Source organism: Mesorhizobium sp. LNHC232B00 (genome assembly GCF_000502435.1).
Taxonomy (GTDB): Bacteria; Pseudomonadota; Alphaproteobacteria; order Rhizobiales; family Rhizobiaceae; genus Mesorhizobium; species Mesorhizobium opportunistum.
Window position 1 is genome coordinate 1 of record NZ_AYWP01000037.1, and the last position, 45,713, is coordinate 45,713.

Here is a 45,713-nt window from a genome sequence, read left to right on the forward strand (position 1 = left end):
GCGTTCGAGCGCCGCGGCAAAGGCATCGGCCAGCGCGTCCTCGGCGGCGGCTACGTCGCGCGTGCGCGCCGACAGCCAGGCGACCAGCTTGCCATAGCTTTGCCGGGCGGCCGCTTCCGCCGCCGCCCGGACGACCTCCGGACGACTGTCCATCACATCGCTATTTCCCGGCACATCGTCATTTCTTGGGCATGTAGTCGGCCATTTCCCAGATCGGCCGCAACTCGACCGTGCCGGTGCTGGCCGCCGGACAGCGCGCCGCCCATTCGATGGCGGTATCGATGTCGGCCGCCTCGATCATGTAGAAGCCGGCAAGCTGCTCCTTGGTGTCGGCATAGGGGCCATCGATGACGTTGGTCTTGCCGTCGGCGATCCGCACCGAGGTGGTTGCCTGGGTCGGACGCAACCTTTCGCCGGCCAGCCACGCACCGGACTTCTTCAACGCTTCGGTGTAGGCGGCATAGGCCGCGCTCATCTGTTGGGCCTTCTCGACCGGCGTGTTCGCCAGCGCGGCTTCGTCATTGTTGATCAAAAGCATGTATCGCATGGGTTTTCTCCCGTGGTTTGGAAGGCCGCGTCTTGCGGGGCCAGACGTATGTCGTGCGGTGTCGGCCGATTTCGACAGGTGCCGTGAAAATCTTTCGGCCGTGGCCGCGCCTAGCGCAAGCCGGAAGGTGTCGCCCATGCACTCAACCGTTCGTCTAATGGCTGCGATTGCCGGTTGGCATTTGCGGCTCGCTGTCTAAACTTGGCCCGGTTCGCACCGAGGAGGTGGTGCGGTCGATATTTTCAGGGAGGAGACCCGGATGTTCCATTTCAGGACGAAGTTCGTTGCGGCCGGCGCCATGGCGCTGTCGCTTGGCCTCGGCATTGCCGCGGCCAAGGCACAGGAATTCATCAATGTGCTGACCGGCGGCACGTCGGGCGTCTACTACCCGCTCGGCGTGGCGCTGTCGGAAATCTACAGCAAGGGCATCGAGGGCGCGCGCACGCAGGTGCAGGCGACGAAGGCCTCGGTCGAGAACCTCAACCTGCTGCAGCAGGGCAAGGGCGAGATCGCGTTTGCCCTCGGCGATTCCGTCAAGCTCGCCGCCGAAGGCAATGCCGAGGCCGGTTTCCCCGGCAAGCTCGACAAATTGCGCGGCATCGCCGCCATCTATCCCAACTACATCCAGATCGTCGCCAGCCAGGAGTCCGGCATCAAGACGCTTGCCGATCTCAAGGGCAAAAGCCTGTCGGTCGGCGCGCCGGCCTCCGGCACCGAGCTCAACGCCCGCGCCATCTTCGCCGCCGCCGGGCTGAAATACGAGGATCTCGGCCGGGTCGAATATTTGCCCTTCGCCGAATCCGTCGAACTGATCAAGAACCGCCAGCTCGACGCCACGCTGCAGTCGGCGGGGCTCGGCGTCGCCTCGATCCGCGACCTCGCCACCTCGGTGCCGATCAACGTCGTTGCCGTGCCGGCCGAGGACGTCGCCAAGATCGGCGCGCCCTATCTGTCGGTGGTCATTCCCAAGGGCACTTATGAAGGCCAGAGCGAGGATGTCGCCACCGCCGCCGTCGGCAATTTCCTCATCACCCGCGCCGATGTCTCCGACGAGACCGCCTACCAGATGACCAAGCAGATGTTCGATCATCTAGACCAGCTTGCCGCCGCGCACGCCGCCGCCAAGGGCATCGATCCGGCCAAGGCGCTCGACGGCATGCCGGTGCCGCTGCATCCGGGCGCGGAGCGGTATTACAAGGAGAAGGGGCTGGTGAAGTAGCAGGTTCGCTCGGCTTATCTGAGATGTCCTCGCTAAGCGCCCCCCTCTGCCCTGCCGGGCATCTCCCCCTCAAGGGGGGAGATTGGCCGTTGTTATGTTCTTCGCCAAACCTTGCAAAACCTGCGCCGACATCGATGCCGCTGATCTCCCCCCTCGAGGGGGAGATGCCCGGCAGGGCAGAGGGGGGCGCCTCGCGCTGCAGTTCGCTTGCTTGGGAGTGCGTCGGATGAGCGAACCAGCCGACGGCAAATCCTCCACCACCTTCCACCTTCCTGTCGCCGAAGAACAGGTCGAAGGCCTGCCGCCAGGGTTCGGCGACGGCATCGCCGGCAAGGCGGCGTTTGTCATCGCCGTCGCCTTTTCCGCTTTCCAGATCTACATCGCCGCCTATGGCGGCCTTCCTAGCCAGGTGGTGCGGGCCATGCATGTCGGCTTCCTGCTGCTGCTCGGCTTTGCCCTGATCGCCAATCTGCGCGCCAAAGGCATGGCCGCCAAAACAATGTTCTGGACGCTCGGCGTGCTCGGCTTCGGCACCGGCCTTTACAACTGGGTGTTTTATTCCGATCTCATCCGGCGCTCGGGCTTCCTGACCACGCCGGACCTGATCGTCGGCGCTGTGCTGGTGGTGCTGGTCTTCGAGGCGGCCAGGCGGCTGATGGGGTTGCCGCTCGCGACAATCGCCTTCATCTTGCTTGCCTATTGTTTCTTCGGCAACCATTTGCCGGCACCCTTCATCCATCGCGGCTACGACTTCGCCCAGCTCGTCGACACCTTCGCCTACGGCACGGAAGGCATCTACGGCACGCCGATCTACGTTTCGGCGGCCTATATCTTCATCTTCGTGGTCTTCGCCGCCTTTCTCGAACGCGCCGGCATGATCGCGCTGTTCAACGATTTCGCGCTCGGCCTCGTCGGTTCATGGCGCGGCGGCCCGGCGCAGGTCTGCGTTTTGTCGTCGGCGCTGATGGGCACGATTTCCGGTTCCGGCGTCGCCAATGTGGTGGCAAGCGGTCAGTTCACCATTCCGCTGATGAAGCGCTTCGGCTTCCGCCCGGCCTTCGCCGGCGCGGTCGAGGCGACGTCCTCGATGGGCGGCCAGATCATGCCGCCGGTGATGGGCGCCGTCGCCTTCATCATGGCCGAGACGCTGAACATTCCCTATGCCGACGTGGTCAAGGCGGCGATCATCCCGGCGCTGCTCTATTTCGGCGCCTGCTTCTGGCAGGTGCATCTGGAGGCCGGCAAGGCCGGCCTGCGCGGCATGGCCAAGGCGGACCTGCCCAACCCGTGGGACGCGGTGCGGCAGCACTGGCCGCTGGTGCTGCCGCTGGCCGCGCTGATCTATCTGTTGTTCGCCGGCTACACGCCGGTCTTCGCCGGCACGATGGGGCTGGCGCTGACCATCGTGCTCATCCTCGGCACGCCATTGGCGGCGGCGGTCGGGCCGCTCGCCTTCCGCATCGTCTTCTGGCTGGCGCTCGGGCTTGCCGCGGCCTCGTTCATGAAGTTCGGCGTCAACGTCCTAAGCCTCGTCATTGGCGCCCTGATCATCGCCTGCGCGACATTCAAGGGTGGGCGCGAAACGCTGCGGATCTGCGTCGATTCGCTTGCCGAAGGGGCGAAAAACGCACTGCCGGTCGGCATCGCCTGCGCCATCGTCGGCATCGTCATCGGCACGCTGACACTGACCGGCATCGCGTCGACCTTCATCGGCTGGATCATCTCGATCGGCGAGAACAACCTGTTCCTGTCGCTGGTGCTGACGATGCTGACCTGCCTGGTGCTCGGCATGGGCATCCCGACCATCCCCAACTACATCATCACCTCGTCGCTGGCCGGCCCGGCGCTGCTGTCGCTCGGCGTGCCGCTGGTGGTCAGCCACATGTTCGTCTTCTATTTCGGCATCATGGCCGATCTGACGCCGCCGGTGGCGCTGGCCGCCTTCGCGGCGGCGCCGATGGCCAAGGAGAGCGGCCTCAAGATCGGTATCCAGGCGACCAAGCTGGCGATCGCCGGCTTCGTGGTGCCGTTCATGGCTGTCTACACGCCGGCGCTGATGCTGCAGGACGCCGGGCCGATCGCCGCTGAGTTCGGCTATCCCGTCGAGGTCGCCTATATCGTCGTCAAGGCGTGCATGGGCATCGTGCTGTGGGGGGCGGCGGCCGTCGGCTTCCTCGCTACGCGCATGGCGTGGTGGGAACGGCTTGTCGCGTTCGCCGCCGGCGTGCTTCTGGTCGCGGCGCTGCCGCTCACCGACGAAACCGGCTGGGCGCTGTCGCTTGCCTGGATCGGCTGGCACTGCTGGCGGGCACGGCGGGCCAGGGCATGATCCCGAAAAGTGGAATCCGGTTTTCGGAAGAGATCATGCTCAAGCAAAGAAATAGCACCACATGAGCCTGTGCATCCTTGCCGCCGGCAAGACGGTGACGCTGGCGGTCGCCGCCTTCACGCTGTCGTGGACGCATTCGGTGGAACGGACACGATGGGAGGAAGACTGGAAGGTGACGCCGTCCGGCCTGCAAGTGGTCGAGGCGCGCATCAAGGGTTCGGGCGCCGGCATGGAGCCACCGGAGGGCGCGGTGCTGAAAGACGGCTGGTGGGCCTATGCACCGAAGGTCGGACCGCAGCGTCACGTCTCTCTCGCCGCCTCCGGCGCAACTGGCAACGGCTGGACACTGTGCACGGTTCAGGACTGCCGGGAACTCGGCAAGGAGGCCGGCGGCTCCATCGCGCTGGAGCCGTGCGCGGCGGATGGCACGAGCCAGCCGCGATAGCGTGTCAGGCGACGGCAATTGCGCGGCGCGATCGCCATTTAGCCAAGGAGCCGCCCGCGCAGTTCGGCGGATGGGACGTCGCAGCTGTCCTTCCTGCCGAACAGGGCGTAGCGATTCTTGGCGACGCGCTCGTAAAGCCAGTCGCGCAGCGGGCGCGGCAGCAGCAACAGCGCGTTGGCAGCTCGCCACGGCCAGCCGAGTTCCGCCATCACGGCGACAAAACTGTCGAGCCGCGTGAAGACGGCACCGTCGACAAGGACGAGATTGGTTTCGTAAGCGTCGGTGCGCAGCCCGTGCTTCCTGAACAGCGCTTCGCCGAAAGGCGACTGGGCGGTGGCGAAGCGGAAGCGGCTTTTGCGGTCGAGCCTGACCACCATGCGCACGAAGCCGGAGCAGAGCACGCAGACGCCGTCGAAGACGATCAGCTGACGGCTTGTACCTGACGGCTCAGAGGGACTGGACTTGGATCGCTGGACTTTGGGTCGATTGAACGGGGGCAGACTTGACTGGGGAAGATCGGTCACGCGGGCCTCGGCTGCTCGTGTCACGGGACACTAAGCCAGCCGCAGGCGAGATCAAAGACGCGGCGATGTCGCACGCCGCCCGTCACCCGAGGACCCGGTCACCCAGAACGGGGCGCTCGGCGCGATAGGTGGTGGCACGCGCGTTGGCACCGGGCCTGCAGATGCGGCTGTTGTGGCGGCTCTCGAACGTCATGGTCAGTGCGCGCCCAGCGACGTGCCGCGACGGGCGCAAGCCGGACCGGGACCGCGCATGTAGTAGCGCTCGGGCCGATAGGTCGGCGCGACGAATTCGCGGATGGCGGCGGCATAGCCGATGAGGTGAGTGAGGAAGTTCATTTACCCTGTCCCGATGTTCGGATGTCCCTTCCGAATTGCGAGAATGATAGCATCGAGGCGTGAATAGTCGGTGAACGTGATGTTAATTTCTGGTCGAAAACCCGTTGCTTCGTGGCCGGAATGCGGCTGATTCGGGGTGTTTCGGTGCCTTTTGTCGCCATTTCGCCCAGTGTGACTTTTGCATCACATATGTTTCGTTTGAATGTCGCCGGCGCGCGGTTCTGTTTCAATTTCCGCCGCGCCTGTGAAATTTCCGTTCTGGACGCTTCGATGCGGGCCTGACTCTCAAGGTGCTCGAACATCAAGCGATCAGGAAACTGGCAAGGAACTGGAGCGCGCGCCATCCGTTCTCACCTTCATCGGGTTCCTGAAGGGAGTTGTCATGGCGCCACGTCCTGCCTGGAGGGGCTATCTGAAGCTGTCGCTGGTCACCTGCGCCGTCGAACTGACCAATGTCGTCACCCACACCGAAAGGGTGTCTTTCCGCATCCTCAACCGCAAGACCGGCAATACGGTGAAGCGCATCTATGTCGACGCCGAGACCGGCGAGCCGCTTGGCGACGATGACGAGATCAAGGGTTATGAGCTCGACGACGGTGAATTCATCCATATCGAGGAAGACGAGATCGAGGCGGTGCAGATCGAATCCTCGCACACGATGAGCCTCGACGGTTTCGTCGACAAGGCCTCGATCCAGCAGGTCTATCTCGATACGCCCTATTATGTCGCGCCGGGCGACAAGGTGTCGGAAGAAGCGTTTGCCGTCATTCGCGACGCCATGGCGGGCAAGAAGATGGCCGGGCTGGCGCGCATCGTGCTCTATCGACGCGAACGGCCCGTGGTCATCGAGCCGCTCGGCAAGGGCATGGTGCTGACCACGCTGCGCTATGACAACACGGTGCGCCAGCCCGATACCGTGTTCGGCGAGATCGAGGCGGTGAAGACCGACCAGGAGATGACCGATCTTGCCGAACTCATCATCGACAAGAAGAAGGCGAAGTTCGACCCGTCGAAATTCGACGACAAATATGAGGACGCGCTGCTCGAGCTGATCCGCGCCAAGAAGGCCGGCCACAAGGCGCCGAAGGCAAAGGCCGCGCCAAAACCTTCCAATGTCATCAACCTGTTCGACGCGTTGAAGAAGAGCTTGTCGGACTCCGGGTCATCGAAAGCGTCTTCGTCGGCGAAACCCAAGCCGGCAGCCAAACGCGCCAAGCCGAAAACGGCCGCGCCCAAACGCAAATCGGCCTGAGGTCCAGAGAAGCCTGAGGACAAGGGAAGCTTGAGGACCAGGGAAGCTTGAGGACCAGGGAATAATGGCCGGACTCGAACAGTATCATTCCAAGCGCGACTTCAAGAAGACGTCCGAACCGGCCGGCAAGGTCGCGCGCGGCAAGAAGGGCGAGGTCGGTGGCGGTCTCTTCGTAATCCAGAAGCATGCGGCGACCAGGCTGCATTACGATTTCCGTCTCGAGCATGACGGGGTGCTGTGGAGCTGGGCGGTGACGCGCGGCCCGAGCCTCGATCCGCATGAAAAGCGGCTCGCCGTCCACGTCGAGGACCACCCGATCGACTATGCCGGGTTCGAAGGCACCATTCCCAAGGGCGAATATGGCGGCGGCTCTGTCATCGTCTGGGACGAGGGGACATGGGTTCCCGAGACCGACCCGGCCAAGGCGATGAAGAAGGGCCATATCAACTTCGAGCTCAAGGGCCATAAGTTGCATGGCTCATGGCATCTGGTGCGGCTGAGGCCGCGCCCGGGGGAGAAGCGCGACAACTGGCTGCTGATCAAGTCGGACGATGCGGCGGCGCGTCCGGGCGAGGATATCCTCGAAGAGGCACCACAATCGGTGAAGTCGGGCCTGACGATCGAGGAGGTGGGCGCGGGCAAGGCCGCCAGGGGCGAGAAACCGAAAGTCTGGCATTCCAACAGGCCGGCCGCCAGCAAGGCGAAGGCCGCGGGCCGGAAACTCGACTTTGTCGAACCGCAGCTTGCCACGCTGGAACGGGAGGCTCCGTCGGGCGAGGACTGGCTGCACGAGGTGAAGTTCGACGGCTATCGCATACAGGCACAGATCGCCGGCACGGAGGTGCGGCTCTTGACCCGCGCCGGCCTCGACTGGACGGAGAAATTCGGCGGCGAGATCGTTGCCGAACTCGCTCGCCTGAAGTGCAGCGACGCCATCATCGACGGCGAGGTCGTCGTGCTGGCCGACAGCGGCGTTTCGTCCTTTTCATTGCTGCAGCAGGATCTGTCGGCGAAGCGGACAAACCGCTTCATCTACTATGTCTTCGACCTGATGCGCCTCGACGGCAAGGACCTGCGCCGCGAGCCGCTGGTCGAGCGCAAGCAAGCCCTGCAGGAACTGCTCGGCAAGCCATCCGAGAACGCGGCGGTGCGTTTCTCCGATCATTTCACCGAGCCCGGCAAGATCATGCTGGAGCATGCCTGCCGCATGGGACTGGAGGGCGTCGTCTCCAAACGCGCCGACGCGCCCTATCGCAGCGGGCGCGGTCCTAGCTGGGTGAAGTCGAAATGCACGGCGCGGCAGGAATTCGTCATCGGCGGCTATTTGCCGTCGGACAAGACCGGGCGCGGGCTGCGCTCGCTGCTGGTCGGTTATTACGAGGGCGGCAGCCTACACTATGCCGGCCGCGTCGGCACCGGCTTCTCCACCAGGAGCGCCAACGATCTGAAGAAGAAACTCGATGGGCTGAAGGCGAATACCTCGCCTTTCGACGCAGCCGTGCCCAAGGGCAAGGGGCTGGTCTGGGTCAAACCCGAGCTTGTCGGCGAAGTGGAGTTCCGCAGCTGGACATCGGACCGTATAATACGCCATGCCTCGTTCCAGGGGCTGCGCGAGGACAAGCCGGCGGAGGAAGTCGTGCAGGAAAAGCCCAGGGCGGCGACGGCAAAGGAACCAGGGGGCAAGGGATCAGGGGGCGAAGAACCAGGAGGCAAGAGCTCAGCCAGGGCGAAATCCGCGCCCAGCGGCGCCGGCAAACCTGCCGGGGCGATGACAACCACGGTAAAACTCTCCCATCCCGACAAGCTGCTGTGGCCCGAGGAAAAAATCTCCAAGCAGGGCCTGCTTGATCACTACGCGCAGGTTTGGCCAAGCATGGAGCGCTTCGTGATCAACCGGCCGCTAAGCCTGGTGCGGGCGCCCGATGGCGTCGGCGGCCAGCGCTTCTTCCAGAAGCACGCCTCGGCCGGGATGAGCGACAAGATAGCCCGGATGAAGGACCCGACGGACGGCGAGGAGATCCTGTTCATCCGGGATTTCGACGGCATCGCCGCACTGGTCCAGTACGGCGTCGTCGAAGTTCATATCTGGGGCTCTACCGTCGACGAGATCGAGAAGCCCGACCAGATCATCTTCGATCTCGATCCCGACGAAGGCGTCGACGTCAAGAAGGTGCGCGAGGCGGCGCTCGACATCAGGGGCAAGCTCGACGAGCTGTCGCTGCCGAATTTCGTCAAGACATCGGGCGGCAAGGGTTATCATGTCCTGGTGCCGCTGAAGCCCTCGGCGGACTGGGACGAGGTCAAGAATTTCGCCCATGATTTCGCCAGGGCGCTCGAGCAGGCCGCCCCTGACCGTTATACGGCGACACTGTCGAAAAAGGCGCGCACCGGGAAAATCTTCGTCGACTATCTGCGCAATGGCAGGGGCGCCACAACAGTCGCGCCCTATTCCTCGCGCGCCAAGAAGGGCGCCACCGTGTCGATGCCGGTGACCTGGGCCGAAATCGAGGCCGGACTGGCGCCCAACGCCTTCCCGATCGGCGACAAGACGACGGCGAAGCAGTTGAAGGAAGCCGACCCGTGGAAGGATTTTTTCAAGAGGGGGAAGGTGTTGAAGCGGGGGTGATCCATCCGCAATTTGCAACCGTTGCGATCCTTGGCGCCCCCCTCTGGCCTGCCGGCCATCTCCCCCTCAAGGGGGGAGATTACGCGCTCAAGCGCTTTCGCCAACTATCGACGCTTAAAGGTGAGCGAGACAATGAAGCCGCCAATCTCCCCCCTTGAGGGGGAGATGCCCGGCAGGGCAGAGAGGGGCGCTGTCCCGCCAACGACTGCCGGAGTAGCGCCGCTGAGCCATCAGCTCAAAAACACCCTCTCGAACGCCTGCTTTCCCGGCGGCGAAAACACCACCGCGCGGCTGTCCTTCTCGCGGCGGGCCCATTTCTCGGCAAGGATCTTGTCCAAGATAGCGGCGCCCAGCGTGCCGGCGAGGTGGGAGCGGCGCACGCTCCAGTCGAGGCAGGCGCGGCAGACCGGGCGGCGCGGCTTGGCGCCGACATCGATGCCTATTGCCGCGAAATGCGATGCGGCCGACGGCCCGAGCCTGATTTCCTTGTCGTCACGCTGCAGGATATCTTTTTCGACCAGACGATCGAGCATCGCCACGGCCTGCTCGCCGGCGAGGTGATCGTAGCAGACGCGGGCCACGCGCATGGCGCCGTCGCGCGGGCCCGGCCGCACGCGCTTCGGGCCGACGGCCTCGGCGACCCCGGTGATGGCCTCGATCATGCCGGCCACCTGCGGCCCGGCGAGGCCGTAATAGCGATGGCGGCCCTGGCTGGCCAGGGTCAGCAGGCCACCCTCCATCAGTTTCGACAGATGCGAGGAAGCGGTCGGCAACGAGACACCGGCTTCCAGCGCCAGTTCGCTGGCGGTCAGCGCGGTGCCGCCCATCAGCGCGTTCAGCATGTTGGCACGGGCCGGATCGCCGACCAGGCTGGCGATGCGGGCAATGTCGGGTCCTTCACGCATAGTTCGTTCCTCATCGAAGCATTCTCGTCAGATAAGCATTATTCTCCGATCAGCTCAAGGAGGCGGCGAAGCACGCCACGACGGCTCCTGACACGAAACGGCCTAGCACACTCAAGTGCGCGACGTTTCGACCGGGCTCGAACTATTGATGCAACGATCCGAGGAGACGACCATGACCATCACCTGCTTCATCCGCTATGAGATCGACCCGTTCGGCAAGGCTGCCTTCGAGGAGTATGCCCGCAACTGGGGCCAGGCCATTCCGCGCTGCGGCGCCGACCTGATCGGCTATTTCGCGCCGCATGAGGGCTCGGCCACGACCGCGTACGCCGCCTACAACATTGAAAGCCTGGCGGCCTACGAAGCCTATCGCGCCCGGCTTGCGGCTGATCCCGCCGGCAAGGCAAACTACGCGTTCGCCAAGCGTGAACGATTCATCCTCAAGGAGGACCGCATGTTCCTGAAACTGGCTTCCGGCCCGCACGCCAAGCTGGTGTTGCCGTGATCGCGGTCATCTTCGAGGTCGAGCCGGCGGAGGGCAAACGCGATGTCTATCTCGGCATCGCCGCCAAGCTGCGTCCGCTGCTCGATGGCATCGATGGGTTCATCTCGATCGAGCGTTTCCAGAGTTTGGCCGACCCCGACCGCATCCTGTCGCTGTCGTTCTGGCGCGACGAGGAAGCGGTGAAGGCCTGGCGCAATACGGAAGAACACCGGCAGGCCCAGAAGGCTGGCCGAGGCGGCATCTTTGCCGGCTATCGGCTGCGCATCGCGCATGTGGTGCGGGACTATGGGCTGACGGAAAGGGACGAGGCGCCGGTCGATAGCCGGGCGGTGAATGGGTAGCGGTTTTTCCTTCCCCCTTGTGGGGAAGGTGGCCGCGCGAAGCGCGGTCGGATGAGGGATGCTCCAGCTTGGCGATACTCTTCATCCAGATCGTAGGCCTAAATCGCCGACGTCTCACTCCGCTGGAACACCCCTCATCCGTCTCGGCGCTATGCGCCGATCCACCTTCCCCCACAAGGGGGGAAGGGAGAAAGTCGCTCAGGCATTCCCGATCAGCACGCCCGCGGCGAACACCAGCGCGCCGCCCAGCACCACCTGGAAGGCAGCGCGCAGGAAAGGCGTCTGCATGTAGCGGTTCTGGACGAAGGCAATGGCCCATAGCTCGAAGAACACCACCACGGCGGCAACGCCGGTCGCCGTCCAGAAATGCGGGATGAGATAGGGCAACGCGTGGCCGAGGCCGCCTGCGGCCGTCATGACGCCGGTCGTGACGCCGCGCTTTATCGGTGAGCCGCGTCCCGAGAGCTTGCCGTCGTCGGAGGCGACTTCGGTGAAACCCATGGAGATGCCGGCGCCGATCGAGGCGGCAAGTCCGACCAGGAAGGTCTGCCAGGTGTCATGTGTGGCAAAAGCGGCGGCGAAGATCGGCGCCAGCGTCGACACAGAGCCGTCCATCAGGCCGGCAAGGCCCGGCTGCACATAGGTGAGGATGAATTGGCGCTGCTCGGCCGCCGCTTCTTCGTCCTTCACTTCGCCAGGCACGTGCTTCTGCTCCAATTGGTGAGCCAGCGTCTCGTGGCCTTGCTCGACCGCCGCCAGATGGTCGAGCAGTTTGCGCGTCGAAGCGTCGGTGGTGCGCTTTGCCGCCTCGACATAAAACAGGTAGGCTTGCCGCTCCATCACCTCGGCCTGGCTGCGCACATTTTCGATCCCGAGCGGCCGGACAAGCCAGTCGGGCTTGCGCTCGTAATAGCCTTTCACATGCTCGCGCCGGATCAGCGGAATGCGCTCGCCGAAACGCTTGCGATGAAGCTCGATCAGCGCATCGCGATGACCGTCCTCCTCATGCGCCATCTCCTCGAACATCTTCGCCGATTGCGGATACTTATCCGCCAGCCCATCGGCATAGGCCCGGTAGATGCGCCCGTCGTCCTCCTCGGATGAAATGGCCAGAGCCAGGATCTCCTGTTCGGACAGCGAGTCGAAGGGACGGCGGCCGAAGCCGAAAACGCGGGAAAGCATGAGGAAATCACCCTAGTTTAGAATGGTTCTAAACTAGGGTTTGACGGACCCCGGGTCAATCGCGCGCTTGCTCACGGCTCAAGAATTGTTGAAGCCGGCGCCGGAACGTGCCCTTCATTATTGGCAAAGGTTAACCTATATAATTGAACCCAAGACAAGGATGAGGATCAACGCATGACGAAGCCGCACGCAGAGCATTTCGACCCAAAGCCCGTTCTCGATCTCATTGCCAGCATCGAGGCCGACCTGCAGCGCCTGAAGGGCCTGGTCGAGCAGCAGGTCGAGAAGTTCGACCCCGCCAATCCGCACAACAAGGCCCCGGACGGCAAGCTGACCGAGGAAGGCGTCGAGTGCTGCTACCGCATGTTCGACGAGGGCAAGTCGCGCTATTCGGTCGCCCAGCAGATGAAAATCTCCTTCGCCGCCGCCACCCACCGCTTCAACAACTGGCGCAAGCTGGGCGGGACCAAGAGGCAGCGGACGCTGTTGGGATGAAATTGCGATAGGTTGGCTGGACAGCGCCCCCCTCTGGCCTGCCGGCCATCTCCCCCTCAAGTGGGGAGATCGACGGTTGTCTTTGCTTTCGCCAATCTCCAACGCAGGAGAAGAAACGCCGCGCATGAAACAGCCAATCTCCCCCCTTGAGGGGGAGATGTCCGGCAGGACAGAGGGGGGGGTGTGCCGGCCGCAACGCTGGCGACATTTTGTACCTCGTCATAATCGCCAAATTTTGTAACGGTCACATCTTTTCGTTGGCGTCGCGCCGGCCTTTGCGTGCACCATGAAGGTGCCACATCTCGCAGGATCCGTCATGACCACCCTTCCCGGCATCGCCGACATCCACGCCGCCGCGGCCCGGCTCTCCGGCTTGATCGTCGAAACGCCATTGATCGAATCACAGGAACTGAACAAACGCTTCGGCGCGCGCATCCTGTTCAAGCCGGAGACGCTGCAGCGCACCGGTTCGTTCAAATTCCGCGGCGCCTACAACAAGCTGTCGTCGCTGAGCGAGGCGGAACGCAGTCGGGGCGTCGTTGCCTTCTCCTCGGGCAACCATGCGCAAGGCGTCGCCGCTTCGGCCGCCATGTTCGGCGTCAAGGCGGTCATCGCCATGCCCGCCGACGCGCCGGCGATGAAGGTCGGCAATGTCCGCAAGATGGGCGCGGAGGTGGTGCCGTTCGACCGTTTTCGCGATGATCGCATGGCTGTGGTCCGCCCTTACATCGAGAAGGGCATGGTGCTGGTGCCGCCCTTCGACGATCCAGCCATCATCGCCGGCCAGGGTACGATCGGCCTCGAACTGATGCGCCAGGCGAGAGCGCTTGGCATCGGCCTCGACGCGGTGACCGTTCCCTGCGGCGGCGGCGGCCTGTCGAGCGGCATCTCCGTCGCCGTCAAGGATGCCTCGCCCGATACCGCCGTCTGGGCGGTCGAGCCCGAGCATTTCGACGACACGCGCCGCTCGCTGGCCGCCGATACCAGGGTTTCGAATGAGCCGGGCCATGACTCCATCTGCGACGCGCTGCTGACCGCCGAACCCGGCGTGATCACCTTCGAGATCAACCGCCGGAACCTCGCTGGGGCCATCGCCGTCTCGGACCAGGCGGCGGCGCAGGCGATGCGTGACGCCATGGCCTATCTCAAGCTGGTGGTCGAACCCGGCGGCTGCGTCGCGCTGGCGGCGCTGTCGTCGGGCGAGATCGAGCTTTCGGGCAAGAATATCGCCGTGGTGCTGTCCGGCGGCAATGTCGATTTCGGGACGTATGCCGGGATCATGGCGGCGGCGTAGGGTGGCGGCGCTCCACGCGGAAGCGTCGCGCTTGAGCACCCCCCTCTGTCCCGCCGACTTCAAAACTTCCCGATATCGCGGCCCCTAATCCAGCGTGCGCCTGAATCGCACCAGTGCGACGCCGGCAAACAAAGCGACGAAGACCACCAGCCAGCCGATCTCGGTTGCCACCGCCGGCAGTTGCGCACCCTTCAGCATCACCGCGCGGGTGATGCGCAGGAAATGCGTCAGCGGGAAGATCTCGCCGAAGGTCTGCGCCCAATCCGGCATGCCGCGATAGGGGAACATGAAGCCCGACAGCATGATCGACGGCAGGAAGAAGAAGAAGGTGAGCTGCAGGGCCTGCATCTGCGTGCGCGCGATGGTCGAGATCGTATAGCCGAGCAGCACCAGCGACAGCACGAACACCAGCACCGCCGACAAAAGCAGCGACATCGACCCGGTGAAGGGGATGGCGAACAGAAGCTTCGCCGCCGCCAGCACCACCACCACCTGCACGGCGCCGACCGCCAGATAGGGCAGCACCTTGCCCATCATGATCTCGAGCGGGCTCGACGGCATGGCGAGCAGGTTCTCCATCGTGCCGCGCTCGGTCTCGCGTGTCAGCGCGATCGAGGTCATCATCACCATGGTCATCTGCAGGATGACGCCGAGCAGGCCGGGCACGATGTTGTATTGCGAGATGCCTTCGGGATTGTAGCGCCGGTGCACCACGACATCGAGCTGCCCCCTGGCGGCCTCGGCGGCGGCTTCCTGCATGCCTTGGGCCCTGAGCAAGGCCTGGCTGGCGACGGTGCCGAGCGTGGAGATGGCGCCGCTGGCGACCGCGGGATCGGTGGCGTCGGCCTCGATCAGGATCTGCGGATTGTCGCCACGCTCGACCCGCTTGGCGAAGTCGGCCGGGATGGTGACGACGAAGGCGACATCGCCGCGCGCCATCAGGAACTCGGCCTCCTCGGCGCTTTGCGCGACATGATCGAAGCGGTAATAGCCGGTGGTCTGCAGCGCCGCGACAATGGCGCGCGTGTAGGGGTCGCTGCTGGTCGCCACCAGTGCGGCAGGCAGGCTCTTCGGATCGTTGTTGATGGCGTAGCCGAACAGCACGAGCTGTATCAGCGGCACGCCAAGCATCATGGCGAAGGTGATGCGGTCGCGCCGCATCTGGATGAATTCCTTGATGAGCAGCGCGCCGAGCCTGGCGAAGGAGAAGATGCCGTTCATGCCATATTGTCCTTCGACCCGGACATGAACTGGATGAAGACGTCCTCCAGGCTGGTTTCCCCCGGCGCCACCGTCACGCCCTTGTGCTCTTTCTCGACATCGGCAAGTGCTGCTTCGAGCGTCTTTTTGTCGGAGCCGACGACATGCAGCGTGGCGCCGAACGGCGCCACCTGGTCGACGCCGGGGCGGCCTTGCAGCGCTTCGGCCACCTGATCGAGTTGCGGACCCTGCAGCACGAAGGTGGTCAACCCGGCATTCCTGACCACCTCGGCCACGGTGCCGGTGGCCAGCATCTTGCCGTAGGAGATGTAGCTGATGCGGTGACAGCGCTCAGCCTCGTCCATGTAGTGGGTGGAGACCAGCACGGTGAGCCCACCGCTGGCGAGGCGATGGATCTCGTCCCAGAATTCGCGCCGCGCCTTCGGGTCGACGCCGGCCGTCGGCTCGTCGAGCAAAAGCAGTTTCGGCTTGTGCATGATGCAGGCGGCCAGCGCCAGCCGCTGCTTCCAGCCGCCCGACAAGGTGCCGGCCAGCTGGTTGCGGCGTGTGGCGAGGCCGAGTTCTTCCAGCGTCCTGGCGACATGCTCCTCGACCGGCTTCAGCCGGTAGAGCCGCGCCACGAATTCGAGATTCTCGCCGATTGTCAAATCCTCGTAGAAGGAGAATTTCTGCGTCATGTAGCCGACTTCGCGTTTGATCCTGAGCGAGTCGGTGCGGATGTTGAAACCCAGCACCGTGCCTTCGCCCTCGTCCGGCGTCAGCAGACCGCACATGATGCGGATGGTGGTGGTCTTGCCCGACCCGTTGGGGCCGAGGAAGCCGACGATCTCGCCTTCCGCGACCGACATCGTCACGTGGTCGACGACGGTCTTGTCGCCGAAGCGCTTTACCAGGCCATGAACGTCGATGACATTCATTTTGCCGTTTCCGCAAGGTCGACATCGACTATCTGGCCGGGCTGCAGCGGACCCGCATCGCCCTCCGGCCGCGCCTCCACGAGGTAGACCAGCTTCTGCCGGTTCTCCAGGGAATAGATCACGGGCGGGGTGAATTCGGGATCGGGCGAGACGTAGCTGACGCGCGCCCTCACGTCCGCGCCGCAGCCGTCGCAATGCACGCTGAGCAGGCTGCCGATTTTGACCGAGGAGAAGGCGGCCTCCGGTATATAGACGCTGAGCTTCACCGCCCCGTCGGGCAGCACCGAAATCACCGGCGCGGTCGGACCCGCCGTGTCGCCGGGATTGCGGATGACGTCGTTGACGCGGCCCGGCGATGGCGCCGCCAATATGCGCTTGGACAGCCGCCACTCGGCCTGGTCGAGCGCGGCCTGCGCTTGGCCGACCTGATTGTCGGCGGCCTTGATCGTCTCGGCGCGCGCCGGCAGGCCGCCGACGGCGAGATTGGCCTGCGCCTGGCCGACCTGCGCGTTGGCGGTTTCCAACGTCGCCGAGGCGGTGTCGTAGTCCGCCTGCGTGCCGGTACCGCGCTTGAACAGGTCGGCGGCGCGGTCGTATTTGCGCTTGGCGTCGTCGGCCTGCGCCTTGGCCATGTCGACCTGGGCCTTGAGCGCGGCGATTTCTTCCGGCCGCTTGCCGACCTGGAGGTCGGCGAGTTGCGCCTGCGCCTGGGCGAGGCTTGCCTTAGCTTGCGCCACCGCGATCTTGGCATCGGCGCTTTCCAGCGTCACCACCGTCGCGCCTGACGTGACGCGATCGCCGCGCTTGACAGTGACGGTCTCGACCTGCGCCACCTCGATCGGCGCCAGCAGCACATAGTCGCCTTCGACATAGCCGACGGCCAGCGGCGGCGCCGGGGCGCAGGCACCGAAAAGCTGCACGGCGAGCGGCAGCGAACATAGAAAACTCATGGTCTTTGCCCCTTCATTTCTGCCTCTTCCTGGCGGCCAGTATGGCGCTGAGATTGTCGGTCGTGACCGCCACGACCTTTGCCGCCTCAGCGCTGCCGATGTCATGCCAGCCCATGCGGCGCATCACCGCCTCGCGGCCGATGCGGAAATAGATGACCTGGCCGATCAGCGTGAACACGGTGAGCCGGGTCCGTTCGCTTTCGGCCGGCTCGCCGGTCGCCTGCTCCCAGATCAGGCACAGCCGGCGATGCGTCGGCTCGAAGACGCCATCATAGATGCGGTCGAGCGCAGCGGTGGGATGCGACAGCTCGCGCAGCACGAATTGCACGATTTCGCCGGCCTCCGGCTGCGCCACGATGAAGCCGACCATCCGCTCCAGCGCCGCGAAGAGCTGCGCCCTCGCCGCCTCGGGATCGGGTGGAGCCGCGGCCTGGCTGTTGCCCAGCGCCTGGCCGGCAACGGTCTGGATGGTCTCGACGATGAAGTCGGCGGCGGCGGCGCGAAGGCCTTCCTTGCCGCCGAAATGGTAGGCGATCGAACCTATATTGGCCTGCGCCTCCGCCGCGATCTCGCGTGTCGAGGTGCCGTCAAAGCCCTGCCGCCCGAACAGTTTCAGCGCAGCGCGGACGAGCGCGGCACGCGTCAACTCCGCCGGCGGCGTGTCGCGGCGTGGATTCTTGGCGTCGGGCGTTTTGATCATGATCCATTCTTTAATCAATCGATTGATTAAAGTCAACTTGAGTGCGTGGCTGTCTTGCCATCGCCTGCGGCAACCGCTTTAGTGCGCGGCCATGGGCAAGGAAGTCGAGCGCAAGTTCCTGGTCTCCAGCACCGCATGGCGGAACCTGGTCGAGGCGGATATCCGCATTCGCCAGTTCTATCTTGCCGCCGCGCCCGGCCGGACGGTGCGTATCCGCATCAGCGACGGCGTGTCCGCCAAGTTGACGCTCAAATTCGGCAGCAAGGCGCGCGAGCGCGACGAATACGAGTATCCGGTGCCTCTTGCCGAGGCCGAGGAGATGCTGGCCTTCGCTCTAGGACGTGTCATAGAGAAGACACGCCACCATGTTAGGCATCGCGGCTATCTCTATGAAGTCGACGTCTTTGGCGGCGCGCTGGCAGGACTTGTGGTGGCCGAACTCGAGACGCCGGAAGACGTGCCGGACGAAATGCTGCCAGACTGGCTCGGCCGTGAAGTCACCGGCGAGCAGAAATTCTACAACGCGTCGCTCGCCCTCGGGGGGATTCCGGAGATCGCCGCATGAGTTTTCGTATCGACCCGCGCCTGCCGCTGACCGGCGAGGTCAGACGCATCCTTGCCGAGGAGATTGGCAAGGCACTGCTGCATCTGGACGCGGCGCAGAGCCGGCCGGAACAGGGACTGCACAAATGCCGCAAGCGGCTGAAGAGCGCGCGTGCCTTGCTACGCCTGGTTCGTTCCGGAGACGAAACTTTCTGCACGACCGAGAACCAGTGCTATCGCAATGTGGCGGCGCTGCTTGCCGGCCCGCGTGAAGCAACGGCGCTGATCGAAACCATCAACCGGCTGGCGGCAGGTTTTCCCAAGGAGAGCGCCGATGGCGGGCTCGATGCCGTGCGCGACAGGCTGGTCGCCCGCCAGCATGATCTGCATGAAGGCGCCGGCCTCCAGGCGGCAATCGGCGCGGCGACCGCCGCTTGCCAGGACGGCATGAAGCGGATCGAAAGCCTTGCCTTGCCCGACCAGCCGGAACAGGCCGCCGACGTGCTCGCCGAAGGCGCCCGCGTCACCCTGCGCCGTGCCAGGAAGGCGCTCGACAAGGCCGGCGCGCGCGGCGAGGCCGACGATTTCCACGATTTGCGCAAGGCGGCCAAGACGCACGGCATGCACCTGTCGCTGCTCGGCCGGCTTTGGCCGACGCCGATCAAGGCGCGGCGCAAGGCCGTCGACGAACTGGGCGAGCGGCTTGGCGAACTGCATGACGTGTTCGTCATGCGCGCGCTGCTCGAGGCCGACGACCAGCCGCTTGGGCCGCACGCGGATACGAAGCTTCTTGGCAAGCTGCTGAAGCGGTCGGAAAAAAGCCTGAGGAAATCCTGTCTTGCCGAGGCCGCCGACCTGTTCGGCGACAGCCCCAGGCACGCGACGAAAAGACTGGCCCGCAAGGCGCGCGACGATCTGGCCGGCCCGCAGGAAGACGCCAGCGCATCGGCCGGCTAACCGCGGCTGGTGTCCGCACGCCAGCCTGTGTTAATCACGCTCTGCTATGACCGCGCCGGCCGACACGCTTCTCGACCGCCTTGGCCGCTGGCTTGCCGGCCGGCTGCAGGAAGAATCCTCGGGCTATGAGCCCTACACGCCATCCGATGCCGAAACGCTGCGCCGCACGCTGGAGCCCGGCGACATCCTGCTGGTCGAGGGCAACCAGAGGATCTCGGCGGCGATCAAGTACCTTACCCAGTCGACATGGTCGCATGCGGCCTTTTATGTCGGCGATGCCTTGCCCAAGCCGGAAGACGGAGCGGAGCGGCCGCGGCTTATCGAGGTCACCATGGGCGAAGGCTGCGTCGCCGTGCCATTGTCGCGCTACCGCACCTACAACACCCGCATTTGCCGGGCGAGCGGCCTGGCGCCGGAGGACCGCGACATGGTCGTCGCCTTCATGGTCGGCAAGCTTGGCCTGAAATACGACCTCAAGAATATCTTCGACATGCTGCGCTTTTTCCTGCCGACGCCGCCGGTGCCTGTGCGCTGGCGCCGCCGCATGCTGGCCTTCGGCTCGGGCGACCCGACGCGCGCCATCTGCTCGACGCTGATTGCCGAGGCCTATGGCCAGATCCGCTATCCGATCCTGCCCGAGATCACCCGCGCGCCCGGCCGCGCCTCGGCGCAGTCGAGCTATTCGCGCAAGGAAATCCTGCACATCCGCCACCACTCGCTGTACACGCCGCGCGACTTCGACCTGTCGCCCTATTTCCGCATCGTCAAGCCGACCCTGGAATATGGCTTCGACTACCGGGCCGTGACCTGGGACGACAAGGCTGCGGACGCGGAGACGAAGGCCGCAGAATAATCCTTTCAAGCCGGAAGCGGGCGCCGCCCTTTTGCGGCGGACTGCTCTCGCGCACTGGCATCGCGCGGATGCGGGCCGATCGGCATGATCGCCGGAAACGGCGTCGCCCCGAAGGCGAACGTCCATTTGTAACCGGTGAGCCCGTCCTCGGGCGTGGTGTGCTGGTCGTGATGGGCAAGCAGCCTGGCGCGGTCGGCCAATTCCTCGGCTTCGCGCCGCACCATCTCGGCGGTCTCCGGCCGCATCCGTCTGGAGAAGCTGACGAAGGTCGCCTCCTTCTCGATGTGCGTGATGGCCCAGCCGATGAAGTTCTTGTTGGTCATCTCGAACAGCGGCCTGAGCGGCCCCTCGAAATTCCACTGGATCGGCGTCTCGACCAGCAGCCTCGCCGTGAGTCCCCGCCCGAGTGCGACAAGGCCGAGTTCCTCGAGATCGCGCAGATAGAGGAACATCGAGGCCTCGCTCAGGCCTTGCGAGCGCATGATGCCTTGCGGCGTGAATTTTTCCGACAGCATGACGAAGATGAACAGCAGCGCCGGCCGGCCGGCGAGCCTGCGCTCGATCTCGGGCGCGATGTGGTTGACCGGCCCCGGCCCCCGGTTCATCGAGCCGAGCACGTTTTCCAGCTCGACGCCGGCAGCCGCGCAGATCTCGACCAGCCGGTCGAGCTTGCAGTTCTTCTCATGGAAGATGCGCTTCACGGTCGGCTCGGAAACGCCCATGCGCTCGGCGAGCTCGCGATAGGTGACGCCCTTCGCCTTCAGCGTGCGCTTCAGCGCCTCGAAGATCAGACCGTTCATGGGATGCACCTCTTGCCGGGAGTCTCGTATCGATATTCGATACTAGCGGCAATGTGGCTTCCCGAGACGTATCGAAAATCATAGCTGTCCGCCATCATCACAGGAGACCAGCCATGAACCGCCTCATCATTTCCGCCTTTGCCGCCACCATCGGCATCGCCGCCACACCGGCTGCCCAGGCCGGCGAGCTCTGGCGCGCCAAGGGGCTCGAACAGCCGGAATCGGCGCTGTTCGACGCCGCCAACAACCGCATCATCGTTTCCAACATCGTCGGCAACCCCGGCGATGCCGACGGCAATGGCTATCTCAGCGTGCTGTCCCCGGACGGCAAGACGGTGGCCCAGCACTGGAGCGACGGCATGGACGCGCCCAAGGGCATGGCGATATCGGGCGGCAAGCTCTATGTCGCCGACATCACCAAAATCCGCGTCGTCGACCTCGCCAGCGGCAGGCTGGTCGCCAGCATCGCCGTGCCGAATGCCGTCTTCCTCAACGACATGACATCGGATCATACGGGCAAGGTCTATGTCACCGACATGCTGGCCGACACGATCTACCGCATCGACGGCGACAGGCCCGAGCTGTTCACTGGGGATCCGATGCTGGCCTCGCCCAACGGCGTGTTCGCCGATGGCAACCGGCTGATCGTCGCCTCCTGGGGCAAGGGCATCAAGCCCGACTTCAGCACCGCGGAGCCGGGCGGGCTGCTGGCCGTGGACCTCGCCAGCCGGGCGGTGTCGCCGTTGCCTGGCGCGCAGGAATTCGCCGACCTCGACGGCGTCGTCGCCATCGGCGACACCATCTATGCCACCGCCTACATGACCGGCACGCTCTACCGATACAGGGCCGACGGTGCGCCGGAAGCAGTGGCGCATTTCAAGCCGGGCAGCGCCGACATCGGCACCGACGGCAAGTCGATCCTCTACGTGCCGTTGATGAACGAGGGCGAGGTCGCTGCATTGAAGCTCGATTGAGCACCGGCGCGTCGGGGCCATCCCGCGCCATCCCGCGCGACTTTCGCTAACAGTCGTGAGATGGACCGTGGTAGGACGGTCCATCGACAACGACAGTCAGGGAGGTTTGGCATGGATGGACCCCCCTGAGAATCCGGCCGCCATGACCTCCTACCGCCCGATCGCCCGTTCGGAATTGCCTGACGATACAGCCGCTCTCGCCCGTTATCTTATCGGCAAGCTGGTGGTGCGGGAATTGACCGAAGGCGTGGCCAGCGGCCGCATCGTCGAGACCGAGGCGTATGTCGTCGGCGATGCCGCCGGGCATGGCTACCGGGGCATGACCCCGCGCAACCGTTCGCTGTTCCTCGAGCCGGGGCACGCCTATGTCTATCTCGCCTATGGTGTGTCATACATGCTGAACGTCTCGAGCGGGATGGAAGGCATCGGCACCGGCGTTCTGATCAGGGCTCTCGAGCCGCTCGAAGGCATCGCGATCATGCGACGGAACCGCAGTGTCGAGCGCCTGCGCGATTTGGCGCGCGGACCGGGACGGCTGGCGATGGCGCTGCGGATCGATCGTTCGCTCGACGGGCTCGATCTTTGCCGGAAGGGCCCGCTATGGCTCGCAAGCGATAATCACGCACCCGGCGACATCGGACAGGGCATCAGGATCGGCATTTCGAAGGATGCCGACCGGCTGCTGCGGTTTTATGTCAGGGGCAACCCATTCGTCAGCGGTCCAAGGTCGCTCAATCGATAAGGACGCGGCCGCTCTCTTCCTCCTGATGGAAGTTGGAAGCGAAGAGACTTCCCCGCCAATTGCACTCGGCGCGTGTCTTCTGGTCGATACCGGCCAAGGCCGATTCGGCATGTATCCGCGCGGCAGCGATCATCGGCCGGACCCCTTTTCCATTTTTCTGATACTTCCCGGAAATTGCAGGCTAGGGTGTTTTGGTTTGGGCAGGGGTAATGCGATTGACCATTTTCAGGGCGTTGATGACGTCGGCATGCCTGGTGTCGACAATTTTCATGCTGACGGGATGCGGGCACGTGATCAACCGATTGATCTGACGCACAGCCGAGGCGCTCGGTCAGACCCCATCAGGCATCGTCGCTCACCACCTTGCGCCGCTGCAGAAGCCGCGCCACCAACCAGCACAGCATCGCCCAGGCGAAGCCCGCGCACCAGCCCGCCAGCACATCCGACGGCCAGTGGACGCCGAGATAGATGCGGCTGACGCCGACCAGCACCGCCGTCAGCACAGCGAGCGACAGAACGTAGATCTTGGTCGCCCGGCCATGCAGGAAGCGCGCCGCCAGTGAACCGAGCGTGAGGTAGGTCACTGCCGACAGCATCGCATGGCCGCTTGGAAAAGAGAGTGACGTCTCGTTGACCAGATGCGAAACGAGTTCGGGCCGGGGCCGGTCGACGCCGACTTTCAACAGGCTCGACAGAAGCTGGCCGCCGGCCACGGCGACGAAGATGAGAAGTGCGGTTCCCGGCCTGCGGATCAACAGCAGATAGATGATCGTCGCCGTCGTGATCAGCACCAGCACGCTGGTGCTGCCGAGGCTGGTGATGTCGCGCATTGCCCCTTCCAGCCATGGCGGGCCGAGCGGAACGCCGGGCTGCCCCGCCTGGCGGAAGGCAAGCAGGATCTCGGTGTCGAAGGCATGCGGCTCGGTTGTCCGCGCCAGTTCCATCAGTTCCACGAAGCCCCATAGCCCGCCGGCGATAACCAGGCCGGCCAGCAGGACCGGGAATTCGATCCGGTTGAGCAAGGTGGTGGCGGTGTCTTTCATCGGACCGGTACCGCAGCCGTCATCTCTATCATCGTCCTTGCAGATAGGGCCCGAGCGTGATCAGCGCCACTGCGGCGATCGCCAGCATGATGCCGGTCGCCTGCAGTGCGTTGACGCGCTCGCCGAAGAACACCAGCGCCACGACGTTGACAGAGACCAGCTGGATGACCGCCGAGAGGCTGAACGACACCGACATGCCGAATTCGCGGATCAGCCGCAGCATGATCAGATTGCCCAGCGAATAGAGCGCGAGTGTCAGAAGGATCTTGCCCAGGCTCGGCGCCAATCCCCATTGCTTGGCCGCGGTCGCCGCCAGAAGGAAGATGACCGTAGAAAAGCCAAGCTGCAGCAATCCCGAAAAACTCAACGTCCCCTCCCCTAGAAGCGGCGCCCGCCGCGTGTGCCGCGGCCCTTGTTTCCGAAGCGCGCCGGGACGTCAAGCGGCCTCGTTCAAACGAAGGCCTTGGCAACGGCAAGACGGAGGCTCAATGTACCGACGCCGCTCAGCCTGTCGATCGAAGGGCGGTCAGGGGCTCATGATACGCAGCATCTTTCAGAACTTGGCGCGGCGCTGGAGCGAGCTTTCGCTCGCTGTGCAATTCCTCGTTGCCGGCGGTTTTGGCCTTCTGGTCGTCATGCTGCTGGTGGGTGCCTGGGTGACGACGCAGATCCGGGACGGCGTCACCCGCAATTCGGCCGCCACGACGGCGCTTTATGTGGACAGCGTGATCGCGCCGCTGCTGCCCGACCTGCGCAAGAGCGAGGAGCTCAGCGACTCCGTCAAGCAGGCGCTCGACGAAACGCTCGGCCAGGGCGCGCTCGGCAAGCGCCTGGTCTCGTTCAGGCTCTGGCGCCGCGACGGCACCGTGCTCTATTCGAAAGACTCCTCCTTGATCGGCCGCCGCTTCGATCTGAACGACCACCTGCGTTCCGCCTTCCAGGGCAACGTCGCTGCCCAGTTCGACACGTTTGACGAAAACGAAGAGAAGGAGCGGGCTTCGGGCGAACCGTTGCTGGAGATCTACAATCCCGTGCGCGAACCCTGGTCCGGCGATGTGGTGGCGGTCACCGAATTCTACGAAATCGCCACCGATTTCAAAGCCACGCTGGCCTCCGCCCTGCTGTCGAGCTGGCTGATCGTGGCCGGCACCACCTTGACGGCATTCCTGCTCCTGTCGGGGATCGTGCTGCGCGGCAGCCGCACCATCGACGACCAGCGCGGAGCGCTGCGCCGCCAGGTGTCGGAGCTGCAGGGCCTAGTGGCGCAGAACAGCGCCTTGCGGCAGCGCGTGCAGCGGGCGTCCCGCCGCGCCACGGCGCTCAATGAAAGATATTTGCGCCGCATCGGCGCCGACCTGCATGACGGGCCGGCCCAACTCGTGGCCCTGGCGGCGCTGCGCATGGACAGCCCGGTGTTTACCGGCGATGACCATTGGGAGGGGAACCGCGCGACCGAAGTGGCAATGATCCGCAAGACGCTCGAGGATGCGATGCAAGAGATACGCGGCATCTGCAACGGCCTTGTCCTGCCACAGATAGAGACGGCCGGGGCAACGGAAATATTGCGGCTGGCCGTCAAAGAGCACGAGCGCCGAACCGGAACGTCGGTGGCGCTCACGCTGCCAGGGCAGTTGCCCGAACCCGGCGCTTCGGAGAAGATCAGCATCTATCGTTTCGTACAGGAAGGGCTGAACAATGCCTATCGCCACGGCCGGGGCAAGGATCAGGCGGTGGCCGCCGGAATGAAAGGCGGCCGGCTCTTCGTCGAAGTATCGGACGGCGGGCCAGGCTTCGACCCGGCGACACGGGTCGAGGGATTGGGGCTCGCCGGCCTCAGGGAGCGGGTCGAAAGCATTGGCGGCCAGTTCGAAACCTTGACCGGACCGCAAGGTACGCGCTTGGTGATCAGTTTATCGGTTGAGGAGCAAGCATGACCGAGACCATTCGTATCGCCATCATCGACGATCACCCGCTCTTTCGGGAAGGCGTGACGCGCAGCCTGTCGGAGATCGGCGGCTTCGAGATGGTCGGCGAAGGCGCGACCGCGCAGGACGCCGAACGCATCGCGTCGACGGCGCGGCCCGACATTCTGCTGCTCGACATCTCCATGCCGGGCGGCGGCCTGACCGCGGTCGCAGGCATCCTTGCCAGCCATCCCGCCCAGAAGATCGTCATGCTGACCGTTTCGGAGGCCAATGCCGACGTGACCAAGGCCCTGAACGCCGGGGTACACGGCTATGTCCTCAAAGGTGTCGGGTCGCGTGCGCTCGCAGACATCCTGCGCAACGTGGTGGCAGGCGAGAGCTATCTTTCGCCGATGCTGTCGGCGCGGCTGCTTTCGGATCTCCAGTCCCAGCAGCCCGCCGACGGCATGGCGGACCGGCTGCGGCAACTCACGGAGCGGCAGAGCGAGATCCTTCGGCTGGTGGCGGAGGGGCTCAGCAACAAGGAAGTTGCCCTGCGGCTGGATCTGCAGGAGAAGACCGTCAAGCACCATATGACCGGCGTGCTGTCGAAACTCAACGCGCGAAACCGCACCGAGGCGGCCCTGATGATGCGTGAGTTTCGCGACCGCGACCGGAACCGCGCATAGACGCCGTCGCTATGCCGGCGCCATGCGGGAAACCGCGCGAGAGCATTTCACCGTTTCAAGGAAACGGCGAACCGCTCTATCTCTTTGTTTTAACGCAATTCCCAAGGGAAAGCGCTACGCGCTTTTCCCGAGAAAACCGTGTCACACTTTTCCTGGAATTGCTCTAGCTAGGCCGGATAAACGAGGTCACCTCCGCCGGGGGCGGCGGAGGTGACATGCGAAGCCGGCCGTTGCCTGTTGACCAGCTCCACAAGGCCCGGATTCACAAAGCATTAAGACGTTTGACATCGGCCGGCGTGGCCGGGCGGTCGACGATCGTTCGGTCGAGCGCATCCTGCATTCTGAAACGGCCGTTCTCGATCTTTTCCGTCAAGCCGTCCGGGTGCTCGACCGTGATCGTGCTGCCATTGATGTCGACCTTGTCGCCGGTCGCCGCGTTGACATGGCTGCCGCTCTGGCCCTTGCCGGAGGCGGCGCCGCCTTTTCCGGAATTGCCGCCGCTATTGCCGTTGCCGTTCCCGCTGTTGCCATTGCCGCTGTTGCCGCCGCTATTGCCACCACCGTTGCCGCCTCCACTACCACCGCCGTTGCCACCGCCATTACCGCCGCCATGGCCACCGCCGGCGGCCTGTGCGCTAGCGGCGTCGATTCCAAGGGCGGAGCCGTGAAGGGCAATCTGATAGGGGGCGAGAGTCAGCGCCAGGAAAGCCGCCGATCCGAGCGTCAGCCGTCGGCAACGGGCCGTGATCGATCCGTACATCCTGATCTCCGTCGATTGAGCCGGCGTGCCCATCCCAACGTTGCAGTGCAACCAACATCGCCGAAAGACGTGGTGACCGGAAGCAACCTCCGACCGTTGCGTTTGTCACCCAAGACCTTTGCAAGCGCAAGCTTGGACTAAAGTCCCATCTCGGATGCCTGAGAACCCGCCTCGCGGGCAATGGAGCGGCCGCGCCGCGCACCACCGCCGACGGGAGACAACAGCCGTCGAGCCTGAAGGTCACCTCTGGCGGGAGTGGCGGAGGTGACAGAAAGAACCCCTTGCCTGGCCTGTTCAAGAACCCATTTCGCGGCTCCCCGGCACAAGCGGATACGGCCGCCTTGCCGGCCTTCGCGGAATGTCGTTTAAAAGTGACTCTCATGTCACGAAAATGTGATCGGCCGACTGTAAGGGGTCGAAAGACACAAGCTCCAGCCACTCCAAAGCCAGAGGCCCCAATGACCGAACATCGCGCCCCCGACGCCAAATTTCGCACCAGCCTGCTCGAGGAAAACGACGGACCGGCCATCAATCCCACCGACAACCGCACCATGGGCGAGATCATCGCCGCGCGGTTTTCGCGCCGGGGGTTCCTGAAAGGATCGCTCGCCGTCTCGGCGATTGCCGCCACCGTCAGCCCGCTGGCACTTGTCAGCGCCGACGAAGCCCGTGCCGCGGAAGGCTCCGCCTTCAAATTCGACGAACTCGAGGCCGGCATCGATGACAAGCACCATGTCGCGCCGGGTTATGACGCCGACGTGCTGTTGCGCTGGGGCGATCCGCTGTTTGCCGATTCGCCGGAGTTCGATCCGGCCAAACAGTCGGCCGAAGCCCAAGCCAGGCAGTTCGGCTACAACAACGACTATGTCGGTTATATCCCGATCGACGGCTCGGCCGAGCATGGCCTGCTGGTGGTCAACCACGAATACACCAACCCGCATCTGATGTTCCCCGGCATCGTCAAGATCGTCGACAAGGACGGCAAGAAGGCGGCCGAAGTCGCGCCGCTCAGCAAGGAGCAAGTCGATGTCGAGATGGCCGCGCATGGCGGCACCATCGTCGAGATCCGCAAGGTCTCGGGAAAATGGCAAGTGGTGCGCGACGGCAAGCTCAACCGCCGCATCACCTCGAACACCGAAATGGCGCTATCGGGCCCGGTCGCCGGCCATGACCGCGTCAAGACCAATGCCGATCCATCGGGCACCAAGGTCATCGGCACCATCAACAACTGCGCCGGCGGCGTCACGCCCTGGGGCACCTATGTGATGTCCGAGGAGAACATCCACGGCTATTTCTCCGGCGAACTGCCGGAGGGCCACAAGGAGGCCGCCAACTACAAGCGCCTCGGCATCCCTGAAGGCGCTTACGAATGGGGCGCGCATTACGACCGCTTCAACCTGGCCAGGGAGCCTAACGAGGCCAACCGCTTCGGCTGGATCGTCGAGGTCGACGTCAACGATCCGACCTCGACGCCGAGGAAGCGCACCGCCATGGGCCGCTTCAAGCACGAAGGCGCCGAATCGATCGTCGCCAGGGATGGCCGCGTCGTCTTCTATCTCGGCGACGACGAGCGCTTCGACTATGTCTACAAGTTCGTCACCAAGGGCACCTTCAATGCCAATGACCGCGCCGCCAACAAGGACCTGCTGGACGACGGCACGCTGCATGTCGCCAAGTTCGCCGAGGATGGTTCGGTGGAATGGCTGCCGATCGTCTTCGGCCAGGGGCCGCTAACGGCCGAAAACGGCTTCGCCGGCCAGGCCGACGTGCTGATCGAGACGCGCCGGGCCGCCGACCTGCTCGGCGCCACCAAGATGGACCGCCCGGAGGACATTCAGCCCAATGCCGTCAACGGCAAGGTCTATGTCATGCTGACCAACAATTCCAAGCGCAAGGCCGACCAGGTCGACGCCGCCAACCCGCGCGCCGGGAACGCCTTCGGGCACATCATCGAAATTTCGGAAGAGGGCGGCGATTTTGCCGCTGCCAAAGGCAGATGGGAAGTGCTGCTGAAATGCGGCGATCCCTCGGTGGCCGATGTCGGCGCCACCTTCTCGACGGCGACGACGGCCAATGGCTGGTTCGGCATGCCCGACAATTGCGCGGTCGATTCGGCCGGGCGCCTGTGGGTCGCCACCGACGGCCAGGGGCCGAAGGCCACCGGCCGCACCGACGGCCTGTGGGCGGTCGACACGGAGGGATCGGCGCGGGCGACCTCAAAACTGTTCTTCCGCGTGCCGATCGGCGCCGAAATGTGCGGCCCGCTGTTTGCGCCCGACGACCAGACCGCCTTCGTCGCCGTCCAGCATCCGGGCGACGGCGGCGAGGACTGGGAAGCGTTCGGTCGCCCATCCTATTATGAGGATCTGTCGACCCGCTGGCCGGATTTCAAACCGGACATGCCGGTACGGCCGGCTGTTGTCGCGATCACGAAACAGGGTGGCGGCAAGATCGCTGTCTGATATCAGGCGCCGGTTTGCAATTGCGGGATAGGCCTCGGCGATCCGGGGCCCATCCGGCCTGAACCGTTCAAGCCTCGGGAAAGATTGGCAATTTAGGAATGGCGCCCTAACTCTTCCTTCAGGAGACCGCCATGCCTAAGTCCGTTTATGACCGTGGCCTGCTCAAACCCGATGATATCGCCAGGCTGCAACGCGTGTTCGACGAGGCCTGCCGACGGCGCGAAGCGCGTCCCGAATCGGCCGAGGCGCGCGAGTTGGCTCTCACCCTGCTTGCGCTCCACAATGCCGGCATGGTCGACGAGGACATGCTGATGGAAGCCGTCGGTTTCCGGCGGCTGGAATCGAAATCGGCGTGAACGCCAGGGGCAAGGAACTGCTCGGGCTTTTTGGGGTGGCCGGTTCCTGGCGGAATGCCGTTTCACATTTTCCTGGGGTCGCTCTATCTGGCACGCTGAGCGACAGCCACATTGATCGTGCTTCTAAGTCTGAAGCCGATGGATTCGTACAGCTTTATCGCGCCTGTGTTGGTGGCATATGCGTGAAGATAAGGGATTTCGCCGCGGGCTAAAATCTGATTCGCGACGAACACGGACAACAGCCGGCCGAGGCCGGCGCCGCGAAACTCCGGATGCGAACACACGCCGCTGAGTTCGCTATAGCCAGGCTGCTTCATGCGCTCGCCGGCCATCGCCACCAGCCTGCCCTCGACCTTCACGCCCCAGAAGTCGCCGAGGCTCAGCGCCCCTGACGTGAACGGGCCGGGCTTGGTAAGCGTGGTCAGTGCCAGCATCTCGGCCACATCATCGTGCGTCAGGCGCTGCACGCGCTCATCAGACACGGCCTGCACGGGCGCGTCGGCGAGCATCTGAACGGCGGTCGCCGACAGTGTTGCCGAGAGGCCGGCCGGAAGGACAATCGCGTCGGCCTGTAGCATGATCACGCTTTCGCTTGGATCGACAAGGTCACTGAGCGCCCGCAGGCTTTCAGCATCGTCCGCTGCGGTGGCGGCAAAGAGGGCGATCGACGGCGAATAGCGTCTGGCGAGTTTGCCGCCTTGCGCGAAAGCCCGATGCCGCGTCTCCAGCGCGCTCCAGACGGGCCGGTCGAGAACATGTTTCATTGCGCTGCCCCTTTTTTCACGCGCCGATCGAGCGGGGCCATGGCCAGGCCGTCCTCGATGGCGGCGAGTTGATCGAGAAGCGGCCCCGAAAGATCCCGGCACAGATCCGCGACGGCGCGCTCGATGCGCGGCCAGACGTCCCGTTTCGCAACGTCGACCAGGCGCTGGCCCTTCCTGGTCAGCGAGACCATCTTGCGCCGCTGGTCGCCGTCCGACTGGATGGCTTCGACCAGGCCCAACTCGGCCAGAAGCGACACGCTTCGCGTCACGCCGGGCTGCGTGAGCCCGAGCGACTGCGCCAGTTCGCCGACAGCCAATGGCCCCAGCCTGTCGAGCGCGGCCAGCAACGGGTACTGGCTCGACTGAAGCGGAACCTCCAGGCCATCGAGCACGCGCTGCGCATCGGCCTGCAATTGCTCGCCTATGCGCTTCAGCCGGCTGCCCAGGCAGAGATATCCAAGGGATCGCAGAACATCTTCCATGATCAATCCGTTCGATGCATAACCATAACATGTTATATAACAAGGCAAGTAAATAAGTCAAGGCGATGGCGGACAGACGAATATCGACGTTTTTCCGTCGCCTCGACCTGAATCAGCCCGATGCGCCGGATACGGAGGAGGAGCCGGCAATTCGCCTGGCGATCGCCTTGGCCAGTATGGCGGCATTGGCGAAACAGCCGCGAATGCTCGGCCGCATGCCGGTGAACCAGAGGCCCGGCAGTTTCGGATCGGCCTCGCCGCCGTTGAAGAGCGGAACGCCCTTGCTGTCGAGCACGCCGAGATTGCCGACCATGCTTTCCAGCCCGGTGCGGTAGCCCGTCGCGGCAATGACGATGTCGGGACCGATCAGGCTGCCATTGGCCAGGATCACGCCGTCGCGGGTGAACTCTCGTATCGCCGGCACCACGACGATCTTGCCCGATTTGATGGCGTCGACGGCGCCGTCATCGGCGGCGATCGCGGTGTAGTCCGAGGTCAGGCGGCTGACGCCGCCCGACGGCGCGGGCGGCATGTCGAATTTGGTGAGGTCCCCGAAAACCAGGCGCTGTGTCGCCGCGATCACCGCATCGGCAATGCGGGTCGGCAAGCGCGCCATGAGCGGCGAAAGCCGATGCACGGCAATCTTGCCGATCCGCTTGGGCAGAAGGGCGGGTCCGTTGCGGGCCGACAGCCAGATCGCGGACGTATCCACGTCGGCCAGATGATTGAGCGCGTCGAAGCCCGAATTGCCGGCGCCGACGACCAGCACCTTCTTGCCGGCATAGGTCGTCGCGTCGCCAAAATCCGCCGAATGGACGATCCGGCCCGCGAAGGCCTGCATGCCCTTCCACTGCGGGGTGAAGGGCTGCCTGTCGCGGCCGGTGGCGACAACGACATGACGCGCCAGGCGCGGCCCGGCGCTGGTGCGTATGGCCCAATGATCGCCCCTGAAGACGATGGTCTCGACGGCAACGCCAAACTCCACCGGCAGGCGGTTCGTCTCCCTGAAGTCGTTCATGTGGCGGATGACGACCTCCCTTGGCGGAAAGGCGGGTGTACCCGTGGGATAGGCAAGGCCGGGCAGCGTGGAGAGATCGCGGTGGGTGTTGAGACGCAGCTGCCGGTGCCGCCGATGCCAGGGCTCGGCCAGCCGGCTTTCCTTTTCCAGGATCGACGTCGGCACGCCGGCCTTCATCAAAGCCTGTGCGACAGCCAGTCCGGCGGCGCCGGCGCCAATGACGATCGCCGGCTCGACCGCCGCCACCTGTTCCATCATCTGTCTGGTTGTCGTATCAGCCATTCACTCTTCGGTCCCGTTCAACCACAATAGCATCCCCGCAAGGCTCGCAGGGCGCTGTAACCGTCTGATTGCGGGCAGGATCCCCGATACAGCGGATCGGCAGCGATTTTCGAGGCCCGCGCCAAGCTGCGGCTGCGCTCCGGAGCATTCCACCGCCACGCCGGCCGCAGCCGATTGCCGGCTTCTGTCCCAATACATCGCGCCCTATATGGCATATCGGCGGCATCGGCGATAATCAGGTCGCGGCAATGTGATTGATTCGAGGTCCGGGGGCGGATCCCGTTACCGACGCAGGAATTCGAAACCGGCAACCGATTTCGGCTTCCCGCGAAAAAACAAGGCGCCGTGGCGCGTCCTGCGTGTCGACAGACACGTCGCGCCACAGACGGCACGCGGAAATCTCGACCATGCCCTCCTTGCGGATCTATTTCGACAAAATCCTTGAGGGTGCCTCGCCCAAGGTCGAGCGCCAGGAACTGACGCATGTCGAACGCCTGGAGATCGTGCGCCGCCACGGCGATTTCTCGCTCGCCTATTCCACCGCCGTGCAAGCGAAGCTCTCCTATTTTGGCGACGCCAACGGCTACATCGCCTTCGGCACCAAGATGAAGCATCATTTCGCGCTTGGCGACCCGGTGGCGGCGCCGGCCCGGCGGCCCGACTACATCAGGCGCTTCGTCGAGACCGCCGGCGACCCGTGGTTCGTGCAGATCGGCGAAGAGACCGCGCGCGTGCTGGCCGGGCTCGGCTACAAGGTCAACCGGCTGGGCATCGACACCCGCCTTGTCCTGCCCGAACATGATTTTTCCGGCAAGCGCAACGAGACCGTGCGCTATTCCGAACGCTGGCTTTCAAAGAAGGGCTTTTCGTTCGACGAGGACAAACGCACGATCCATCTCGACGAGATACAGCGGCTCTCCGACAATTGGCGCGGCGACCGCATCGTCAAGCGCTGGGAAATGGGGTTCCTCAACCGTCCGTTTTACGATCAGCTCGGCACCGATATGCGCCGCTTCGTCCTGCATGGCCCGGACGGCGACCTTATTGCCTTGCTCGATTTCGATCCGATATTTCGCGACGGCAAGGTCATCGGCTACACCACAGCCTTCAAGCGCAAGCATATCGATGCCTCGCCGCACGCCGAGATCGGCCTGACCAAATTCGCGGTCGACCGTTTTCGCGAGGAAGGCATCTCAGTGGTCACGCTTGGCCTGTCGCCGCTCGTCGACGTGACCCAGAGCGGGTTTGCCGAAAGCGATTTCTGGCGCAACACCTTCCAGCGCACCTATTCGTCGCCATGGGTCAACCGCCGCAGGTTCAACCTGCAAGGCCAGGCGGCCTTCAAGCGCCGTTTCCATGGCGTCGAAGAGCCGGTCTATGTCGCCTTCCGCAAGGGGACTTATATCGAGATGCTGGGGCTGCTACGACTGGTCAAGGCGATCTAGGTCTGCCGCTATTCAAGTGATGCCGGCCCGGCCTGAATCTCGACAGACCTGCCCGTGAGTGCCCGCCTCAATTCCTCAGCCGATAACCCGTCCGGAAGATCCAGGCGACGATCGCTATGCAGACGGCCAGGAACACCAGCGTCATGCCGAGGCTGACGCCGACCGAGACATCGGCCTTGCCGTAAAAACTCCAGCGGAACCCGCTGATCAGATACACCACCGGGTTGAACAGCGTGATCGTCTTCCAGATGCCGGGCAGCATGTGGATCGAATAGAAGCTGCCGCCGAGGAAGGTCAGCGGCGTGACGATCAGCAGCGGCACCAGCTGCAGCTGCTCGAAACTCTTCGCCCAGATGCCGATGATGAAGCCGAACAGGCTGAAGGTCACCGCCGTCAGGATCAGGAAGGCCAGCATCCAGAACGGGTGTTCGATGTGCAGCGGCACGAACAACGAGGCGGTGGCCAGGATGATCAGGCCGAGGATGATCGACTTGGTGGCCGCGCCGCCGACATAGGCGATGACGATCTCCAGATAGGAGACCGGTGCCGACAGAAGCTCGTAGATCGAGCCGACGAATTTGGGAAAGTAGATGGCGAAGGAGGCGTTGGAGATCGACTGCGTCAGAAGCGACAGCATGATCAGCCCCGGTACGATGAAGGCGCCGTAGCTGATGCCGTCGATCTCGGTGATGCGCGAACCGATGGCCGAGCCGAAGACGACGAAATAGAGCGATGTCGAGATGACCGGCGAGACGATGCTCTGCAGCACGGTGCGAAAAGCACGTGCCATTTCCATCCGGTAGATCGCCCATACAGCGCGAAGGTTCATGGCTCCCTCCTCACCAGATTGACGAAGATCTCCTCGAGCGAAGAGTTCTGCGTGTCGATGTCGCGGAACTGGATGCCGCCGGCCTCGAGGTCGCGGATCAGCGAGGCGACGCCCGGCCGCTCGGCCTGGTTATCATAGGTGTAGGTCAATTGCCCGCCATCCGGCGACAGCTCCAGCGCATAGTGCGAGAAGGCTTCCGGGATCGTCGTCAGCGGATTGCGCAGTTCCAGCACCAGCCGCTTGCGGCCGAGCTTGCGCATCAGTTCGGCCTTGTTCTCGACCAGGATGATCTCGCCGCGGTTGATGACGCCGACGCGGTCGGCCATCGCCTCGGCCTCCTCGATGTAATGGGTGGTGAGGATGATGGTGACGCCGTCCTCGCGCAGGCGGCGCACCATCGCCCACATGTCCTGGCGCAATTCGACATCGACGCCGGCGGTCGGCTCGTCGAGGAACAGGATGCGAGGCTCATGCGACAGCGCCTTGGCGATCATCAAGCGCCGCTTCATGCCGCCCGAGAGCGTGATCGCCTTGGCGTCCTTCTTGTCCCACAGCGACAGGTCCCGCAGCACCTTCTCGACAAAGGCGTGGTTTGCCGGCTTGCCGAACAGGCCGCGGCTGTAATTGACCGTGGCCCAGACGCTCTCGAAGGCGTCGATGGTCAGTTCCTGCGGCACCAAGCCGATCAGGCTGCGTGCGGCGCGGTAGTCCTTGCCGATGTCGTGGCCGTCGACGATGACCGTGCCGGTCGAGCGGTTGACGATGCCGCAGACGATCGAGATCAACGTCGTCTTGCCGGCGCCATTGGGGCCGAGCAGCGCGAAAATCTCGCCGCGCTCGATGTCGAGATTGACTTCCTTGAGCGCTGTGAAGCCGGTGGCGTAGGTCTTGGAGACCCCGGAAATGGTCAGGATGGAGGGCATGAGTGAAAAAGGCTGCTTGAAAGAGATTTTTGTTGCGCTGAATGTCGGTGCGCAGGGCCGGAAGTCAATGCCGCTCCTGACAATTCTGGACAAAGCCATGCCATTCCGGGCGACATGCATGGCAAAAAAAGCGCCGGCCCCGGGCGGACCAGCAGTGTTTGCTTCTGGATAGTGCCTATTCGTGCGAAAAGAGCTTCCGGTCCAACGCTCGCTGGCTGTCCTTGACGTAGAATTTGTCGTCAGCCGCCAGCCTGCCAAGCGCCGCCGATCGGCGTGTGCGCGAAGCCGTGATCAGTCTGAAGATGCGCAAGTTCGCGGACGCGCTTGGCGAGGTACCCGAAACGACGGCGTAGAGCCGCATGCGTCATATTGGCGGGGCGCTGCGGCGTTCCGCCTCGCGGCGGGAAGCCGCTTTGACCGACCGGCGAGACGGGCCTATCTTTCGCGAATATTGGAAGCAGCCGGAGCCTGCCATGGACCCGCTCATACTGTCGCGCATGCAGTTCGGCGCGAATATTTCGTTCCACATATTGTTTCCCGCGATCACCATTGCGCTTGGCTGGGTGCTGCTGTTCTTCAAGCTGCGCTACAACGCGACCAATGATTCCGCCTGGATGCGGGCCTATTTCACCTGGGTGAAGGTGTTCGCGCTGTCCTTCGCCATGGGCGTGGTCTCGGGCGTCACCATGAGCTTCCAGTTCGGCACCAACTGGCCGGGCTACATGGAAACGGTGGGCAACATCGCCGGGCCGCTGCTGGCTTACGAAATCCTCACCGCCTTCTTCCTGGAGGCGGCCTTCCTCGGCATCATGCTGTTCGGCTTCCGCCGGGTGTCGAACCGCATCCACACGCTGGCGACGGTGCTGGTGGCCGGCGGCACCACCGTCTCCGCCTTCTGGATCATCGCGCTCAATTCCTGGATGCAGACGCCGACCGGCTTCGAGATGATCGACGGCAAGGCACACGCCGTCGACTGGTGGGCGATTGTCTTCAATCCGTCGATGCCCTACCGGCTGGTGCACATGCTGCTGGCGTCGGGCCTGACGGTGTCGTTCCTGATCGCCGGCCTTTCGGCGCTGCGCTACCTCTATGGCGACCGTTCGGAATCGATGTGGAAGGCGCTGCGCACCGGCGTCTTCACCGCCGCGATCCTGATCCCGATCCAGATCCTTGCCGGCGACCAGCATGGGCTGAACACGCTGGAACACCAGCCGCAGAAGATCGCCGCGATGGAGGCCAACTGGAACACCGGGCCCAACGTGCCGCTGGTCCTGTTCGCACTCCCCGACGAGGCGGCAAAGGAGAACAAGTTCGAGATCACGATTCCGGATGGGGCGAGTCTGATCTTGCGGCACTCGACCAGCGGCGTGGTGCCGGGGCTGAACGACTATCCCGGCAATCATCCGCCGGTCTTTCCGATCTTCTGGAGCTTCCGCATCATGGTCGGCACCGGCCTGCTGATGCTTGTCGTCTCGTGGTCGGCCGCCTTCTTCCTCAAGCGCCGCCACAGCCTGCCGAAACCGCTCGCCTTGCTGATGGTGCCGATGGCGCTGTCGGGCTGGCTGGCGACGCTGGCCGGCTGGTACACCACCGAGATCGGCCGCCAGCCCTGGCTGGTGACGGGCGTGCTGAAGACCGCCGATGCCGTCGGTCCGGTCGCCGGCAGCCATGTCGCGCTGACGCTCGCCATCTATCTCATTCTCTACGTGCTTTTGCTGATCGCCTATCTCGGCGTGCTGGTGCATCTGGCGCTGAAGGCGGCGAAGGACGGCGATAGATCGCCGCTGCCGGGCGTGCTCAACGCACCGATGTCGCAGCCGGCGGCGGGGGAGTGAGAAAATGACCTACGACTGGCCAACCCTGCTTCCCCTCATCTTCGCCGGCCTGATGGGCCTCGCCATCCTGATCTACGTCATCCTCGACGGTTTCGATCTCGGCATCGGCATCCTGTTCGCAGCCGCCGAGGATGCCGAGCAGGACACGATGATCGCCGCGATCGGTCCGTTCTGGGACGCCAACGAGACCTGGCTTGTGCTGGCCGTCGGCCTGCTGCTGGTCGCCTTCCCGATGGCGCATGGCGTCATCCTGACCGCGCTCTACATCCCGGTGTTCGTGCTTCTGGTCGGGCTGATCCTGCGCGGCGTCGCCTTCGATTTCCGCGCCAAGGTGCCGACGGAGCGCAAGCACCGCTGGAATCGTATTTTCTTCCTGGGATCCATCATCGCCTCCCTGGCGCAAGGTTATATGCTTGGCGTGTATGTGCTCGGCCTCGATGTCGGCCTGGGCGGCATGGCGTTCGGCGTGCTGGTGGCTTTCTGCCTGGCCGCCGCCTACGCGGCGATGGGCGCGGCCTGGGTGATCTACAAGACCGAAGGCGAGTTGCAGAAGAAGGCGGTGCGCTGGCTGCGCACCGCACTGGTGCTGACCGCGCTCGGCATGGTGGCGGTGTCGCTGGCGACGCCGTTTGCCAGCCCGCGCATCTTCGACAAATGGTTCGTCTGGCCGCAGATGCTGTATCTCTCGCCGCTGCCTATCCTGTCGGCGCTGCTGTTCCTGTGGCTGTGGCGGCAGACCTTCCATCTGCCGAAGCCCGACGACCGCCATGCGCTGACGCCGTTCCTGACCTTGGCCGCGATCTTCATGCTCGGCTTTGCCGGCCTTGCCTGGTCGTTCTATCCGTTCGTGGTGCCCGACAAACTGACCATCTGGCAGGCGGCCTCGGCGCCGGAAAGCCTGGCCATCATCCTGGCCGGCACCGTGGTGGTGCTGCCGATCATCATCTTCTATTCCTTCTATGCCTACCGCGTGTTCGGCGGCAAGGCGACGGACCTGACCTACGACTGACGCACCGGCGCCGGTTGCCGGAGTTTCAGATCAGTCCGGAATCGCGTGCCGCCGCCGTCGCCTCGCCACGGGAAATGGCGTCCAGTTTTCCCAGAACCGCCGAGACATGGTGATCGACCGTCTTCGGCGAAATGGCGAGGTGCTCGGCAATCCGCTTGTTGGAGAGGCCGCGCTCGATCAGTTGCAGCACTTCCATCTGGCGCTGCGTCAGGCCGGCGCTGTTGGCGCGCGTGGTCTGGCGCGGGCCGCGCGCGATGTTGTTGACGCCGTTGCGCCGCATGATCTCGCGCACCTTGTGTGCCACCGCCCCGGCGCCGAGGCGCTCGAAAATCTCCAACGCCGACCGCTGCGCCGGCTCGTCGCCCTGCATCAGCGCGAGCCCGCGCTCGAAGGAAGCGCCCATTCCGGCCCACACATCAGCCGCCCCCCGCCAGTCGCCGCCCAGCAGCATCCGGTAGGGTTCGGCCATGCCCGTGGTGTCGCCGGGGTCGCAATCCGGCGCCAGCACCTGCCGCCAGCAGGCCAGTTCGGCGAATATGGCCCGCGTCGGCGACAGACTCTCGGCAGCGTCGATCAGGTCCAGCGCCTCGTCCGTGTCGGCTTGCCCGAGCCATGCCCGCTCGGCCATCAGCAACGCATAGGGCGCCAGCCTTTGCAGTTCCCCGCCCCTTTCCAGGAAGCGCATCATCTCCTCGAAGAGCGGCGCGGTGCCGGGGTCGCCGCGCCGGACCCGCAGCCTGGCCAGCGCCACCACGGCGGGATAGCGCACAAGAGCCGTCGCCTGGTCATTGGCAAGCAGGTCGAGCGCCTCGGCCTCCGCCAAATCCCATTGTCCCTGACGCAGCCGCAGCTGGGCCAGCACGCCGCGCATGTAATCGCGCCAGGTGACGAGGTCGTTTTCGACGCAGTAGTTGATGCCGCGCTCTAGCAGGGATCGCGCTTCGCCGTAGCCGAGCTGGTTCATCTCGACACAGGCGCTGTTGGTGAAGGCGCGCGCCGCGTGCTCCTGAAAATTCTGCTCGATGGCGATTTCGAGGCTCTGGGCAAGGCGCTGACGGCCGCTGGCCAGATCCAGCCATTGCTCGGCGGATCCGACATTGTTGAGCGCGTGGCAGAAGATGTCGGGCCGGTCCAGCAGCCCGGCCAGCTTGATCGCCTTGTCTCCCAGCGACAATGCCACGTCGAGCCTTTCGGACAGCATCGCCAGCTGCGAGAGATTGGAATAGGCCATCGCCAGTTCCGGGCCGGCGGGCGCGGTCTCCAGCAACGCGACGGCCTGGGCGCCCAACAAATCCGCGCTCTTTCGATCCCCGAGCAGATAGGCGAAGCGCGACAGGCACCTGAGGCTATTGCCTTCCTTCAGCAATTTGCCCAGATCCCGCTGCAGCTTGCGCGCGTGTTCCTGCGCCGCGATGGCGTCGTCGATGCGGCCGATCAAGTGGCATTCGAAGGCATATTGCTCATAAAGCGCGGCACGCTCTTCGGCGGGCAGGCCGTCCGCCTGGCGCAGGGCAACTTCATAGTAGCCGGCGGCGTCGCGATGGGCGCCAACCCTTGATGCCTCGCGCGCCGCGAGCGGCGCCAACTCCCGCACCACCTCGAAATTGCTGGCCTCGACCGCGTGATGCACCAGACGCGCGGTGGCGATGTCTCCCCTTTCGAGCAGCGCCGACAGAGCCCGCTGGTTGAACTGCCGCCTGTGGCTGGTCGTCAGCGTCATCTCGATGGCGCGGCGGGCGATCTCATGGCGGAAAGCATAGGCATCGCCCAGATCGTCCAGCAGCCCGTTCGACACNCGATGGCGCGGCGGGCGATCTCATGGCGGAAAGCATAGGCATCGCCCAGATCGTCCAGCAGCCCGTTCGACACGCATTCGGCCAGCTGGCCGGCGCTGGCGACGCCGCACAGGCCCTGCAAGGCCCAGGCGTCGGCACGGCGCGGAAACACCGACACCGCATCCAGCATCGAACGCGCGCCGGCGGACAGCCGCTCGGCGCGCGCCAGCACGGCGTCGCGCACACTGGCGGGCGGCATCGTCTCGTTGTCGGCGCACAAAAGCTCGGTGACGAAAAAAGCGTTGCCGGCGGTGGCCCGGTAGATGGCCTCGCCATCGCGCCCGGCGCTCGCGGCCAGGGACCGCACCGCCGCCTCGCTCAGCAGCGGCACCTCGATGCGGGTAATGCTACCCGCCGGAATTTCGCCCAGCGCCCGGCGTACGCGCATCTGGCCTTCGCTGCGGTCGGTGCGCGCCGTCAGGAGCAGCAGGATATGGGTGTTGGCAATCCGCCGGCCGAGGAACCTGATGAAATCGAGGGTCGCGTCGTCGGCCCAGTGCAGGTCCTCGATCACCAGCAATGTTGGCCGGCCCTTGCTCTCGAACACTGCGAGGGCGTCGGAAAACAGGGGCAGTCTTTGGCCCTGCCGGGCATCGATCGCCTGCGGCAGCGGCCATTGCGCCTCGCGCGCCAGATCGTAGAGCGGGCCAAGCGGATCGGGGATCGACAGGTCCTCGCACGCGGAGCGCAAGATGCGCGCCCGCTCGCCGGCTTCGGCGATGAAGGCCTCGACAAGCGCCGATTTGCCGGCGCCCGCCTCGCCCGACAAGGCCGCTACGTGGCCGTGGCCGCGCATGGCTTCCGCCAACAGGCCGTCCAGGTGCTCCAGCTGTGTCTGCCGTTCCAGAAGCATCATCATCCGCTCGATTGTGGCCTGATTTGCCGTCGTGTCGCGTTCAGCCGCCACTATAGGTGGGTTCGGTATCCGCTGTGTGGCTCCGGACAACCAACGTTGCAAACATGGGGAATCGTCCCGGCAAATATGGGGAATGGTTCCGATGCGCGGGTTTGGCGAGCGTGGTCAAAGGCCCCAGCGCTCGAAACCGAGTGTCAAATCCATGAAAAAGGGAAACCCGATATGCCTCGCTATGTTGTTGAACGTACTTTTCCGGATGGTCTCAACGTGCCGATGAATGAAGCCGGCGCCGATGCGATGGGCGGCGTCATCATGCGCAACGCCGAGAAGGGCGTCACCTGGGTGCAGTCTTTCGTTTCGGCCGACAAGAAGCAGAGTTTCTGCGTCTATGACGCGCCCTCCCCGGAGGCGATCCGCGCCACCGCCCAGAAGAACATGCTGCCGGTCGACAAGATCACGGAGGTGCGGGTTCTTGACCCTTACTTTTACCGTTGATGCCGACAATGAGCATCCAACTGCCCTTCGCGGTTATGGCGGCTTGCCTGACCACGCGTCCAGCGAGGTGTGGGCGGCCTCGAGGCCGGTCGGACGCGACCCATTACTGGGCCGCGTTCTCCGGCGGGTCGCCTCGTTGCTGTTGCCACCATTGCGCCCGCGCCGGCGCCGCTTGCCTCCGCAGGGCGACTATCTGAGGCGCGACATCGGCCTGCCGGAGCTCGTGGAGCAGCTGCCGCAATACTGGGACTTCACCCGGTCGAACCGCTGATCCAGTCCAGATCCGACTTCGCAGCGGGGGCGGCAGGCCGCTCCTGGTGCACCCTCAATAATGAATGGAGAGACAATGAACATCCATCTGTGGACCAAGCACCTCATCAACCTGTCGGTCCTGTCGATCGCAGCCACGGCGGCCAGCGCCCATGACAGCGGCGCGCTGGACGAGAAGGTGCGCAAAGCCAACAGCCGTTTCGAGAACGTCGCGATGGCCACCGCGGAAGGCTATGCGCCGATCCCTTGCGCCAGCGGCATCACCGGCGGCGCCATGGGCATCCATTATGTCAACGCGGCCTACCTGAAGGACGATGCCGTCGATCTGGCAAAGCCCGAGGCCGTGATGTACGAGCCGATGGCGGACGGCAAGCTGAAGCTGGTGGCGGTGGAATACATCACCTCGAAAGGGCCGGCCTCGCTCGAAGGCCAGCTGTTCAACTTCAACAGCGCGCCCAACCGCTATGGCCTTGGACCGTTCTACGAGCTGCATGTCTGGGCGTGGAAGAAGAACCCGACCGGCACCTTCGCCGACATGAACCCGAACGTGTCGTGCGACGCGGTGACGATGAGCGACTGAACCGGATGCCGGCATCGCGCCCGGCTCCATCGCTTGTCTGACGCTTTTCCTGGAATTGCTTCAGCCCTGGTGTGGGACGATCCCAAGCGTGCCCGCGCCAGGCCAAGGACCGATCGGCGTCAGCCCATATACTGGGCTGGGGGCGGGTGGCATACCGATTGGTCCCGAGGGCGCGGGGAGTGTTAGCTCCCCGCGCAAATTTTCACCTGTTTCCTGCAAACCGCTGGATGCCTTAGTTGCTGGCCGCCTGCACCAGCACCGGCTTCTCGCTGTAGAGATTGGGAAACAGCGCCTTCAGGTTCGCCACCTTGGGCAGATCGTTGTAGGCGATATAGGGATAGGTCGGGTTCAGCGTCAGGAAGTCCTGGTGATAGTTCTCGGCCGGGTAGAAGGTCTTGCCGGTCTCGATCGTGGTGACGATGGGCTTGGGATACAGCTTGGCCTGGTCGAGCTGGGCGATGTAGCTCTGCGCGATCTTCTTTTGCGCATCGTTTTCGGCGAAGATCGTCGAGCGGTACTGGGTGCCGGAATCCGGACCCTGGTAGTTGAGCTGCGTCGGGTTGTGGGCGACCGAGAAATAGACCTGCAGCAGCTGGCCGTAAGTGACCTTCGACGGGTCGTAGGTGATCTCGACGGATTCGGCGTGGCCGGTGCGGCCGGAGCCGACCGTCTCGTAGACGGCGTCGTCCTTGGCGCCGCCAGTGTAGCCGGAAACGGCCATGCTGACGCCCTTGACGTGCTGGAACACGCCCTGCACGCCCCAGAAGCAGCCGCCGGCGAAGATTGCCTTTTCGCTGCCGCCTGCGGCCTTTTCGTCCATCGCGGGCGGCGGGATCACCACGGCGTCCTCCGCCGAGACGGCCGGCGTCAGCCAGAAGGTCGCGCCCGCCGCGGCGAGCGCGAGGGCTGCCAGCGCACCCCTGGCAAAGCCGATCGAACGGTTCTTGGTAGTGATCATGGTTGCACTCCTTATGGCTTGCATTGGGACCAGTCTATTGGATCAGATAAGACGGCGCGATCCGTGAGTTGCGAAATGGGCTCACATTCATGTGCGCCATGCACTTGCCGGACATGCACTTTACGAGAACTCCAGGGACTGTCCCCGGCTGGACAGGGAGCCCGCCAGGGACAGCGGCCACGGCCAATGTTCAGTTGGCCGGAGCCATGGCATCCGCCGCCGGCTTCATCGCGTCGGCAGCGGGTTTCATGGCGTCCGCCGCCGGCTTCATGGCGTTGTCGGCGGGCTTCATGGCGTTGGTGGCCATCGGATCGGCCGGCTTCATCGCATCGGTTGCCGGCTTCATGGCGTCGGCCGCGGGCTTCATCGCATTGGCTGCCGGCTTCATCGCGTTGGTGGCGTCGTCGGCGCGGGCGATGCCGCCGGCCAGCAGCGCCGTCGAGCACAGAGCGAGAGCGAGCGCCGGCAGCGTCAGGCGGGAAAGAACGGTCATGGTGGTCTCCTTGGGTGGGCTCGCGCTTTGGCGGCCGGGGTCTTGCGGCGCCGCTCGTGCGGCGTTGCGCAAATTCTGCGGGAGCGTGATCTTCGCTCCGGTGAACTCTAATTGGTCGCCGCGGCCAGGATCGGCCCGCCCGGCGACTGCACCAGCACGGCGGTGCTCAAGCCGCCCGAAGCCGCCGGCAGATCGAGCGCGGTGGCGTCACCGGTCCAGCTGCCGAGCTTAGTCAGCGCATGCACGACATTGGCGTGGGGCAGCGTGCGGCCGGTGTTTTCGCCGCGCGCCACCGGCACCTCGACGACGCCCTTGGTGTAGCGCACCAGCCAGACATCGGCCTTGCCGCCCGGCACCGAACCGGCGCCGATCACCGCCTTGCCGCCATCAAGCGACAGCGACGGGCCCTTGGTGTGGCCGGTGCTGGAGATCAGGCGCTGGATTTCGCCGGACGCGGCGCCGACGCCATCGGCATGGCCATTGACCACCACTTGCGGCGTGAACGGCCCGTCGCGACCGAGCGCTGGCTCGTAGCGGACCTGGCGCTGGGTGAATTCTTGCCTGCCGAAAGTGTCCTTCCAGCCGAGATAGTCCCAGTAGGTGACGTTGAAGGACAGCGCCAGCACGCCGGGCTGGTCCTTGACCTTGATGAGGTTGGCGTTGGCCGGCGGGCAGGAGGAACAGCCCTGGCTGGTGAACAGCTCGACCACGGTGAGCGGCTGCGCGGCCGCCGCACCGAGGCTAGCCGCGAGCGCAAGCGCGCCCAGGCTGGACAACAGGGCGAACCTTCCGGCTGATGATCTCGGCATCGACTTTGCTCCGTGGGGACGGCGCTGCGATGCGCCGCCGATATCCCCACTTCGCCGTCCTCCGCCGTTTCGTTACAGCGCTCACCGGTTTGTGATCGGAGCTGGAGTTCTTCCCTTCTCCCCTTGCGGGAGAAGGTGGATCGGCGCGACAGCGCCGAGACGGTTGAGGGGTGTTCCAGCGGAATGAGACGTTGGCGTTCCCTGGGGCACCCCTCATCCGACCTCGCTACGCGAGGCCACCTTCTCCCGCAAGGGGAGAAGGAAGAGGGAGCCATTACTCAGGCTTATNTCATCCGACCTCGCTACGCGAGGCCACCTTCTCCCGCAAGGGGAGAAGGAAGAGGGAGCCATTACTCAGGCTTATGCTAACTGCCCAAAACGCCACAGCGGCGTGTAGTGCATGATCGGCGGCTCGAACGTTGCGCCTTCCGCTACAAATCGTTTTCCTGCATCCAGCATGGGCTGGAAGGTATCGAGTTGCCTGGCATGCTCCAGCGTGTCCCACACACTGGTGTTGATCAGCGACGATGTCGCTTCGTCGGCGCCAGCGTAAAAGTCCAGCAGCCCGGGCATGGCCTCGATGCCGGGCCGCAGCGCTGCCTCGTCGTCCAGCATCATCCCTCGCAACAGCGCGAACTTCGTGGCATCGCAACGCAAAATGGACACACGCAGCACGGGGCCTGACATCGCGTTCTGCTCCAAGAGCCGAGATACTGGCACGTTAGACCATGCCGACCCACGCCGCCAATACCTTGCCGCTTACAGCGCTCACCGGTTTGTGATCGTGGGCTGGAGTTCTTCCTTCTCCCCTTGCGGGAGAAGGTGGATCGGCGCGACAGCGCCGAGACGGATGAGGGGTGTTCCAGCGGAGTGAGACGTTGGCATTCCCTGGAGCACCCCTTGTGTCTCTCGAATCATGCATGATCGGGCTGACGGGTGACCCGGGTCATGACCGGATC

At 64.4% G+C, this 45,713-nt stretch carries 50 protein-coding genes and 1 pseudogene; 25 read left to right on the forward strand and 26 right to left on the reverse strand.

Features of this window, described 5'->3' with window-relative positions; all coding sequences use genetic code 11:
* Together X743_RS1000000173725 and X743_RS141310 are read right to left on the reverse strand one after the other, a co-directional pair.
* A pseudogene (locus X743_RS1000000173725) lies at positions 1-153 on the reverse strand (RNA polymerase subunit sigma-70); the annotation flags it as partial.
* 25 nt (positions 154-178) lie between these two features.
* Positions 179-547: a YciI family protein gene (locus X743_RS141310; RefSeq protein ID WP_013892042.1), complete on the reverse strand. Its 369-nt coding sequence runs from the start codon at positions 545-547 to the stop codon at positions 179-181.
* A 259-nt stretch (positions 548-806) separates the two neighbouring features.
* Between X743_RS141310 and X743_RS141305 the strand changes: the two genes are divergently transcribed.
* The 3 genes from X743_RS141305 (at position 807) to X743_RS141295 (ending at position 4,540) form a co-directional block, all read left to right on the forward strand.
* Positions 807-1,766, forward strand: a complete 960-nt coding sequence (locus X743_RS141305; RefSeq protein WP_013892043.1) for a TAXI family TRAP transporter solute-binding subunit — start codon at positions 807-809, stop codon at positions 1,764-1,766.
* Positions 1,767-1,992: 226 nt separating this feature from the next.
* Positions 1,993-4,095: a TRAP transporter permease gene (locus tag X743_RS141300; protein WP_023768705.1), complete on the forward strand. Its 2,103-nt coding sequence runs from the start codon at positions 1,993-1,995 to the stop codon at positions 4,093-4,095.
* A 61-nt stretch (positions 4,096-4,156) separates the two neighbouring features.
* Positions 4,157-4,540 carry a DUF1850 domain-containing protein gene (locus tag X743_RS141295; RefSeq protein ID WP_023768706.1) on the forward strand — a complete coding sequence of 128 codons (384 nt, stop codon included), beginning with the start codon at positions 4,157-4,159 and terminating at the stop codon, positions 4,538-4,540.
* Positions 4,541-4,578: 38 nt separating this feature from the next.
* On the opposite strand, the gene X743_RS0137295 is transcribed toward X743_RS141295, so the two are convergent.
* The 3 genes from X743_RS0137295 to X743_RS1000000172480 all read right to left on the reverse strand — a co-directional run bounded on the left by X743_RS0137295 (position 4,579) and on the right by X743_RS1000000172480 (position 5,744).
* Positions 4,579-4,965, reverse strand: coding sequence for a DCC1-like thiol-disulfide oxidoreductase family protein (locus X743_RS0137295; protein ID WP_051508631.1), 387 nt, complete (start codon positions 4,963-4,965; stop codon positions 4,579-4,581).
* Between the two features lie 294 nt (positions 4,966-5,259).
* Complete coding sequence (locus tag X743_RS1000000171445; RefSeq protein ID WP_013892047.1) at positions 5,260-5,400, reverse strand: hypothetical protein; 141 nt, start codon at positions 5,398-5,400, stop codon at positions 5,260-5,262.
* Positions 5,397-5,744 carry a hypothetical protein gene (locus tag X743_RS1000000172480; RefSeq protein ID WP_156934539.1) on the reverse strand — a complete coding sequence of 116 codons (348 nt, stop codon included), beginning with the start codon at positions 5,742-5,744 and terminating at the stop codon, positions 5,397-5,399. Before X743_RS1000000172480 ends, X743_RS1000000171445 begins: the two co-directional genes overlap by 4 nt.
* A gap of 38 nt (positions 5,745-5,782) precedes the next feature.
* Between X743_RS1000000172480 and X743_RS141290 the strand changes: the two genes are divergently transcribed.
* Positions 5,783-6,652 (forward strand): Ku protein, encoded by an 870-nt coding sequence (locus tag X743_RS141290; RefSeq protein ID WP_023768709.1) that lies wholly within the window; start codon positions 5,783-5,785, stop codon positions 6,650-6,652.
* Positions 6,653-6,716: 64 nt separating this feature from the next.
* On the forward strand, positions 6,717-9,278 hold the full coding sequence (ligD, locus tag X743_RS141285; RefSeq protein ID WP_023768710.1) for a DNA ligase D: 2,562 nt from the start codon (positions 6,717-6,719) through the stop codon (positions 9,276-9,278).
* Between the two features lie 230 nt (positions 9,279-9,508).
* Here ligD and X743_RS141280 read toward each other — a convergent pair whose 3' ends face one another.
* Positions 9,509-10,183 carry a winged helix-turn-helix domain-containing protein gene (locus tag X743_RS141280; protein ID WP_023768711.1) on the reverse strand — a complete coding sequence of 225 codons (675 nt, stop codon included), beginning with the start codon at positions 10,181-10,183 and terminating at the stop codon, positions 9,509-9,511.
* A gap of 172 nt (positions 10,184-10,355) precedes the next feature.
* Between X743_RS141280 and X743_RS141275 the strand changes: the two genes are divergently transcribed.
* Together X743_RS141275 and X743_RS141270 are read left to right on the forward strand one after the other, a co-directional pair.
* Entirely contained in the window at positions 10,356-10,688 is a 333-nt protein-coding gene (locus tag X743_RS141275; RefSeq protein WP_031258607.1) for an NIPSNAP family protein, read from the forward strand.
* Positions 10,685-11,029 carry an antibiotic biosynthesis monooxygenase gene (locus tag X743_RS141270; RefSeq protein WP_023768713.1) on the forward strand — a complete coding sequence of 115 codons (345 nt, stop codon included), beginning with the start codon at positions 10,685-10,687 and terminating at the stop codon, positions 11,027-11,029. The genes X743_RS141275 and X743_RS141270 overlap by 4 nt, the downstream gene beginning before the upstream one ends.
* A gap of 198 nt (positions 11,030-11,227) precedes the next feature.
* Here X743_RS141270 and mbfA read toward each other — a convergent pair whose 3' ends face one another.
* Positions 11,228-12,211: an iron exporter MbfA gene (gene mbfA, locus X743_RS141265; RefSeq protein ID WP_023768714.1), complete on the reverse strand. Its 984-nt coding sequence runs from the start codon at positions 12,209-12,211 to the stop codon at positions 11,228-11,230.
* A gap of 174 nt (positions 12,212-12,385) precedes the next feature.
* Here mbfA and X743_RS141260 point away from each other — a divergent pair, with 174 nt between their 5' ends.
* Positions 12,386-12,706, forward strand: a complete 321-nt coding sequence (locus X743_RS141260) for a hypothetical protein (protein WP_013892054.1) — start codon at positions 12,386-12,388, stop codon at positions 12,704-12,706.
* Positions 12,707-13,022: 316 nt separating this feature from the next.
* Entirely contained in the window at positions 13,023-14,000 is a 978-nt protein-coding gene (locus tag X743_RS141255) for a threonine/serine dehydratase (RefSeq protein WP_031258608.1), read from the forward strand.
* Between the two features lie 84 nt (positions 14,001-14,084).
* Here the strand turns inward: X743_RS141255 and X743_RS141250 are convergent, their stop codons facing one another.
* Genes X743_RS141250 through X743_RS141235 form a run of 4 tightly spaced genes read right to left on the reverse strand, consistent with a single transcriptional unit; the run spans position 14,085 to position 17,788 of the window.
* A complete protein-coding gene (locus X743_RS141250; protein ID WP_023768716.1) occupies positions 14,085-15,221 on the reverse strand; it encodes an ABC transporter permease in 1,137 nt (378 codons plus the stop codon).
* The gene (locus X743_RS141245) at positions 15,218-16,138 is read right to left on the reverse strand and encodes an ABC transporter ATP-binding protein (RefSeq protein ID WP_023768717.1); all 921 of its coding nucleotides are present in this window, start codon (positions 16,136-16,138) and stop codon (positions 15,218-15,220) included. The genes X743_RS141250 and X743_RS141245 overlap by 4 nt, the downstream gene beginning before the upstream one ends.
* Positions 16,135-17,088: an HlyD family efflux transporter periplasmic adaptor subunit gene (locus tag X743_RS141240; protein WP_023768718.1), complete on the reverse strand. Its 954-nt coding sequence runs from the start codon at positions 17,086-17,088 to the stop codon at positions 16,135-16,137. The genes X743_RS141245 and X743_RS141240 overlap by 4 nt, the downstream gene beginning before the upstream one ends.
* Positions 17,089-17,101: 13 nt before the next feature.
* Entirely contained in the window at positions 17,102-17,788 is a 687-nt protein-coding gene (locus tag X743_RS141235; RefSeq protein ID WP_023768719.1) for a CerR family C-terminal domain-containing protein, read from the reverse strand.
* Positions 17,789-17,879: 91 nt separating this feature from the next.
* Between X743_RS141235 and X743_RS141230 the strand changes: the two genes are divergently transcribed.
* Genes X743_RS141230 through X743_RS141220 form a run of 3 tightly spaced genes read left to right on the forward strand, consistent with a single transcriptional unit; the run spans position 17,880 to position 20,141 of the window.
* The gene (locus tag X743_RS141230) at positions 17,880-18,353 is read left to right on the forward strand and encodes a CYTH domain-containing protein (RefSeq protein WP_013892060.1); all 474 of its coding nucleotides are present in this window, start codon (positions 17,880-17,882) and stop codon (positions 18,351-18,353) included.
* Complete coding sequence (locus tag X743_RS141225; RefSeq protein ID WP_023768720.1) at positions 18,350-19,288, forward strand: CHAD domain-containing protein; 939 nt, start codon at positions 18,350-18,352, stop codon at positions 19,286-19,288. The genes X743_RS141230 and X743_RS141225 overlap by 4 nt, the downstream gene beginning before the upstream one ends.
* A 46-nt stretch (positions 19,289-19,334) precedes the next feature.
* Positions 19,335-20,141, forward strand: coding sequence for a hypothetical protein (locus X743_RS141220; RefSeq protein ID WP_023768721.1), 807 nt, complete (start codon positions 19,335-19,337; stop codon positions 20,139-20,141).
* Positions 20,142-20,146: 5 nt separating this feature from the next.
* Here the strand turns inward: X743_RS141220 and X743_RS141215 are convergent, their stop codons facing one another.
* Complete coding sequence (locus X743_RS141215; RefSeq protein ID WP_023768722.1) at positions 20,147-20,941, reverse strand: helix-turn-helix transcriptional regulator; 795 nt, start codon at positions 20,939-20,941, stop codon at positions 20,147-20,149.
* Positions 20,942-21,054: 113 nt separating this feature from the next.
* Between X743_RS141215 and X743_RS141210 the strand changes: the two genes are divergently transcribed.
* Positions 21,055-21,915 carry an ATP/GTP-binding protein gene (locus tag X743_RS141210; protein ID WP_023768723.1) on the forward strand — a complete coding sequence of 287 codons (861 nt, stop codon included), beginning with the start codon at positions 21,055-21,057 and terminating at the stop codon, positions 21,913-21,915.
* A 115-nt stretch (positions 21,916-22,030) separates the two neighbouring features.
* A complete protein-coding gene (locus tag X743_RS141205) occupies positions 22,031-22,657 on the forward strand; it encodes a DNA-3-methyladenine glycosylase (protein ID WP_245264331.1) in 627 nt (208 codons plus the stop codon).
* Between the two features lie 341 nt (positions 22,658-22,998).
* On the opposite strand, the gene X743_RS141200 is transcribed toward X743_RS141205, so the two are convergent.
* The gene (locus tag X743_RS141200) at positions 22,999-23,700 is read right to left on the reverse strand and encodes a phosphatase PAP2 family protein (protein WP_023768727.1); all 702 of its coding nucleotides are present in this window, start codon (positions 23,698-23,700) and stop codon (positions 22,999-23,001) included.
* Positions 23,701-23,728: 28 nt separating this feature from the next.
* On the reverse strand, positions 23,729-24,067 hold the full coding sequence (locus tag X743_RS141195) for a hypothetical protein (RefSeq protein WP_010912538.1): 339 nt from the start codon (positions 24,065-24,067) through the stop codon (positions 23,729-23,731).
* A 169-nt stretch (positions 24,068-24,236) separates the two neighbouring features.
* On the opposite strand from X743_RS141195, the gene X743_RS141190 reads away from it, so the two are divergent.
* Together X743_RS141190 and X743_RS141185 are read left to right on the forward strand one after the other, a co-directional pair.
* Complete coding sequence (locus X743_RS141190) at positions 24,237-25,634, forward strand: sensor histidine kinase (RefSeq protein ID WP_023768729.1); 1,398 nt, start codon at positions 24,237-24,239, stop codon at positions 25,632-25,634.
* The gene (locus X743_RS141185; RefSeq protein ID WP_023768730.1) at positions 25,631-26,293 is read left to right on the forward strand and encodes a response regulator transcription factor; all 663 of its coding nucleotides are present in this window, start codon (positions 25,631-25,633) and stop codon (positions 26,291-26,293) included. Before X743_RS141190 ends, X743_RS141185 begins: the two co-directional genes overlap by 4 nt.
* A gap of 262 nt (positions 26,294-26,555) precedes the next feature.
* Here X743_RS141185 and X743_RS141180 read toward each other — a convergent pair whose 3' ends face one another.
* Entirely contained in the window at positions 26,556-27,053 is a 498-nt protein-coding gene (locus tag X743_RS141180) for a hypothetical protein (RefSeq protein ID WP_023768731.1), read from the reverse strand.
* Between the two features lie 458 nt (positions 27,054-27,511).
* Between X743_RS141180 and X743_RS141175 the strand changes: the two genes are divergently transcribed.
* Positions 27,512-29,515: a PhoX family phosphatase gene (locus X743_RS141175; protein ID WP_023768732.1), complete on the forward strand. Its 2,004-nt coding sequence runs from the start codon at positions 27,512-27,514 to the stop codon at positions 29,513-29,515.
* Between the two features lie 131 nt (positions 29,516-29,646).
* A complete protein-coding gene (locus tag X743_RS141170; RefSeq protein ID WP_023768733.1) occupies positions 29,647-29,871 on the forward strand; it encodes a hypothetical protein in 225 nt (74 codons plus the stop codon).
* A gap of 83 nt (positions 29,872-29,954) precedes the next feature.
* On the opposite strand, the gene X743_RS141165 is transcribed toward X743_RS141170, so the two are convergent.
* The 3 genes from X743_RS141165 to X743_RS141155 all read right to left on the reverse strand — a co-directional run bounded on the left by X743_RS141165 (position 29,955) and on the right by X743_RS141155 (position 32,417).
* On the reverse strand, positions 29,955-30,635 hold the full coding sequence (locus X743_RS141165) for a GNAT family N-acetyltransferase (RefSeq protein ID WP_023768734.1): 681 nt from the start codon (positions 30,633-30,635) through the stop codon (positions 29,955-29,957).
* A complete protein-coding gene (locus X743_RS141160; RefSeq protein ID WP_023768735.1) occupies positions 30,632-31,117 on the reverse strand; it encodes a MarR family transcriptional regulator in 486 nt (161 codons plus the stop codon). The genes X743_RS141165 and X743_RS141160 overlap by 4 nt, the downstream gene beginning before the upstream one ends.
* A gap of 112 nt (positions 31,118-31,229) precedes the next feature.
* Positions 31,230-32,417 carry an NAD(P)/FAD-dependent oxidoreductase gene (locus X743_RS141155; protein WP_023768736.1) on the reverse strand — a complete coding sequence of 396 codons (1,188 nt, stop codon included), beginning with the start codon at positions 32,415-32,417 and terminating at the stop codon, positions 31,230-31,232.
* 407 nt (positions 32,418-32,824) lie between these two features.
* On the opposite strand from X743_RS141155, the gene X743_RS141150 reads away from it, so the two are divergent.
* Positions 32,825-33,862, forward strand: a complete 1,038-nt coding sequence (locus X743_RS141150; RefSeq protein WP_023768737.1) for a phosphatidylglycerol lysyltransferase domain-containing protein — start codon at positions 32,825-32,827, stop codon at positions 33,860-33,862.
* 67 nt (positions 33,863-33,929) lie between these two features.
* On the opposite strand, the gene X743_RS141145 is transcribed toward X743_RS141150, so the two are convergent.
* Positions 33,930-34,691 carry an ABC transporter permease gene (locus X743_RS141145; protein WP_013892077.1) on the reverse strand — a complete coding sequence of 254 codons (762 nt, stop codon included), beginning with the start codon at positions 34,689-34,691 and terminating at the stop codon, positions 33,930-33,932.
* Positions 34,688-35,614 (reverse strand): ABC transporter ATP-binding protein, encoded by a 927-nt coding sequence (locus X743_RS141140; protein ID WP_023768738.1) that lies wholly within the window; start codon positions 35,612-35,614, stop codon positions 34,688-34,690. Before X743_RS141140 ends, X743_RS141145 begins: the two co-directional genes overlap by 4 nt.
* On the opposite strand from X743_RS141140, the gene X743_RS1000000172485 reads away from it, so the two are divergent.
* The 3 genes from X743_RS1000000172485 (at position 35,613) to X743_RS141125 (ending at position 38,458) form a co-directional block, all read left to right on the forward strand.
* Entirely contained in the window at positions 35,613-35,786 is a 174-nt protein-coding gene (locus X743_RS1000000172485; RefSeq protein WP_156934540.1) for a hypothetical protein, read from the forward strand. The two genes, X743_RS141140 and X743_RS1000000172485, sit on opposite strands and share 2 nt — an antisense overlap.
* Before the next feature lie 301 nt (positions 35,787-36,087).
* A complete protein-coding gene (locus tag X743_RS141130) occupies positions 36,088-37,449 on the forward strand; it encodes a cytochrome ubiquinol oxidase subunit I (RefSeq protein ID WP_023768740.1) in 1,362 nt (453 codons plus the stop codon).
* A gap of 4 nt (positions 37,450-37,453) precedes the next feature.
* Entirely contained in the window at positions 37,454-38,458 is a 1,005-nt protein-coding gene (locus X743_RS141125) for a cytochrome d ubiquinol oxidase subunit II (RefSeq protein WP_023768741.1), read from the forward strand.
* 25 nt (positions 38,459-38,483) lie between these two features.
* Here the strand turns inward: X743_RS141125 and X743_RS01000000169565 are convergent, their stop codons facing one another.
* Entirely contained in the window at positions 38,484-40,253 is a 1,770-nt protein-coding gene (locus tag X743_RS01000000169565) for a LuxR C-terminal-related transcriptional regulator (protein WP_023768742.1), read from the reverse strand.
* Positions 40,175-41,149 (reverse strand): AAA family ATPase, encoded by a 975-nt coding sequence (locus X743_RS1000000173730; RefSeq protein WP_245264332.1) that lies wholly within the window; start codon positions 41,147-41,149, stop codon positions 40,175-40,177. Before X743_RS1000000173730 ends, X743_RS01000000169565 begins: the two co-directional genes overlap by 79 nt.
* A 222-nt stretch (positions 41,150-41,371) precedes the next feature.
* On the opposite strand from X743_RS1000000173730, the gene X743_RS141120 reads away from it, so the two are divergent.
* The 3 genes from X743_RS141120 (at position 41,372) to X743_RS141115 (ending at position 42,494) form a co-directional block, all read left to right on the forward strand.
* Positions 41,372-41,644: a DUF4242 domain-containing protein gene (locus tag X743_RS141120; RefSeq protein WP_013892082.1), complete on the forward strand. Its 273-nt coding sequence runs from the start codon at positions 41,372-41,374 to the stop codon at positions 41,642-41,644.
* Positions 41,622-41,915: a hypothetical protein gene (locus X743_RS0137305; RefSeq protein ID WP_031258611.1), complete on the forward strand. Its 294-nt coding sequence runs from the start codon at positions 41,622-41,624 to the stop codon at positions 41,913-41,915. The genes X743_RS141120 and X743_RS0137305 overlap by 23 nt, the downstream gene beginning before the upstream one ends.
* A gap of 75 nt (positions 41,916-41,990) precedes the next feature.
* Positions 41,991-42,494, forward strand: a complete 504-nt coding sequence (locus X743_RS141115; protein WP_023768745.1) for a hypothetical protein — start codon at positions 41,991-41,993, stop codon at positions 42,492-42,494.
* A 232-nt stretch (positions 42,495-42,726) separates the two neighbouring features.
* Here X743_RS141115 and msrA read toward each other — a convergent pair whose 3' ends face one another.
* The 4 genes from msrA to X743_RS141095 all read right to left on the reverse strand — a co-directional run bounded on the left by msrA (position 42,727) and on the right by X743_RS141095 (position 45,441).
* Positions 42,727-43,452, reverse strand: a complete 726-nt coding sequence (gene msrA, locus X743_RS141110) for a peptide-methionine (S)-S-oxide reductase MsrA (RefSeq protein WP_023768746.1) — start codon at positions 43,450-43,452, stop codon at positions 42,727-42,729.
* Positions 43,453-43,642: 190 nt separating this feature from the next.
* Positions 43,643-43,945 (reverse strand): hypothetical protein, encoded by a 303-nt coding sequence (locus X743_RS141105; RefSeq protein WP_031258614.1) that lies wholly within the window; start codon positions 43,943-43,945, stop codon positions 43,643-43,645.
* A gap of 107 nt (positions 43,946-44,052) precedes the next feature.
* On the reverse strand, positions 44,053-44,754 hold the full coding sequence (locus X743_RS141100) for a DUF1223 domain-containing protein (RefSeq protein ID WP_031258616.1): 702 nt from the start codon (positions 44,752-44,754) through the stop codon (positions 44,053-44,055).
* 360 nt (positions 44,755-45,114) lie between these two features.
* Positions 45,115-45,441 carry a hypothetical protein gene (locus tag X743_RS141095; protein WP_023768749.1) on the reverse strand — a complete coding sequence of 109 codons (327 nt, stop codon included), beginning with the start codon at positions 45,439-45,441 and terminating at the stop codon, positions 45,115-45,117.
* Positions 45,442-45,713 lie beyond the last annotated feature (272 nt).

Excerpts from the sequence above, each read along its gene's own strand:
- X743_RS141145 (WP_013892077.1), bottom strand. The coding sequence starts at position 34,691 with ATGAACCTTCGCGCTGTATGGGCGATCTACCGGATGGAAATGGCACGT.
- X743_RS141160 (WP_023768735.1), bottom strand. The coding sequence starts at position 31,117 with ATGGAAGATGTTCTGCGATCCCTTGGATATCTCTGCCTGGGCAGCCGG.
- X743_RS141175 (WP_023768732.1), top strand. The coding sequence starts at position 27,512 with ATGACCGAACATCGCGCCCCCGACGCCAAATTTCGCACCAGCCTGCTC.
- X743_RS141225 (WP_023768720.1), top strand. The coding sequence starts at position 18,350 with ATGAGTTTTCGTATCGACCCGCGCCTGCCGCTGACCGGCGAGGTCAGA.
- X743_RS141205 (WP_245264331.1), top strand. The coding sequence starts at position 22,031 with ATGGACCCCCCTGAGAATCCGGCCGCCATGACCTCCTACCGCCCGATC.
- X743_RS141310 (WP_013892042.1), bottom strand. The coding sequence starts at position 547 with ATGCGATACATGCTTTTGATCAACAATGACGAAGCCGCGCTGGCGAAC.
- X743_RS1000000171445 (WP_013892047.1), bottom strand. The coding sequence starts at position 5,400 with ATGAACTTCCTCACTCACCTCATCGGCTATGCCGCCGCCATCCGCGAA.
- X743_RS141140 (WP_023768738.1), bottom strand. The coding sequence starts at position 35,614 with ATGCCCTCCATCCTGACCATTTCCGGGGTCTCCAAGACCTACGCCACC.
- X743_RS141200 (WP_023768727.1), bottom strand. The coding sequence starts at position 23,700 with ATGAAAGACACCGCCACCACCTTGCTCAACCGGATCGAATTCCCGGTC.
- X743_RS141220 (WP_023768721.1), top strand. The coding sequence starts at position 19,335 with ATGACCGCGCCGGCCGACACGCTTCTCGACCGCCTTGGCCGCTGGCTT.
- X743_RS141300 (WP_023768705.1), top strand. The coding sequence starts at position 1,993 with ATGAGCGAACCAGCCGACGGCAAATCCTCCACCACCTTCCACCTTCCT.
- mbfA (WP_023768714.1), bottom strand. The coding sequence starts at position 12,211 with ATGCTTTCCCGCGTTTTCGGCTTCGGCCGCCGTCCCTTCGACTCGCTG.
- X743_RS141105 (WP_031258614.1), bottom strand. The coding sequence starts at position 43,945 with ATGACCGTTCTTTCCCGCCTGACGCTGCCGGCGCTCGCTCTCGCTCTG.
- X743_RS141155 (WP_023768736.1), bottom strand. The coding sequence starts at position 32,417 with ATGGCTGATACGACAACCAGACAGATGATGGAACAGGTGGCGGCGGTC.
- X743_RS141115 (WP_023768745.1), top strand. The coding sequence starts at position 41,991 with ATGAACATCCATCTGTGGACCAAGCACCTCATCAACCTGTCGGTCCTG.
- X743_RS141185 (WP_023768730.1), top strand. The coding sequence starts at position 25,631 with ATGACCGAGACCATTCGTATCGCCATCATCGACGATCACCCGCTCTTT.
- X743_RS1000000172480 (WP_156934539.1), bottom strand. The coding sequence starts at position 5,744 with ATGGCGCGCGCTCCAGTTCCTTGCCAGTTTCCTGATCGCTTGATGTTC.
- X743_RS141290 (WP_023768709.1), top strand. The coding sequence starts at position 5,783 with ATGGCGCCACGTCCTGCCTGGAGGGGCTATCTGAAGCTGTCGCTGGTC.
- X743_RS141275 (WP_031258607.1), top strand. The coding sequence starts at position 10,356 with ATGACCATCACCTGCTTCATCCGCTATGAGATCGACCCGTTCGGCAAG.
- X743_RS141190 (WP_023768729.1), top strand. The coding sequence starts at position 24,237 with ATGATACGCAGCATCTTTCAGAACTTGGCGCGGCGCTGGAGCGAGCTT.
- X743_RS141100 (WP_031258616.1), bottom strand. The coding sequence starts at position 44,754 with ATGCCGAGATCATCAGCCGGAAGGTTCGCCCTGTTGTCCAGCCTGGGC.
- X743_RS141230 (WP_013892060.1), top strand. The coding sequence starts at position 17,880 with ATGGGCAAGGAAGTCGAGCGCAAGTTCCTGGTCTCCAGCACCGCATGG.
- X743_RS141170 (WP_023768733.1), top strand. The coding sequence starts at position 29,647 with ATGCCTAAGTCCGTTTATGACCGTGGCCTGCTCAAACCCGATGATATC.
- X743_RS141150 (WP_023768737.1), top strand. The coding sequence starts at position 32,825 with ATGCCCTCCTTGCGGATCTATTTCGACAAAATCCTTGAGGGTGCCTCG.
- X743_RS141235 (WP_023768719.1), bottom strand. The coding sequence starts at position 17,788 with ATGATCAAAACGCCCGACGCCAAGAATCCACGCCGCGACACGCCGCCG.
- msrA (WP_023768746.1), bottom strand. The coding sequence starts at position 43,452 with ATGATCACTACCAAGAACCGTTCGATCGGCTTTGCCAGGGGTGCGCTG.
- ligD (WP_023768710.1), top strand. The coding sequence starts at position 6,717 with ATGGCCGGACTCGAACAGTATCATTCCAAGCGCGACTTCAAGAAGACG.
- X743_RS141120 (WP_013892082.1), top strand. The coding sequence starts at position 41,372 with ATGCCTCGCTATGTTGTTGAACGTACTTTTCCGGATGGTCTCAACGTG.
- X743_RS141215 (WP_023768722.1), bottom strand. The coding sequence starts at position 20,941 with ATGAACGGTCTGATCTTCGAGGCGCTGAAGCGCACGCTGAAGGCGAAG.
- X743_RS141125 (WP_023768741.1), top strand. The coding sequence starts at position 37,454 with ATGACCTACGACTGGCCAACCCTGCTTCCCCTCATCTTCGCCGGCCTG.
- X743_RS141180 (WP_023768731.1), bottom strand. The coding sequence starts at position 27,053 with ATGTACGGATCGATCACGGCCCGTTGCCGACGGCTGACGCTCGGATCG.
- X743_RS141240 (WP_023768718.1), bottom strand. The coding sequence starts at position 17,088 with ATGAGTTTTCTATGTTCGCTGCCGCTCGCCGTGCAGCTTTTCGGTGCC.
- X743_RS141295 (WP_023768706.1), top strand. The coding sequence starts at position 4,157 with ATGAGCCTGTGCATCCTTGCCGCCGGCAAGACGGTGACGCTGGCGGTC.
- X743_RS141130 (WP_023768740.1), top strand. The coding sequence starts at position 36,088 with ATGGACCCGCTCATACTGTCGCGCATGCAGTTCGGCGCGAATATTTCG.
- X743_RS1000000172485 (WP_156934540.1), top strand. The coding sequence starts at position 35,613 with ATGAGTGAAAAAGGCTGCTTGAAAGAGATTTTTGTTGCGCTGAATGTC.
- X743_RS141165 (WP_023768734.1), bottom strand. The coding sequence starts at position 30,635 with ATGAAACATGTTCTCGACCGGCCCGTCTGGAGCGCGCTGGAGACGCGG.
- X743_RS141245 (WP_023768717.1), bottom strand. The coding sequence starts at position 16,138 with ATGAATGTCATCGACGTTCATGGCCTGGTAAAGCGCTTCGGCGACAAG.
- X743_RS141250 (WP_023768716.1), bottom strand. The coding sequence starts at position 15,221 with ATGAACGGCATCTTCTCCTTCGCCAGGCTCGGCGCGCTGCTCATCAAG.
- X743_RS141095 (WP_023768749.1), bottom strand. The coding sequence starts at position 45,441 with ATGTCAGGCCCCGTGCTGCGTGTGTCCATTTTGCGTTGCGATGCCACG.
- X743_RS141210 (WP_023768723.1), top strand. The coding sequence starts at position 21,055 with ATGAACCGCCTCATCATTTCCGCCTTTGCCGCCACCATCGGCATCGCC.
- X743_RS141255 (WP_031258608.1), top strand. The coding sequence starts at position 13,023 with ATGACCACCCTTCCCGGCATCGCCGACATCCACGCCGCCGCGGCCCGG.
- X743_RS141260 (WP_013892054.1), top strand. The coding sequence starts at position 12,386 with ATGACGAAGCCGCACGCAGAGCATTTCGACCCAAAGCCCGTTCTCGAT.
- X743_RS141280 (WP_023768711.1), bottom strand. The coding sequence starts at position 10,183 with ATGCGTGAAGGACCCGACATTGCCCGCATCGCCAGCCTGGTCGGCGAT.
- X743_RS141305 (WP_013892043.1), top strand. The coding sequence starts at position 807 with ATGTTCCATTTCAGGACGAAGTTCGTTGCGGCCGGCGCCATGGCGCTG.